Origin of the sequence: Mesorhizobium sp. WSM3866, assembly GCF_002294795.1 — a bacterium.
GTDB lineage: Bacteria > Pseudomonadota > Alphaproteobacteria > Rhizobiales > Rhizobiaceae > Mesorhizobium.
The window spans coordinates 553,013-607,692 of record NZ_NSGC01000002.1 but is presented as its reverse complement, the minus strand read 5'-3'; the positions used below and the strand labels follow the sequence as shown (position 1 = coordinate 607,692).

General features: G+C 63.1%; 59 protein-coding genes, 1 tRNA gene and 1 pseudogene (2 of these 61 running past the window's edge). 25 read left to right on the top strand and 36 right to left on the bottom strand.

The window, feature by feature from the left end:
* Both CK222_RS07240 and CK222_RS07235 read left to right on the top strand, forming a co-directional pair.
* Positions 1 to 153 carry the 3' end of an aminomethyltransferase family protein gene (locus CK222_RS07240; RefSeq protein ID WP_095799978.1) on the top strand. It extends 1,077 nt beyond the left edge of the window, so 153 of the gene's 1,230 nt are visible here — the last part of the coding sequence; the start codon falls outside the window, past its left edge; it ends in the stop codon at positions 151 to 153.
* A 1-nt stretch (position 154) separates the two neighbouring features.
* Entirely contained in the window at positions 155 to 412 is a 258-nt protein-coding gene (locus CK222_RS07235) for a hypothetical protein (protein WP_082953643.1), read from the top strand.
* Positions 413 to 508: 96 nt separating this feature from the next.
* Here the strand turns inward: CK222_RS07235 and CK222_RS07230 are convergent, their stop codons facing one another.
* From CK222_RS07230 to CK222_RS07215, 4 genes are all read right to left on the bottom strand, one after another.
* Complete coding sequence (locus tag CK222_RS07230) at positions 509 to 1,567, bottom strand: dipeptidase (RefSeq protein WP_095799852.1); 1,059 nt, start codon at positions 1,565 to 1,567, stop codon at positions 509 to 511.
* A gap of 268 nt (positions 1,568 to 1,835) precedes the next feature.
* Positions 1,836 to 2,132 carry a GNAT family N-acetyltransferase gene (locus tag CK222_RS07225; RefSeq protein WP_095799851.1) on the bottom strand — a complete coding sequence of 99 codons (297 nt, stop codon included), beginning with the start codon at positions 2,130 to 2,132 and terminating at the stop codon, positions 1,836 to 1,838.
* Positions 2,125 to 2,763 (bottom strand): alpha/beta hydrolase, encoded by a 639-nt coding sequence (locus CK222_RS07220; protein ID WP_095799850.1) that lies wholly within the window; start codon positions 2,761 to 2,763, stop codon positions 2,125 to 2,127. Before CK222_RS07220 ends, CK222_RS07225 begins: the two co-directional genes overlap by 8 nt.
* A 4-nt stretch (positions 2,764 to 2,767) precedes the next feature.
* Positions 2,768 to 3,700, bottom strand: coding sequence for a VOC family protein (locus CK222_RS07215; protein WP_095799849.1), 933 nt, complete (start codon positions 3,698 to 3,700; stop codon positions 2,768 to 2,770).
* A 231-nt stretch (positions 3,701 to 3,931) separates the two neighbouring features.
* On the opposite strand from CK222_RS07215, the gene CK222_RS07210 reads away from it, so the two are divergent.
* On the top strand, positions 3,932 to 5,494 hold the full coding sequence (locus CK222_RS07210; protein ID WP_245432969.1) for an alkaline phosphatase family protein: 1,563 nt from the start codon (positions 3,932 to 3,934) through the stop codon (positions 5,492 to 5,494).
* 44 nt (positions 5,495 to 5,538) lie between these two features.
* Here CK222_RS07210 and CK222_RS07205 read toward each other — a convergent pair whose 3' ends face one another.
* Positions 5,539 to 6,927: a PRC-barrel domain-containing protein gene (locus CK222_RS07205; protein WP_095799847.1), complete on the bottom strand. Its 1,389-nt coding sequence runs from the start codon at positions 6,925 to 6,927 to the stop codon at positions 5,539 to 5,541.
* A gap of 239 nt (positions 6,928 to 7,166) precedes the next feature.
* Between CK222_RS07205 and CK222_RS07200 the strand changes: the two genes are divergently transcribed.
* Positions 7,167 to 8,087: a diacylglycerol kinase family protein gene (locus CK222_RS07200; RefSeq protein WP_095799846.1), complete on the top strand. Its 921-nt coding sequence runs from the start codon at positions 7,167 to 7,169 to the stop codon at positions 8,085 to 8,087.
* 20 nt (positions 8,088 to 8,107) lie between these two features.
* On the opposite strand, the gene CK222_RS07195 is transcribed toward CK222_RS07200, so the two are convergent.
* The 4 genes from CK222_RS07195 to CK222_RS07180 form a co-directional block, all read right to left on the bottom strand.
* The gene (locus CK222_RS07195) at positions 8,108 to 8,323 is read right to left on the bottom strand and encodes a hypothetical protein (RefSeq protein WP_067002134.1); all 216 of its coding nucleotides are present in this window, start codon (positions 8,321 to 8,323) and stop codon (positions 8,108 to 8,110) included.
* Between the two features lie 120 nt (positions 8,324 to 8,443).
* Positions 8,444 to 8,908, bottom strand: coding sequence for a phage holin family protein (locus CK222_RS07190; protein WP_095799845.1), 465 nt, complete (start codon positions 8,906 to 8,908; stop codon positions 8,444 to 8,446).
* A gap of 10 nt (positions 8,909 to 8,918) precedes the next feature.
* Positions 8,919 to 9,245 carry a DUF883 family protein gene (locus CK222_RS07185; protein WP_095778215.1) on the bottom strand — a complete coding sequence of 109 codons (327 nt, stop codon included), beginning with the start codon at positions 9,243 to 9,245 and terminating at the stop codon, positions 8,919 to 8,921.
* Between the two features lie 77 nt (positions 9,246 to 9,322).
* Positions 9,323 to 10,084 (bottom strand): Crp/Fnr family transcriptional regulator, encoded by a 762-nt coding sequence (locus CK222_RS07180; RefSeq protein WP_095799844.1) that lies wholly within the window; start codon positions 10,082 to 10,084, stop codon positions 9,323 to 9,325.
* Between the two features lie 198 nt (positions 10,085 to 10,282).
* On the opposite strand from CK222_RS07180, the gene CK222_RS07175 reads away from it, so the two are divergent.
* Positions 10,283 to 10,627, top strand: a complete 345-nt coding sequence (locus CK222_RS07175; RefSeq protein ID WP_336618911.1) for a response regulator — start codon at positions 10,283 to 10,285, stop codon at positions 10,625 to 10,627.
* Positions 10,628 to 10,658: 31 nt separating this feature from the next.
* Here the strand turns inward: CK222_RS07175 and CK222_RS07170 are convergent, their stop codons facing one another.
* Both CK222_RS07170 and CK222_RS07165 read right to left on the bottom strand, forming a co-directional pair.
* Complete coding sequence (locus tag CK222_RS07170) at positions 10,659 to 11,210, bottom strand: RNA polymerase sigma factor (protein ID WP_040973662.1); 552 nt, start codon at positions 11,208 to 11,210, stop codon at positions 10,659 to 10,661.
* A gap of 3 nt (positions 11,211 to 11,213) precedes the next feature.
* Positions 11,214 to 11,417, bottom strand: coding sequence for a NepR family anti-sigma factor (locus CK222_RS07165; RefSeq protein WP_067002232.1), 204 nt, complete (start codon positions 11,415 to 11,417; stop codon positions 11,214 to 11,216).
* Between the two features lie 217 nt (positions 11,418 to 11,634).
* Here CK222_RS07165 and CK222_RS07160 point away from each other — a divergent pair, with 217 nt between their 5' ends.
* From CK222_RS07160 to CK222_RS07140, 6 genes are all read left to right on the top strand, one after another.
* Complete coding sequence (locus CK222_RS07160) at positions 11,635 to 12,429, top strand: response regulator (RefSeq protein WP_067002122.1); 795 nt, start codon at positions 11,635 to 11,637, stop codon at positions 12,427 to 12,429.
* A 165-nt stretch (positions 12,430 to 12,594) separates the two neighbouring features.
* Positions 12,595 to 12,759 carry a DUF1328 domain-containing protein gene (locus tag CK222_RS07155; RefSeq protein WP_067002119.1) on the top strand — a complete coding sequence of 55 codons (165 nt, stop codon included), beginning with the start codon at positions 12,595 to 12,597 and terminating at the stop codon, positions 12,757 to 12,759.
* 180 nt (positions 12,760 to 12,939) lie between these two features.
* Complete coding sequence (locus CK222_RS07150) at positions 12,940 to 13,971, top strand: sensor histidine kinase (protein ID WP_095799843.1); 1,032 nt, start codon at positions 12,940 to 12,942, stop codon at positions 13,969 to 13,971.
* Between the two features lie 224 nt (positions 13,972 to 14,195).
* Positions 14,196 to 14,366 (top strand): hypothetical protein, encoded by a 171-nt coding sequence (locus tag CK222_RS32190; protein WP_164747034.1) that lies wholly within the window; start codon positions 14,196 to 14,198, stop codon positions 14,364 to 14,366.
* 116 nt (positions 14,367 to 14,482) lie between these two features.
* Positions 14,483 to 14,785 carry a hypothetical protein gene (locus CK222_RS07145; RefSeq protein ID WP_067319277.1) on the top strand — a complete coding sequence of 101 codons (303 nt, stop codon included), beginning with the start codon at positions 14,483 to 14,485 and terminating at the stop codon, positions 14,783 to 14,785.
* 105 nt (positions 14,786 to 14,890) lie between these two features.
* Positions 14,891 to 15,136: a YMGG-like glycine zipper-containing protein gene (locus CK222_RS07140; protein WP_067319279.1), complete on the top strand. Its 246-nt coding sequence runs from the start codon at positions 14,891 to 14,893 to the stop codon at positions 15,134 to 15,136.
* Positions 15,137 to 15,220: 84 nt separating this feature from the next.
* Here CK222_RS07140 and CK222_RS07135 read toward each other — a convergent pair whose 3' ends face one another.
* The 4 genes from CK222_RS07135 to xylF form a co-directional block, all read right to left on the bottom strand.
* Positions 15,221 to 16,846, bottom strand: a complete 1,626-nt coding sequence (locus tag CK222_RS07135; RefSeq protein WP_095799842.1) for a CHASE domain-containing protein — start codon at positions 16,844 to 16,846, stop codon at positions 15,221 to 15,223.
* A gap of 131 nt (positions 16,847 to 16,977) precedes the next feature.
* The gene (locus CK222_RS07130) at positions 16,978 to 17,778 is read right to left on the bottom strand and encodes an ATP-binding cassette domain-containing protein (RefSeq protein ID WP_067002105.1); all 801 of its coding nucleotides are present in this window, start codon (positions 17,776 to 17,778) and stop codon (positions 16,978 to 16,980) included.
* A gap of 13 nt (positions 17,779 to 17,791) precedes the next feature.
* The gene (locus CK222_RS07125) at positions 17,792 to 19,156 is read right to left on the bottom strand and encodes a sugar ABC transporter permease (protein WP_095799977.1); all 1,365 of its coding nucleotides are present in this window, start codon (positions 19,154 to 19,156) and stop codon (positions 17,792 to 17,794) included.
* 237 nt (positions 19,157 to 19,393) lie between these two features.
* Positions 19,394 to 20,434 carry a D-xylose ABC transporter substrate-binding protein gene (xylF, locus tag CK222_RS07120; RefSeq protein WP_095799841.1) on the bottom strand — a complete coding sequence of 347 codons (1,041 nt, stop codon included), beginning with the start codon at positions 20,432 to 20,434 and terminating at the stop codon, positions 19,394 to 19,396.
* Positions 20,435 to 20,781: 347 nt separating this feature from the next.
* Here xylF and CK222_RS07115 point away from each other — a divergent pair, with 347 nt between their 5' ends.
* Positions 20,782 to 22,017 carry an ROK family protein gene (locus CK222_RS07115; protein ID WP_095799840.1) on the top strand — a complete coding sequence of 412 codons (1,236 nt, stop codon included), beginning with the start codon at positions 20,782 to 20,784 and terminating at the stop codon, positions 22,015 to 22,017.
* Between the two features lie 316 nt (positions 22,018 to 22,333).
* Here CK222_RS07115 and phoB read toward each other — a convergent pair whose 3' ends face one another.
* From phoB to CK222_RS07080, 7 genes and pseudogenes are all read right to left on the bottom strand, one after another.
* Entirely contained in the window at positions 22,334 to 23,023 is a 690-nt protein-coding gene (phoB, locus tag CK222_RS07110) for a phosphate regulon transcriptional regulator PhoB (RefSeq protein WP_010911896.1), read from the bottom strand.
* A 19-nt stretch (positions 23,024 to 23,042) separates the two neighbouring features.
* Positions 23,043 to 23,747: a phosphate signaling complex protein PhoU gene (gene phoU / locus CK222_RS07105; protein ID WP_095799839.1), complete on the bottom strand. Its 705-nt coding sequence runs from the start codon at positions 23,745 to 23,747 to the stop codon at positions 23,043 to 23,045.
* A gap of 20 nt (positions 23,748 to 23,767) precedes the next feature.
* Complete coding sequence (pstB, locus tag CK222_RS07100) at positions 23,768 to 24,571, bottom strand: phosphate ABC transporter ATP-binding protein PstB (RefSeq protein WP_067002093.1); 804 nt, start codon at positions 24,569 to 24,571, stop codon at positions 23,768 to 23,770.
* Complete coding sequence (gene pstA / locus CK222_RS07095; protein ID WP_095799838.1) at positions 24,568 to 25,419, bottom strand: phosphate ABC transporter permease PstA; 852 nt, start codon at positions 25,417 to 25,419, stop codon at positions 24,568 to 24,570. Before pstA ends, pstB begins: the two co-directional genes overlap by 4 nt.
* Positions 25,420 to 25,422: 3 nt before the next feature.
* Complete coding sequence (gene pstC, locus CK222_RS07090) at positions 25,423 to 26,409, bottom strand: phosphate ABC transporter permease subunit PstC (RefSeq protein WP_095799837.1); 987 nt, start codon at positions 26,407 to 26,409, stop codon at positions 25,423 to 25,425.
* Between the two features lie 62 nt (positions 26,410 to 26,471).
* Positions 26,472 to 27,530 (bottom strand): phosphate ABC transporter substrate-binding protein PstS, encoded by a 1,059-nt coding sequence (gene pstS, locus CK222_RS07085; RefSeq protein WP_095799836.1) that lies wholly within the window; start codon positions 27,528 to 27,530, stop codon positions 26,472 to 26,474.
* A gap of 519 nt (positions 27,531 to 28,049) precedes the next feature.
* Positions 28,050 to 31,288: pseudogene (locus tag CK222_RS07080) on the bottom strand (response regulator).
* Between the two features lie 778 nt (positions 31,289 to 32,066).
* On the opposite strand from CK222_RS07080, the gene CK222_RS07070 reads away from it, so the two are divergent.
* Positions 32,067 to 32,288, top strand: coding sequence for a hypothetical protein (locus tag CK222_RS07070; protein ID WP_067319298.1), 222 nt, complete (start codon positions 32,067 to 32,069; stop codon positions 32,286 to 32,288).
* A gap of 86 nt (positions 32,289 to 32,374) precedes the next feature.
* Here CK222_RS07070 and CK222_RS07065 read toward each other — a convergent pair whose 3' ends face one another.
* The 6 genes from CK222_RS07065 to CK222_RS07035 all read right to left on the bottom strand — a co-directional run bounded on the left by CK222_RS07065 (position 32,375) and on the right by CK222_RS07035 (position 37,075).
* Positions 32,375 to 32,764 carry a hypothetical protein gene (locus tag CK222_RS07065; protein WP_067002225.1) on the bottom strand — a complete coding sequence of 130 codons (390 nt, stop codon included), beginning with the start codon at positions 32,762 to 32,764 and terminating at the stop codon, positions 32,375 to 32,377.
* A 254-nt stretch (positions 32,765 to 33,018) separates the two neighbouring features.
* Positions 33,019 to 33,921, bottom strand: a complete 903-nt coding sequence (locus CK222_RS07060) for a glutathione S-transferase family protein (protein WP_095799835.1) — start codon at positions 33,919 to 33,921, stop codon at positions 33,019 to 33,021.
* 21 nt (positions 33,922 to 33,942) lie between these two features.
* Positions 33,943 to 34,524: a VOC family protein gene (locus CK222_RS07055; RefSeq protein ID WP_095799834.1), complete on the bottom strand. Its 582-nt coding sequence runs from the start codon at positions 34,522 to 34,524 to the stop codon at positions 33,943 to 33,945.
* Between the two features lie 773 nt (positions 34,525 to 35,297).
* Positions 35,298 to 35,480, bottom strand: a complete 183-nt coding sequence (locus CK222_RS07045) for a hypothetical protein (protein WP_067002221.1) — start codon at positions 35,478 to 35,480, stop codon at positions 35,298 to 35,300.
* Between the two features lie 213 nt (positions 35,481 to 35,693).
* Positions 35,694 to 36,296: a hypothetical protein gene (locus tag CK222_RS07040; RefSeq protein WP_095799832.1), complete on the bottom strand. Its 603-nt coding sequence runs from the start codon at positions 36,294 to 36,296 to the stop codon at positions 35,694 to 35,696.
* Positions 36,297 to 36,316: 20 nt separating this feature from the next.
* Entirely contained in the window at positions 36,317 to 37,075 is a 759-nt protein-coding gene (locus CK222_RS07035) for a DUF4142 domain-containing protein (RefSeq protein WP_095799831.1), read from the bottom strand.
* A 415-nt stretch (positions 37,076 to 37,490) separates the two neighbouring features.
* Between CK222_RS07035 and CK222_RS07030 the strand changes: the two genes are divergently transcribed.
* Entirely contained in the window at positions 37,491 to 37,943 is a 453-nt protein-coding gene (locus tag CK222_RS07030; protein ID WP_095799830.1) for a YidB family protein, read from the top strand.
* Positions 37,944 to 38,554: 611 nt separating this feature from the next.
* A complete protein-coding gene (locus tag CK222_RS07025; RefSeq protein ID WP_245307357.1) occupies positions 38,555 to 38,842 on the top strand; it encodes a hypothetical protein in 288 nt (95 codons plus the stop codon).
* 405 nt (positions 38,843 to 39,247) lie between these two features.
* Here CK222_RS07025 and CK222_RS07020 read toward each other — a convergent pair whose 3' ends face one another.
* From CK222_RS07020 to CK222_RS07005, 4 genes are all read right to left on the bottom strand, one after another.
* Entirely contained in the window at positions 39,248 to 39,673 is a 426-nt protein-coding gene (locus CK222_RS07020) for a pyridoxamine 5'-phosphate oxidase family protein (RefSeq protein ID WP_245432968.1), read from the bottom strand.
* A 132-nt stretch (positions 39,674 to 39,805) separates the two neighbouring features.
* Positions 39,806 to 39,880 (bottom strand) — tRNA-Glu (locus CK222_RS07015).
* An 85-nt stretch (positions 39,881 to 39,965) separates the two neighbouring features.
* Complete coding sequence (locus CK222_RS07010; RefSeq protein ID WP_067002062.1) at positions 39,966 to 40,379, bottom strand: VOC family protein; 414 nt, start codon at positions 40,377 to 40,379, stop codon at positions 39,966 to 39,968.
* Entirely contained in the window at positions 40,376 to 40,759 is a 384-nt protein-coding gene (locus tag CK222_RS07005) for a fimbrial protein (RefSeq protein ID WP_067002059.1), read from the bottom strand. The genes CK222_RS07010 and CK222_RS07005 overlap by 4 nt, the downstream gene beginning before the upstream one ends.
* A 114-nt stretch (positions 40,760 to 40,873) precedes the next feature.
* Here CK222_RS07005 and CK222_RS07000 point away from each other — a divergent pair, with 114 nt between their 5' ends.
* The 3 genes from CK222_RS07000 to CK222_RS06990 all read left to right on the top strand — a co-directional run bounded on the left by CK222_RS07000 (position 40,874) and on the right by CK222_RS06990 (position 43,549).
* Positions 40,874 to 41,866, top strand: a complete 993-nt coding sequence (locus CK222_RS07000; RefSeq protein ID WP_245432967.1) for an RluA family pseudouridine synthase — start codon at positions 40,874 to 40,876, stop codon at positions 41,864 to 41,866.
* 210 nt (positions 41,867 to 42,076) lie between these two features.
* Entirely contained in the window at positions 42,077 to 42,988 is a 912-nt protein-coding gene (gene rpoH / locus CK222_RS06995; protein ID WP_067002056.1) for an RNA polymerase sigma factor RpoH, read from the top strand.
* A 108-nt stretch (positions 42,989 to 43,096) separates the two neighbouring features.
* Entirely contained in the window at positions 43,097 to 43,549 is a 453-nt protein-coding gene (locus CK222_RS06990) for a hypothetical protein (RefSeq protein WP_197507431.1), read from the top strand.
* 293 nt (positions 43,550 to 43,842) lie between these two features.
* Here CK222_RS06990 and CK222_RS06985 read toward each other — a convergent pair whose 3' ends face one another.
* The 3 genes from CK222_RS06985 to CK222_RS06975 form a co-directional block, all read right to left on the bottom strand.
* Complete coding sequence (locus CK222_RS06985) at positions 43,843 to 44,502, bottom strand: peroxiredoxin (RefSeq protein ID WP_095799828.1); 660 nt, start codon at positions 44,500 to 44,502, stop codon at positions 43,843 to 43,845.
* Positions 44,503 to 44,692: 190 nt separating this feature from the next.
* Positions 44,693 to 45,058 carry a cell division protein ZapA gene (locus CK222_RS06980; protein WP_067002048.1) on the bottom strand — a complete coding sequence of 122 codons (366 nt, stop codon included), beginning with the start codon at positions 45,056 to 45,058 and terminating at the stop codon, positions 44,693 to 44,695.
* A gap of 4 nt (positions 45,059 to 45,062) precedes the next feature.
* A complete protein-coding gene (locus tag CK222_RS06975; protein ID WP_040973690.1) occupies positions 45,063 to 45,335 on the bottom strand; it encodes a DUF4164 domain-containing protein in 273 nt (90 codons plus the stop codon).
* Between the two features lie 260 nt (positions 45,336 to 45,595).
* Between CK222_RS06975 and tkt the strand changes: the two genes are divergently transcribed.
* From tkt to CK222_RS06950, 5 genes are all read left to right on the top strand, one after another.
* On the top strand, positions 45,596 to 47,587 hold the full coding sequence (tkt, locus tag CK222_RS06970; RefSeq protein WP_095799827.1) for a transketolase: 1,992 nt from the start codon (positions 45,596 to 45,598) through the stop codon (positions 47,585 to 47,587).
* Positions 47,588 to 47,794: 207 nt separating this feature from the next.
* Positions 47,795 to 48,805, top strand: coding sequence for a type I glyceraldehyde-3-phosphate dehydrogenase (gene gap, locus CK222_RS06965; protein WP_095799826.1), 1,011 nt, complete (start codon positions 47,795 to 47,797; stop codon positions 48,803 to 48,805).
* Between the two features lie 168 nt (positions 48,806 to 48,973).
* Positions 48,974 to 50,863, top strand: a complete 1,890-nt coding sequence (locus CK222_RS06960; protein ID WP_095799825.1) for a potassium/proton antiporter — start codon at positions 48,974 to 48,976, stop codon at positions 50,861 to 50,863.
* Between the two features lie 102 nt (positions 50,864 to 50,965).
* Entirely contained in the window at positions 50,966 to 52,162 is a 1,197-nt protein-coding gene (locus CK222_RS06955; RefSeq protein ID WP_095799824.1) for a phosphoglycerate kinase, read from the top strand.
* Between the two features lie 124 nt (positions 52,163 to 52,286).
* On the top strand, positions 52,287 to 53,312 hold the full coding sequence (locus tag CK222_RS06950; protein ID WP_095782513.1) for a class I fructose-bisphosphate aldolase: 1,026 nt from the start codon (positions 52,287 to 52,289) through the stop codon (positions 53,310 to 53,312).
* Positions 53,313 to 53,551: 239 nt separating this feature from the next.
* Here the strand turns inward: CK222_RS06950 and CK222_RS06945 are convergent, their stop codons facing one another.
* Positions 53,552 to 53,731 (bottom strand): hypothetical protein, encoded by a 180-nt coding sequence (locus CK222_RS06945; RefSeq protein ID WP_067319322.1) that lies wholly within the window; start codon positions 53,729 to 53,731, stop codon positions 53,552 to 53,554.
* 184 nt (positions 53,732 to 53,915) lie between these two features.
* On the opposite strand from CK222_RS06945, the gene CK222_RS06940 reads away from it, so the two are divergent.
* Positions 53,916 to 54,080: a hypothetical protein gene (locus CK222_RS06940; protein WP_082953649.1), complete on the top strand. Its 165-nt coding sequence runs from the start codon at positions 53,916 to 53,918 to the stop codon at positions 54,078 to 54,080.
* A gap of 222 nt (positions 54,081 to 54,302) precedes the next feature.
* Positions 54,303 to 54,680, top strand: partial view of a YafY family protein gene (locus tag CK222_RS06935; protein ID WP_059189944.1) — the 5' portion only. Its footprint extends 342 nt past the window's final position; 378 of the gene's 720 nt are visible here — the first part of the coding sequence; it begins with the start codon at positions 54,303 to 54,305; its stop codon lies off the right edge, out of view.

The following is a 54,680-nucleotide window of genomic DNA, read 5'->3' as shown; positions in this document are numbered from 1 at the left end:
CCTTATGGCGATACGGTCGTCGACGACCTCTGGGTCGAGATCTACGCCTTGCGCGAGCTGCGGTACCAGAAGCTGATGAAGCGGGCGAAAGTAGTGCCGCGGCCGTTCATCAAGCTCGATCGCCGCACCGCCAACCCGCCGGCGGACTTTTGACGTGGAAGGGGATGCGGACAGGCTGGACGCGGAGGCGGAAGCGGCCGAGCAGTGGCAGCTGGTCAACACGCCGCTCGGCGAGATGTGGTCCGGCCGCACCCGCTATGCGGCGGCGATGTTCTTCTTCAAGCGCGGCGAGATGGATGCCGACACGCTGGAGGTTTACCGCATCTGCGCCCGGCTCGACCATGAAGACCCCTTGCCGATCATCCGCGACCGCGGTGTCGGCAAGGAATGGCTAAAGCGCCTGGGTGCGTAAGCCCGCAGCGCGACGGAGCTGCGCTCCTGCTTCGCCCTAGGATGACGACGTTGGGGGAGCGTTCTGGCCCAATCCCGAACGTCCAAGATTGTCACTTTATCCGATCGTCCTTTCAAGGACACGCAGCCAGTTCCGATAAGCGATCTTCTCGATCAGCGCGCGCCCGAAGCCGCGAGCGGCGAGCGCGTCGAGGAGCTTCGGCAGGCCTGCCACGTCGCCGATCACCGCCGGGATCATGGCACCGTCGAAATCGGATCCGAGACCCACACCGTCCTCGCCCAGCGCCTGCAACAGCGACTCGATGTGGCGCAGCATGATGTCGAGGCTGGTGTCGGCATTCATGCGGCCGTCCTCGCGCAGGAAGCCGGTGGCGAAGTTCAGGCCCACCATGCCGCCCGTTTCGCGGATCGCGCCGAGCTGCCAGTCGGTGAGGTTGCGCGAATGGCCGCAGATCGCATGCACGTTGGAGTGGGTCGCGACCAGCGGCGCATCGCTGAGCGCGGCGACATCGCGAAAACCCTTCTCGTTGAGATGCGAGAGGTCGATCATGATCCTGAGCTGGTTGCATGCCTTGACCAGCGCCTTGCCGGCGTCGGTCAGGCCTGGCCCGGTATCGGGCGACGAGGGAAAGCCGAACGGGACGCCGTTGCCGAAGGCGTTCGGCCGGCTCCAGACGATCCCCAGCGAGCGGAGCCCGGCGGCATGGAGCACGTCGAGCATGGCAAGCTCGGGATCGATCGCCTCGACGCCTTCGATATGGAACACCGCGGCGATCGAGCCATTCGCCATCGCCTCGCGCACATCGCCGGCGCTGCGGCAGACGGTGAGCGCGCCGGCGCGCTCGAGCCTGAACAGGATCGAGGCCATGCCGATGGTCGAAGTAACCGCCTCGGCGTGCGGCAGTTCCGGCGGCAGTGGGTCGTTGTCGCTTGGCGCCGGCGGCACGGCGCTGCGCTTGGTCTTTTCGATCGGCGGCGGAAAGATCGCGAACATGCCGCCGGCAAAACCGCCCTTTTTGGCGCGCGGCATGTCGATGTGACCGCCCGGCGTGCCCTCGATGAACAACTTTTCGACATCCGCTTCGTTCGACTGGTAGAGCCTGAGCAGCGTGTCGTTGTGGCCGTCGAAAACGGGAATGAGGTCGGATTCGGTCATCAGGCCGTTCGCTTTTTGAGGTGGCGGATCGGGGCGGGAGAATCCCAGGTGATCTGTCTAATTAGGCAAGATGGCCGAACTGCGCAAATGCCAGACGCGTGTTCGCATTTATGGCTGGGCGGCTGCGTCGCTCGCCCCGGTGGATCGGCGCGCAGCGCCGAGACGGTTTAGGGCGCTGCAGCGGAGTAAGACATCGGTTTTTCCCTGGAACTCCCCTCAGCCGGCCGCGCCCCCTTCTCCCCGGGGGAGAAGGGGAAGACGGGTGCTACTATTTCAGCACGTCGGCCCATTCCGGATGGCGGCGGAACTGGGCGTTGGCGAAGGGGCAGAGCGGGATTATCTTCTTGCCCGCCGCGCGCGCGTCCTCGACGGCGCGGGTTACCAGGCGAAGCCCGGCGCCCTGGCCGCGAAAGACATCCGGCACCTCGGTGTGATCGATGATGAGCTGGTGCTCGCCGACCTTGGTGAAGGTCATTTCGGCCTCGGCGCCGCCCGGTCCGCGCAGCAGGTAGCGACCCTTGGAGCCGCGATCTTCCACTTCAATCTCGGGCAGTTGGTCAGCCATTTTTTGCGCCTCCTTCGCTGGCGGGCGTGAGGGCGAACAGCCGCCGCGCGGCTTCGATTTCATTCGGCCGCACCTCGTGCCCGCCGTCGTGCCATTCCACTGTGACATTGGCCCCGTCGGCGCGCAAATAGGCCTCCAGCCGCGTTGTCAGGTTCGGCGGGCAGATCGGGTCGCGCCTGCCGGCCGTGATCAGGATGCGGCGCCCGGCAAGGCTGCCCTGCACCTGCGGCTCGAACGGGATCAGCGGATGCATCAGCCCCGCGGCATCGAACAGTCCTGGCTCGGCGAACACCACCGAGGCCAGGATGTTGGCGCCGTTGGAATAGCCGAGGCCGAACACTGCCGAGGGCTTTGCCGCCTCGACATGCGCCTTGACGAAGCCGGCCATCTTGGCCGTCGCCCGCGCGAGGTCGTCCATGTCGTAGACGCCTTCGCCGGTGCGGCGGAAGAAACGGGCGGCACCTTGCTCCGACACATCGCCGCGCGGCGAGACTAACGTCGCCGAAGGCGCGAGCTCGCGACCGAAGGACAGAAGCTGGTTCTCGTCAGCTCCGGTGCCGTGGAAGATGAACAACAGCGCGCTGCCCGGCGAACCGGGCAGCACTTTGTGGATGTAGGCGTCCTTGCTCATGGCGTCAGTCTTCCAGCTTCTGGAGATGCTGTTCGAGATAGGGTCTCAGATGCTGATGCTGCGTCGGCAGCTTCAGCGCCTCGCCGAGATGCGCGGTGTCCTCGTCGCGGTTGAAGCCCGGCTCGTTGGTCGACACCTCGAACAGCACGCCGCCGGGCGTGCGGAAATAGATCGCCCAGAAATAGTCGCGATCGATGACCGGCGTCACGCCGTAACCCGTGTCGACAAGTGCCTTGCGCACTTCGAGCTGCCGCGCGCGATTCTCGACCGCGAAGGCGACATGGTGCACCGAGCCGGCGCCGAGATTGGCAAAGCCGGCGCCCGGCAGCGATTCGATGTCGACGACGTCGGCGCCGTTGCCGTTCTTGATCGCCATCCGGCGGACGTTGCCGGACTTGTCGACCTCTTCATAGCCCATGAACTTCAGCAGCTCCTCGGTGGCGCCGCCGTCCTTCAGTCTCAGCGCGACCGAGTGGAAGCCGCGAATCGCCTCATCGGCGGGGACGCCGCCCTTCACCCAGGGCGCTCTGCCGTCGGCCTTGTCTTCGACCAGCGCAAAACTGTCGCCGTCGGGGCCCGTGAAGGCAAGCCGCTTCTCGCCGAAGCTTTCGCTGCGGCCAACACCGCTGACGCCCTCGTCGGCGAAGCGCTTTTCCCAATAGCCGAGCGTGCCTTCCGGCACTGAGAAGACGGTGGTGCCGACCTCACCCACCCCATGCCGGCCCTTGCCGATGTCGGGGAACGGGAAATAGGTCATCACCGAGCCCGGCGTGCCGAACTCGTCGGCATAGTAGAGGTGATAGACGTCCGGTGCGTCGAAATTGACGGTCTTCTTCACCCGGCGCAGGCCGAGCTTCTTGGTAAAGAACTCATTGTTGCGGCGCGCATCGCTTGCCATCGAGGTAACGTGATGCAGGCCCTTGATCTGATTGAGCATGGTCTTGCTCCTTCCCTATCCTTGCTGCGGCCCTTGCCGCTGTCCACCGCAATATGAGGATAGCGCCGGGCCCGGCAAAGCGACCAAACTCAGAATGGACTGTATCACAAAAAGTGAACGGCCATAAGACCGATGTTCACCAATTGATGAAGCTGCCTCCTTGCGCCGATCGGGAAATTTCGGCTCCATGAGCGGGCGCACCGTCTTGAGGAGAAGAGTTTGGACAACCGAGTGAGCCGCCCGAATGTTCTTCTCATCACCTGCGACCAGTGGCGCGGCGATTGTCTGTCGGCGGCGGGACATCCGGTGGTGAAAACGCCGAATGCGGATGCGCTCGCGGCCGAGGGCGTGCTGTTCCGGCGCCACTACGGTGGAGCGGCGCCCTGCTCGCCGGCGCGCGCCTGCCTCTACACCGGCCTCTATCAGATGAACAACCGGGTCTGCCGCAACGGCTCGCCGCTCGACGCCCGCCACGGTAACATCGCGCTTTCCGCACGCGCGGTGGGTTATGACCCCACGCTGTTCGGTTATACCGATGTTGCGCCGGATCCGCGCCGGCTTGCGGCCGGCGATCCGCGGCTGAGGAGTTATGAAGGCGTGCTGCCCGGCTTCAGCGTCCGGCAGTTGCTGCCCGAACATCAGAAGCAGTGGCTGTCCTGGCTGCGGACGCAAGGCATCGACACTAGCACCGGGATACCGGGCATCCATCGTCCGGCTGGCAAGCAGGGCAAGGTCGGCGATGATGTAAGCAACGCGCCGCCGGTCTATTCGAAGGACCAGACGCCGGCGGCCTTCCTGGCCGGCGAATTCATCCGCTGGCTTGGCGAACAGGAGAAGGCGGCGCCGTGGTTCGCGCACATCTCCTTCATCAGCCCGCACCCGCCTTTCATCGTGCCGCAGCCCTACAACGCCATGTACGACCCGGCCGACGGCCCCGCTTTCCGGCGCGCGGCGAACTGGCAGGCCGAGGCGCAAAGCCACCCCCACCTCGCATACGATCTTGGCCTGCAGAAGCGGACGAAGTTCGTTCCCGGCGTCGAGGGCAAGGTGCGGGATTGGAGCGAGGAGATTTTCCGCCGGATCCGTGCGCTTTACTACGGCATGATCTCCGAGCTCGACGCGCAGCTCGGCCGCATCTGGGAAGCGCTGAAGGCGGCCGGCAGTTGGGATGACACTGTGGTTGTGCTCACCTCCGACCATGCCGAGATGATGGGCGACCACTTCATGCTTGGCAAAGGCGGCTTCTTCGACGCCAGCTACCACATTCCGCTGATCGTGCGCGATCCGCGCCGGACAGAAGCGGCCGGCGCTTCCATCGATCGTTTCACCGAGGCGGTGGACGTCTTCCCGACCTTGCTCGACCTGATCGGCGCAGCACCCGAACCGCACCTCGACGGCAGGTCGCTGGCGTCCTGGCTCGACGGCGAGGAGCCGGCCGACTGGCGCGACGCGGCGCACTGGGAATTCGATTTCCGCTCGGTCGCCGACGGCGAAGCCGAGCGGCATTTCGGCATCGGATCACGCGACTGCAACCTTGCCGTCCTTCGCACCGAGGCTTTCAAATATGTCCATTTCGGCGGCGGCCTGCCGCCGCTTCTCTTCGACCTGGCTAGCGATCCGGACGAATTGAGCAACGTCGCGCACGACCCCGCCTATCTGCCGGTGCGCGTGGAACTCGCCGAGAAGATGCTCACCTGGCGCGCCAACCATCTCGACCAATCACTCGCGCTGGCGGAGCTGACAAAGGACGGAGTGGCCGGCCACGTGAGCAAGACAGCAGGCAGCAGGGAATAGCGAAACGCGTATTCCCTGCTGCCTGCTGCCCGCTGCCTGGTCCCTTACTGCAGGACCATCCTCTGCTTGTCGCGGTTTGCGGCATAGGAGCTCTTGTCGTAGGCTGCCTGCGCCTCCAACTGCTCCTTGGTGAAGTTGGTGTAGAGATACTTGTTGCCGTCCTTGTCGGTCATGAACTTCAGCTTATCCATGCCGAGGGCGACTTCCTTCTCGCCGATGCCGAGGAAACCGCCGACATCGATAACCACCGCATCCGGCTTGTTGTCGGGCGTCAGCACGACATCGCCAATCTCGCCGATCTCGACATCGTTGGCGCCGTATACCGTGGTGCCCTTCAGGTCGTCGACTCTGATGTTGCCCATCGGCATTTCGTTCAACGTCGATTTGTCGATCGAGGCTGTCTTGGTCGTGTCGGTGGCGGCTGTGCCGGTATCGGCCGGCTTGTTCTCAGCCGTCGTATTCGCAGCCGGCGCCGCGGGCTTGGTCTCAGCCGTCGTCTGGGCCGGCTGAGCCGGTTTGGCCTCCTTGTCGGCCGTGGTGTCGGACGAGGTCACGGCAGGGGTGGTCGTTGCCGGAGCAGTGTTCGAAGCCGTGGTGGCTGCGGCCGGCGCCGGATCATAAGCCTTGCGGTTGAAGTCCGGCTGGGCCTCCAGTTCTTCCTTCGTCGTCTCGGCGATCAACCAGCGATCGCCATTCTTCTCCGCCCATTTGGCCTTGGCGAAGTCGAAGGTAACATTCTTCTCGCCAATGCCCAGGAAGCCGCCGACGCCGATCACGAGGGATTCGGCCTTGCCGTCCTTGGCAAGAACGATGTCGTTGACGTCACCGATCTTTTGGGCGTCGTCGGCGGTGCCGTTATAGACCGACTCGCCCATGATGTTGGTGGCGAGATTGCCTTCAGCCTTCTCTACCGGCTGGGCCGGCTGCGCGGGCGCTTGCGCCGTTCCGGTGTCGGTGGTCGCAGGCTGCGTGGCATCGGTCGTTTGCGCCGGGGCCGGATCATAGGCCTTGCGATCGAAGGCCGCCTGTGCGTTCAGCTCGTCTTTGGTCGTCTTCGCTACGAGCCAGCGGTCGCCGTTCTTCTCGGCCCATTCCAGCTTGTTGTAATCGAAGGCGACATCCTTTGTGCCGGCGCCAAGAAAGCCGCCGACGCCGATGATGACGGATTTTACGTTGCCGCTTGCATCGAAAACGACGTCGTCGACCTTGCCGATGTCTTCGGCATCGTCGCCGGTCCCATTATAGACGGATTCACCGATGATATTGGTCATCAGCGCCCCGTCTGCACGTACTACTGGAGCTTGGGTCTCGGCGGCGGGCGCGGGGGTTTCGGTGGCGGGCGCCTGCGCCGGTGCAGGCGTTGTGTTCTGCGCAAAGGCCCCGGTTGCTAGGAGGGTTGCAAGCGCGGTCGTTGCAAAAAGAGTGCGGATCATGATCGTCTCTCCTCGTGCCTGATTTCCTACGCGCCGCGTTCGCGGCCTCGCACAAGGCAAGGGCGAGCGCGGCAATATTCCACAATTTCACAACGTCGTGAGGGGAGCCTTGTTCCAAACGGCGCCCGTCCACGGCGCTTGACTTGCTCCCTGACGCGGAACCTTCGGCGGCCCCTTTCCGTTTCAGCCTCCGGCTGAGAGCTCGTTTTTGGCCTAACAATAGCAGGACGGAGAGGGGCATGCGGTTTGCTGCGGTGCTGAACAAGGACGGGGGCACCCTGCGCACGACCGATGTTGCAGCCTTTGCCGACCGGGTCCGCGAGCTTCTGGAAGCGGCTGGCCATTCGGTTCAGATCGACATCGTTGCGGGCGGCGAAATCGCTACGGCTTTGGAAAAGGCCATAGCCAGGCGCAACGTCGATGTCGTGCTCGCCGGAGGCGGCGACGGAACGGTGTCCACCGCCGCCTCGCTTCTGATGAACAAGAAGAAGGCGTTGGCCATATTGCCGGCTGGTACGATGAACCTTTTCGCGCGCAGCCTTGGCATCCCCCAGACACTGGAAGCCGCCTTGAAGGCCTTTACCGACGGCGAGGTCAAGGCGGTCGATATGGCGACCGCGAATGGCCGTCCCTTCGTGCATCAATTTTCAATCGGCATGCATGCCAGAATGGTCCAGCTCCGCGAGAAGATGGATTTTGGCTCGCGGCTGGGAAAGATGCGGGCGTCGGTTCGCGCCGCATGGGCAACGATCAAGAACCCGCGCACCCTCAAGGTGACCTTGACCATCGGCAAGACCGACATCATCACCCGCGCGACCGGAATTGGCATCAGCAACAACCTGTTCGGCGAGGGTCATCTGCCTTATGCGGACAATCCGGCCGGCGGCGTGCTTGGCATCTATGTCAGCGTTGCGCGCCGGCGCCGTGACTTGGTAAAATTGCTGCTTGCCATGCTGCGCGGCCGGTGGCGCCAAAGCGAACATGTCGAGATCCACCAGGCTGACAAGGCCGTGCTGAAAATTCATTCCTCGCCGACAAAGTTCAAGGCGGTGATGGACGGAGAGTTGGTCAAGCTGGAACGCGAAACCACGGTCGAAATCCATCCAGCGACCCTTAACGTGCTGGTCCCTAGAAGCAGCGCGCAGGCAAAGGCAGCCTGAATGGAGCCAAGACTCCAAAACTACTGCGTTTGACCGCTGGGAGCAGGCGCCTGCTCGGTCCCTGGAGGTTGTGGGACGTGCTGCTGCTCGGTGCTCGGCTCTTTGATCAGCACGCCATAAATCTCGGCTACGCCCCAGGCGATGAATACCAGCAGCAGCCCGGCGACGAGAATCCTGAGCGCATGCCAGCCCCAATGCCCCTGGCGGGCTTCGTTTTCAGGAACGGTCTTGGGCATGGTCGGTCTCCAGGTGTGGGGGCGGGCACGCCGAGCACGGCATGGTCGGGTAACGGACCCTTTCCGCGAAAGTTCCCAATCATCCGGCAACGGTCGGCCGCCTCGACCGGCTTGCCGCGCCTATGGCGTTTCGCTGCGATCCTTTTCTCGAGGCCCAGCCTTCACGTTCTCGCGGTAGATGGCGTAGGCGGCGAGCGCGATCGCGGGCGCGAGAAGCGTGCCCAGGCCGCCCTTGCTTTTCGCGAGCGCCGGGAGCAACGCGAGCGCCGCGGTTACGCCAACCGCCGTCATGTCGGTCTTTCGCCTTCGCGCGCGCCGCCGCGCCCGCATGCTGGTTGTCAACTTGTGGATCACGACAATCAGCCCGGCGATCACCAGGAAGCCGATGCCGAAGCCGAGGCTGGTCGCTAGCGGCCCGTAGCGCGCCGCCAGCCAGATATAGGCCGCGCCGATGAGGAAACCGACGCCGCACAGGGCAAAAACACCGGCAAGTCCGTAGAGGATTGCGGTCAGCCGCGCTCTTTGCAAGGCCGCCACCGCCTCGCCGGAAGCAAGGCCGGAAATAAGCGAAACCAGCGTCCCCATATGAGGGCTGCTAGCGGCGCGACAGCAGCGCGAACAGGAAACCTACTCCCGCCGCAATCGCCAGCGACGTCACCGGCTTTTCGCGAACGCTGGCTATCAACTGCGCTTCCAAATCCTGAGCGCTTCCGCGCATGCTTTCGAACGCTGCCTCGCCGTGCGCGCGCAGCTGCTCGACGCCTTCGGCGGCCGCGCGGCGCGCTGCCCCGTAACTGTCGTCCCGGGTCTTGGCCAATTGCCTGGTGAGCTCTTCGATATCGGCCTTCAACTGCCGGATGTCGGCTTCGAGGTCGGCGCTGGGGGGAGTGTCTGTTGCGGATCTGCCTGCGGCGGTCGCCATTGCGTAACTCCTTATGTTTGCTTCCATTTCAACGCTTGGCCGAGACCGGGGTTCCGTTCTGCCGGTCCGGCTCGTCGTCAGATCAGCGGTCTGCGCTCCTCACCCAAACCTTGCCAGCCGGCCAACTCCGTCAGCCCCTCATGGCTGAGAACCTCGCAACCACCGTCACGCCAAATGATCAGCTTACGGTCCATCAGCTTGCGGATCGTCTTGTTGGTATGCACCAGCGAAAGGCCGAGCGTATCGGCGATATGCTGCTGCGTGATCGGGATCTGCACCGGCCGCTTGCCGTTCAGGCCCGCCCCCCGGGCACGGCTGGAGATGAAGGCGACAAGATAGGCGGTGCGCTCAAGCGCGGAACGGCGACCGATGCTCAGCAGGTTTTCATCGAGCATGCGCTCCTCGCGCGACGCCATCCAGGTGATGTCATAGGCCAGGCCCGGGTAGTTGCGGTAAAGCTCGTGCAATTGGTCGCGCTCGAAGACGCACAGCAGCATCGGCGACAAGGCCTCGACGGAATGCTGCATCTCGCCCATCAGGCTGCCTTGCAGGCCGATGAGATCGCCGGGCATGGAATAATTGAGGATTTGCCGCCGCCCGTCGGGCAACAGCTTGTAGCGGAATGCCCAGCCTGAAAGTATGGTGTAGAGATGCGCGCTGTGGCTGCCTTCGACCAGCACGGTCGCCCCCTTGTCGACCGCAAGCTCTCCTTTCTTGAAGCCGCTGACGAACAACAGCTCCTGGCTCTCGAATTCGCGAAAGACTGGCAACGGCCGCAACGGGCATTTGCCGCAAGGATATTGGCGGGTGGCAAGGGAATATGCGCTCTGGCCGGACATTTCGACCCCTCTTCGAAACCCCTGCCCCGATCGGGCGAATACAAACGCTTCACGCGGACCGAGGTTCCGCCGCTCACGCAATGCATCGCCGGTCATGTCTTTTTTAAATGACAGAGCGCCGAATACCGCGCATGACTGCAGCCTTATAGGAGTCGCCGCCACGTGCCCCCATTGCTAGACGGATTGCGTATCCTGGTCTTGGAAGACGAATTCCTGATAGCGATGGATGTCGAGCAACTATGCCGCGACCAAGGGGCCGCCGAGGTCACGATTGTTGGCGACCTGGCTGAAATCGACCTGCGGGATGGGTTTTCCTGGTTCGACGCCGCTATCGTCGACCTGATGCTCGGCGGCACCTCGACACTCGACTTCGCCGAGCGGCTGCGCAGCGCAGGCATTCCATTCGTCTTCGCGTCCGGCTACTCCGACGCCGAGGATCTCGAAGGCTCTTTTCCCGAGATTAAGCTGGTCACCAAGCCCTACTCGGGAGACGATCTGATCCAGGCCCTGGCGCTCGCCTGCAGGCGCGCGAAAGCGGCGTGACGACGTAGCGTCGAAGAGCCGGAGGTCGGTGTCAGGCGGCGTTTGATCCTGTCACCTGCGCCGAGATCGCGTCGGGGCCGTATTCGTCCTCGCCCGAAATCTTCAGGATGTCCTGCAGCCGGGCGCGCGCGCGGCTGACCCGGCTCTTGATCGTGCCCACCGCGCAGCCGCAGATTTCCGCCGCCTCTTCGTAGGAAAAGCCGGACGCGCCGATCAGGATAATGGCTTCGCGCTGATCCTCCGGCAGCTGCTCCAGCGCGCCGCGGAAATCCTTGAGGTCGAGCTGGCCATGCTGGGCCGGGTGGACGGCGAGCCTGGCGGTCATGATGCCGTCGCTGTCCTGCACCTCGCGGCCGCGCTTGCGCATCTGCGAATAGAATTCATTGCGCAGGATGGTGAACAGCCAGGCCTTGAGGTTGGTGCCCGGCTGGAAACTCTCATGTTTGTCCCACGCCTTGACCAGGGTTTCCTGGACGAGGTCGTCCGCCTTGTCGGCATTCTGCGTCAGCGACACCGCAAAGGCGCGCAGGCTTGGGATCGCGCCGAGCAGCTCGGTCTTGAAGCTCTGGGAGACCGCCGCCATGTCTCAGTCCTTTTTCTCGGCGGGTTCGGCCTTTTCCAGCTGGCTGAGCAACTGAGCGAATCGATCCGGCACCTGATCGGAGACCAGCTCGTCGTAATATTGCTTGAGTTTGCGGGCGATTTCGGAGTTCGGTCCGAGCGGACTGCTACCCCCGTTCCGGTGCCTGCTCGGGGCGCCAGTTATTGAATTCTTTGACATTTCTTTCATGTTTGCCCTAAGTCCCAGCACCTCAAACCGCTTTAAAACCATAGATCACGACGCAAGCGGCACCCTTGTCTGGTTGCCCATCCCAAAGCCGGAAACGCCCGCTTCCTAATTTAGTTCCCTGCCCGGCGGAACTTTTTCAGAAAGCCGACGTTGGTTTTGCCGGGACTTCCAGTGAGTCTAGCCTTTGCAACAACGTCATCTGAGGGAGACGTCAAATATGAGCCTGTCCGCAACCATCGCTCCTCACCTGCCTTTCCTCCGCCGTTTCTCGCGCGCCGTGTCGGGATCGCAGGAAAGCGGTGACGCCCTGGTTGCTGCGATGCTGGAGGCCATCATCGCCGACACCGAAGTTTTCCCTAAGGCATCGAGCGATCGCATTGCGCTGTACAAGGTCTTTGCCAGGCTGTTCACTTCGATTGCGATCCGCGTGCCGCAAGAGCATGCGCAGACAGCTTGGGAGCAGCGGGCGGCCGCCAATCTCAACGCAATCGCGCCGCGGCCGAGGCAAGCTTTCCTGCTGGTCGCCGTAGAGGGTTTCAGCGAGGATGAAGCCGCGGAAATCCTCGATGCGGACGAACAGGAGTTCTCCGAATTGCTTGCCCAGGCAAGCAGCGAGATTTCCCGCCAGGTCGCGACCGACGTGCTGATCATCGAGGACGAGCCGCTGATCGCCATGGACATCGAGGAGATGGTCGAAAGCCTCGGCCATCGCGTTGTCGGCACCGCCCGCACGCACGCCGAGGCGGTCGCCGTTTTCGGCAAGACGCGTCCGAAAATGGTGCTGGCCGACATCCAGCTCGCCGATGGCAGCTCGGGCATAGAGGCGGTCAACGAGATCTTGTCCTCGACGCCGGTGCCGGTGATCTTCATCACCGCTTTCCCTGAGCGCCTGTTGACCGGCGAGCGTCCCGAACCGGCGTTTCTGGTGACCAAGCCCTTCAATCCAGACATGGTGAAGGCCCTGATCAGTCAGGCGCTGTTCTTCGACCGGCAGGCGAAAGCCGCGGCCTGACCGTATGTCCGATCATTGAGGTCTCATGCGAGGCGCCCGCGCCTCGCACGATGCGGCGCGGAGTCCCATCCGTGAAGCGTTTTCAGGGGATCGTCTTTTTCCGCAAATGGTGGAACAAACGCCATCCAGCCACGTTTTTTCCAGGACGTTAGAAGGAGAGATATCATGCTGTACTGGGCGCTCGTTTTTCTTGTTGTCGCGATCATCGCCGGCGCGCTTGGGTTCGGCGGCATCGCCGGCACGTCGGCTGGCATCGCGCAGATATTGTTCTTCGTCTTCCTTGCTTTCCTGGTGATCTCACTCATCGCCGGCCTCGTCAGGAGAACCTGACCAGGGGGAGTGCCGAACACTGGAAGCCGCACCCCTCAAACGGTTTCCAGCCACCGCCGGGCGATGTCCCCAAAAGGATGTCGTCCGGCGGACCGCTTTTGGGCAGCATAAGCATCAGTAGGTCAAGACCGGGGCAGCAATCCTCGTAAGCCGTTCGCGCCTGGATGCGGGAAGTATCGAATGCGTTCCAAGGCCTCAGAGAAGGACTATACGCAAGAGCGCAGCGACGAAGTGATCGCGATGCATCCGGCGGAAAGCGGGATGCAGGTGGGTCGCGCGCTACTCCACGCGCTCCACAATGCTGGAATTTCGGTCCTCTACCAGGATCGTGAAATGAAGACCGTCTGGGCGCGCAACATGCGCGCCCCGTGGGCCTGCGAGACGGCCGAGGGCAAGGATGCGCTTTCCCCCGCGCAGTCCGAGCGCATAGGCGCAGCCAAGCGCAAGGTGATTGCAACCGGCAACCCGGATCGCCTCGAGCTCGGCATTTCCGACAGTGACGGCGTGCGCTGGTTCCATGTCTGGATCGATGCCGATCGCAGCGACTCCGGCGAGGTTCAGGGCGTCGTCACCACCATGGTCGAGACGACGGAGCAGAAGCGCCGCGAGCAGACGCTGAAAACGCTGCTGCGAGAGGTCAGCCATCGCTCGAAGAATCTTCTGGCCATCATCCAGAGCATAGCCACCCAGACCGGACGCTACTCGGAGACGCTCGGCGATTTTCTGACGCACTTTCGCGGCCGTATCCAGTCGCTCGCCTCGTCTCAGGATCTGGTGACATCCTCCAACTGGCGGGGAGCGGCGCTTCGTGAGCTCGTGTCCGGCCAGGTCGGCCGCTATAGCGCCGATCCAAGTCGCAGCCTGCGTTTCGATGGGGAGAACCCTTACCTCAATCCGAACGCTGCCCTTCATATCGGACTGGCCATGCACGAGCTGGCCGTGAATTCGGTAAGCTACGGCGCCCTGTCGCAGCCTGACGGACGGATCAGGGTAAGCGCCAGGATCGCGGCCGGCAGCGAGACTTCGCCTGGCCTTTTGCTGATTTGGACAGAAAGGATCGGCGCCGGTCGGCGCACCGAAAATCGTTTTGGCAGCGTCGCCCTCGAACGCGTCGTGCCGACGTCGCTGAACGGCTCCGCCAGTCTCGATATCGACGACGATCGTCTCGAATATCGCCTGACCATCCCGCGCGGCAATTTCGAGATAGAATGAACAACCACGTCTTGGGCAACAGACAGCCGCCGGAGAGGCGTTAACCTGCCATTCACCATAAAATCCGATTGTGTTCCCCGGCAGAAGCAACTCCAGGATAGCGCGCAATGCCCTTCCGAGTTGCGTAAAACCTTGGAGCGGATCGGCGATCCCGTCAGGCGCTGAACCACTCGCGACGGAGCAAACCCAGCCGCGCAATCACACCGCGATTTGGGAGGAACCGAATGATGATTGCCGATATGAACAGGCTGGAGCAGGCCGCCCGCGTCTCGATGAGCGGCTTCCAGGACACCGAAGCACGGCCCTCGCCCCGTTCCTCCCATCCATCGCTTCGCCTCGGCGCCGTCGCGCTTGTTGCTGCTCTCGTGCTGGCGGTGGCCTGGCAACTGGCCTGATCTTTCCAATCGAGCAGCCGGCCGGCGCCAAGGGCACGCGCCATTGCGCGCCGACTCCGCCGAGCAGGAACTTTTGAGCGGCAACAATCGTTCTTTGCGGCGGGAGGATTCGACCCGTGGAACACATCGCCGCCTTGCTCCTCGTCATTGGCTGCTCGGACACCATGACCGATTGCCGCGAATTGTCGGTGCCGGTCAGCGTCTTCGAGACTTTCGAGGCCTGCATCGCCGAACGGCCGTTTGCGCTGGGCGACATGCAGGGGCGCACGCCGCGTGTCATGGGCGAGTGCCTTGCCGTCGATCCGGCGCTTGAAGACGACTACGATCAACTGCTGTGGACCGTGCGTCCCGACGGCAGGCTAGTCGCGTCGCTGGAAACTTCCGGCGCGCTTGTCGCGTCAAACGGGGCACGCCCGTAAGACACTCTCTTCAGCGATAATAAGATCGGACAGGCAAAGCCCGTTTTTTCGTGCTAAACGGCGGTTGGCACTGCCGAAAGTGAGGACAAAAGCGAGGAGCTATTTATGCGGAAAATGATCATTGCCATGGTTGCCGTGGTCGCCGTCAGCGGCTGCACCACGACCGAGCAGGACGTCGTCGGGGGCGGCCTGATCGGCGCCGGCGTCGGCGGCTTGGTCGGCGGCGGCAGGGGCGCGCTGATCGGCGCGGCTGTGGGCGCCGGGTCCGGCCTGTTGGTTCGCAACCTGCGCAATGGCTATTGCGTGTATCGCCGCTCTGACGGCACGAGATACAAGGCCCGCTGCAACTGATTTTCCGCGAGACACAGTCATCTACCCGGGGGCCCGACCAGCGGTCCCCGGGTAGATCCTCGTTGGACCCTGACTGACGGGCGCTCAGCCTGGCAGAGGTATTCGGATTTCCACCTTAAGCCCGTCGGCCCGGTAGTCGCGCTTGATCGTACCGCGCAATTCGCGCGTGACATTGAGATCGATCAGCTTGGTGCCGAAACCGGTCTTTGCCGGCGGCTCCAGTTTCTTTTGCCCGGCCTCGCGCCAATCGAGCACCAGCGTCCGCTCCCGGCCACGTCCTTCGACCCGCCAATCGACCTTCAGGGCGCCCACCGAGTTGCCGGCCTCGCCATATTTCAGCGCGTTGGTGGCAAGCTCGTGGAAGGTCAGGCCGAGCGCTTGCGTCGTCGTCTCGTCAAGCAGCACTTCCGGCCCCGACAATATGCCTTCGGAAAGCTCTTTGCCGAACACCTGCCCAAGCTCCGTGCGCAGCAGGTCGCCGAGGTCCGCCTTCTGCCAGCGCGAGCGTGTCAGCATGTCCTGCGACGCGGCCATCGCCTGCAGCCGCGCCGAGAATGATGCCGAGAACTCCTTCACGTCGGTGGCCTGCGAAGCAGTCTGCCGCGCGATCGCCAGCACCCTGGTGATCGAGTTCTTGATGCGGTGCTTCATCTCCTGCAGGATCAGCTCCTTTTCCAGCAGGCTCTTCTCCGTCGCCTCATGCAGCAGCGACTTCGCCTCGTAGGCGCGCTCCTGATAGCGGGCCACCAAGGCAATCGCCCCGGCGAGCAGCAGGCCGAACAGCCCGAGCATCACGGGAATAGCGCGCGAGGACGGCAGCGCGAAAGCGCTCGTCGGCCGAAACAGGACAGTCCAGGGCCGGCCGGCCACGACGATATCCCGGCGCGCCAGCAGCTTTCCGCCGAGCGATTCGGCCGGCGGCGCCTCCGACCGGAACAGGAGATTGTCGGCTCCCGGCTGGCCGTCGAAGATTTCGACGTTGACCGGCAGCAGCGGAGCCTTGCTGAGCGCCACCTGGAACAGATCGCGTGCACGGAAGGAGGCGTAGAGGAAGCCGGCGGTCGAGGAGCGGCTGGCATCGATGACGTCCGGGGCCGTTTCCACGTTCAGCCGCACGAAGACCAGGAATCCGGGGAAGGTCTGCTCCAGCCCTTGTCCCTGGCCAAGTTGAACGAGCCCGCTGGCATGCTGCCGGTCGTCGGCCATGGCCTTCTCGATTGCCGTCCGCCGTGCCGGGTCGCTGAACATGTCGAAGCCTATGATCGACTGGTTGGACGTATCGAGCGGCTCGAAAAGCACGATGGGCGTGCGCCATTGCTGCTGCGTGATGGCCGGATAGACCGGGTGGGCCGAACCGCGAGCGCGCAGGATGTCGCGCTCGAGCGCGGCCTCGTCGCCGGCCTTGGCCAGCCTCAGGAAGCCGATGCCGCGCAGTCCGGCGAAGTTGTCGTCGATGTCGAGCGCGGTGAGGAAGGCCTTGAACTCGCCGCGCGTGATATCGCCGTTACGAGCATCGAACAGCGCCTGGGTCGAGCGCAGCAGCGACAGATGCAGGTCGATGCGGCTCTCGATGCGGTTGAGCGCATCGTCGGCGGTTCCCTCGAACTTGATGCGTGCCGCCTCCTGGGTCGCGAAATAGGCGAACCCCGCCATCGTCAGGCTGATCAGCGCGACGGCGATGAAGGCGACGATCGGGAAAAGCTTTTTCAATGCAGGGTGCGGCCCATGGATGGTTGGCCACCTTTATGGGCAAGTCTCCGCGCCAATACAATGGCAAGGCCAACCCAACGCCGCGATTGGCTCATCAAACAAGTCGCAAATTAGCCAACCAATTTATAGTCTTAGGCCGCGATTTTCAGCGCTCCCGGGCCTGGCATGGCGCCTGGCGGGCACTTGCCCAGAATGATCATGCCGAGCACCTCGTCCTGGGTCACGTCGCTGGTGCGCGCCGTACCGACGACCTGGCCGTTCTTCATGACGCAGACCCTGTCCGCCAGCTCGAAGACGTCATGGATGTCGTGGCTGATCAGGAAGATGCCGATGCCGTCGGCCTTGAGTTGCCGCACCAGTTCGCCGACCTGGGCCGTCTCCTGGGGGCCGAGCGCTGCCGTCGGCTCGTCCATGATCAGGATTCGCGCGTTGAACAGGATCGCGCGCGCGATCGCCACCGACTGTCTCTGTCCGCCGGACAGCTTGATCACCGGCTCCTTGAAGCGCTGGAAGCGCGGATTGAGCCGGCCCATCACCTTGCGCGCTTCGGCCTCCATGGCGACGTCGTCCAGCGTGCCCCAGGCGGTCATCAGCTCGCGGCCGAGGAAAAGATTGGCGGCGGCGTCGACGTTGTCGGCAAGCGCCAGCGTCTGATAGATCGTCTCGATGCCGTATTTCTTGGCGTCGCGCGGGTTGGAGATTGCTGCCTCCTCGCCGTTGACGAAGATCTGCCCGGCATCGCGCTTGTAGGCGCCGGACAGTATCTTGATCAGCGTCGACTTGCCGGCGCCGTTGTGGCCGAGGAGCGCCACCACTTCGCCGGGGAAGAGATCGATGGAGGCGTCGTCGACGGCGCGAATGCCGCCGAAGGCGATCGAGATGTTGCGCATGTCGACCAGCGGGGCGCCGGCGGGAGCGTTCTTGTCTGCCATGATGCTGCCTCCTTCACACCCGCTTGCGGTAGATGGTGTCGAGCCAGACCGCGATGACCAGCACGGCGCCGACGACGATGCTTTGCAGCGGCGAATCGACTCCGAGGAGCACCATGCCGGACTGCAGCGACTGCATCAGCAGCGCCCCAAGCATAGCGCCGAGCACGGTTCCCGAGCCGCCGGCGAGCGAGGTGCCGCCGATGACCGCCGCGGCGATGACCAGGAGCTCGTCCAGCGTGCCGAGCGCATTGGTCGATGAATTCTGCCGCGCCGACGATATCGCCGCGGCGATCGTCGCCAGCACACCCATGATCATGAACACCTTCATGGTGATCCAGCGCGTGTTGATGCCGGCAAGGTTGGCCGCCTCCGGATTGCCGCCGATGGCAAAGACATAGCGGCCGAAGCGAGTGCGCTTGGTAATGAAGGTCATGACGAGACCGACGGCGATCGCCATCAGCACCGGAATGGCGATGCCGTGGGCGATGAACAGGCCGCCTTCGGGGACCGTGAGGTTGTTGGCGGCGGCGTAGCGGTTCACGATGCCGACCGGCCAGGGATAGGAATTGGCCAGCCACACCGCGCCCATGATGACAGCGCAGGTGACCGCGCCGAGCAGCGTCTCGGCCCAGATCGGACGCAGCGGAAAACGGAAGCGCTTGCGCTGCACCCTGCCGTTGAACAGCGCAAACACCACGGCAACACAGGCGACGGCGCCGACGATCCAGCTCCATTTGGCGCCGATCGAGCCGGCCGGTCCGCCGCCCATCAGTTGGAAGGTGGCGTCGAGCGGCGCCACCGTCTGGCCGCTGGTGACCCACCAGGCAGCACCGCGCCAGACCAGCAGCCCGCCAAGCGTCACGATGAAGGCCGGCACTTCGAGATAGGCGATGACGAAGCCCTGGAAGGCGCCGATCAGCAGGCCGAGCGCCAGGCCGATCAACAGTGCCAGCACCCAGATCCAGGGATTGCCAAGCTCGAGCCCAACCATTCGCACCAGGAAATGCACTTGGGCAAAGCCCATCACCATGCCGATCAAACCCTCGGCCGATCCGACGGAGAGGTCGATGTTGCGCATGACGATGACCAGCACCATGCCGGAAGCCATGATGGCCACGGCCGAGGTCTGCACCGACAGGTTCCACAGGTTGCGCGGCGTCAGGAACGTTCGGCTATCGAAATCGAGCGGATTGACGCCGAGCCGCAGGCTCGAGATGACATGCAGGCCAATCCAAATGATCAGCAGCGCGCCGACCATGCCGAGCATGCGTGTGTCGAGCTCAGTCGCCTTGAGGAAGCGCCCGACGGTGCTCAGTTCGGAAGCCCGCGCGCGATCCGCCGCCGGGTTGGCCGGCGTATCAGAGGTCGTATCGGTCATGATCTCCTCCCGCCGGCTTGCCGTCTGGCGCGGATGCCGGACCACGATGCTAGAGCAATTCCGGGAAAAAGTGCGTAGCCGCCTGGAATTGCGCGGAAACAAACGGCTGGAGCAGTTCGGCGATCCTGCCGGACAGTGACCTGCCCCCAATGGTCTCCGGCTTCAGTACTCCCGAAAGCCCTTGGGAAACACCGCGGCCGTTGGGCCGCGGCGCTGCGTTTGAACCTGACGGCCAGCTTAGTTGCAGACCGCGACGCTGCCGGCGGCAACGCCCGCGCAGACTTCATCCTTCTTGATCCAACCCGCGTCGATGACGAGGTTGAGATTATCCTTGGTGATTGCGACCGGGGTCAGGAACAGCGACTTGACGGTGTTGCCGCCAGGCGTCGTGAAGTCCTTGGCGCCCGCGATGTCGGTCATCTTCTTGCCGTCGGCGAGCTGCGAGGCGATCTCGGCGGCGTGCTTGCCGAGCTCGCGCGCGTCCTTCCACACCGACACCGTCTGGGTGCCGAGCGCGATGCGGTTGAGCGCGGCATGGTCGCCGTCCTGGCCCGAGACCGGAACGGTGCCGGCCAGCCCTTGCGCCGTCAGCGCCGCGACGACGCCGCCGGCAGTGCCGTCATTGGCCGCCACCACCGCGTCGACCTTGTTGTCGTTGGCGGTCAGGAACTGCTCCATGTTCTTCTGCGCGTTGGCGGGCAGCCAGCCGTCGGTATAGGCCTCGCCGACATTCTTGATCTTGCCGCTGTCGATGGCTTCCTTCAGCACTTCCATCGAGCCGGAGAACAGGAAATCGGCATTCGGGTCGGCGCCCGAGCCCTTGATGAAGACGTAGTTGCCCTCGGGCTTGGCCTTGAACACCTCGCGGGCCTGCATGCGGCCGACTTCCTTGTTGTCGAAGGTCAGATAAAACACGTCCTTGTTCTCAATCAGGCGGTCGTAGCCGACGACCGGAATGCCTTCGTCGAGTGCCTTCTGCACCGCCGGCCCGATCGCCGAGGCGTCCTGCGCCAGGATGATCAACGCATTGGCGCCCTGCGAGATCAGGCTTTCGACGTCGGTCAGCTGCTTGCCTGGATTGGACTGTGCGTCGGCGGATATGTACTTGTCGCCGGCGGCCTCGATCGCCTTCTTCATCGCCGCTTCGTCGGTCTTCCAGCGCTCTTCCTGGAAATTGGACCACGAGACGCCGATCACCTTGTCCTTCGCCTCGGCGACCGACGCCAACGTCAACGACATGACGACCCCCGCCAGCATGGCGGCTGCGAATCTCTTCATGATATCCTCCCTGCGCCCCTCGCGGCGCGACCCAGATTGGCCCGAAGAGCATGCAAAGGCTTTTTTTCGAGCCTCGAAAAAATACTGATCCAAGGCTAAGGCGCTGTCAACTGCAATTCTGACGGTTTTTGAGGTGTCGCGTACTTTTTTCGAGACCCGTAATAAATAATGACAGTGCCGACCGCTTCTGCCACTATCGCGCAACAGTTCGGAGGAGGCGCAGCCCGCGTCCACCGAAACTTGTAAAAACCGGGACGGTTCGGGTGCCGGCGTCCGGGTGAATCGATCTGGCGCGTCGCCGGGTCCTGTGCATGATCGAGAGGCCGCGCTGACTGGGAGGAGAAAAAATGTCGGTCGGAATCCGCCACGACGATCTGCGCCGGCGCAACCGCGCCATGGTGCTCTCGGCCGTGCGCTGGGCCGGCCAACCGTCGCGCACGGAAATCGCCGCGACCACCGGGCTCAGCCATTCGACCATTTCGGCGATCTCTTCCGACCTGATCCAGGAAGGCATCCTGGCCGAGAGCAAGCCGAGCGAGACCGCGTCTCTGAAGCGCGGCCGGCCACAGGTGGGCCTCGCGCTCAAGCCGGAGGCGGCGGCGGTGGTAACGGTGGTGCTGTCGCTCAATTTCCTCTCGGTCGCCGTTATTGATTATGCGGGCCAGGTCATCGCCGAGGAGCAGCGCCGCCTCGATACGCTCACCATGCCGCGCAACGAGCTGATCGGCGAATGCTTGGCGATCGTGCGGCGCCGGCTGGACGATCCGGACCTCGACGTCGGCAGCGTCGCCCGCATCGCCATGGGCATCCAGGGCATCACCGATTCCCATGCCCGCGCCATGCTGTGGTCGCCGATCACGCCGCTGACCGACATTCCCTTCGCCGACATCCTGGAAAAGGAATTCGGCATTCCGGCCACCATGGAGAACGACTGCAACATGATGGCTGTGGCGCTGCAGTGGCGCGATCCCCACCGCTATCGCGACAATTTCATCGCCATTCTGCTCTCCCACGGCATCGGCATGGGCCTGGTTCTGAAGGGCGAGCTGTTCACCGGCACACATTCTTCCGGCGGCGAGTTCGGCCACATGATCCATCGCCCGGGCGGCGCGCTCTGCCGTTGCGGACGCCGCGGCTGCGTCGAGGCCTATGCCGGCAACTACGCCATCTGGCGCAGCGCCATGAAGATGAGCGAGGACGCCGAGCCGGTCGATGTCGGCGACGCCGACATGCGGGCGCTCGCCGCCAAGGCGCGCGAGACGGATGGCCCGGAGCGCGAGGCCTATCGCCGGGCCGGCGAGGCGCTGGGCTTCGGCCTTGGCAGCCTGTTCGCGCTGATCGACCCGGCGCCGGTCGCCATGGTCGGCGTCAGCGCCGCCGCCTTTGACCTGATCGAGCCGGCGCTGCGCGAGGCGATCGGCCAGACCGCCGGAGGCCAGCATTCAAACTCGATCTCCTTCGATACCGAGCCGAACGAATTGCCGCTGATCCGCGAAGGCTGCGCCGTGCGCGCGCTGACCTTCGTCGACCAGGAGATTTTCGCCCCGGGCGTGCAGGCAAGAGCGGGCAAGAACGTGGCCTGAGCAGCTTCGATAGCGATCGTTGGCTTCTGTGCGTCCTGCAGACGCCGGAGATTAGCGAAGGCCCCGCAGCTTCGTCATTCCAGGGCGGAGCAGGAGCGAAGCTCCGTCGCGGAGACCCTGGAATCCATGCCATTACCTCAATCGTCGGATGAGCGGAGCAGAATTTCTGCACCGCCGCGGCGCGTGGAAGTCGCGTGGATCGTCGGGTCTGCGCCGCGTCGCGACGCTTCGTGCTCCGCCCGTGGACGGCGAAGCACCAGCGTCTCGATAACCCGCCAGCGCAGATAGAACCCGTCAGACCTTCGGTGCCCTGGATCTAATCTTCCCTGATCGCGTAGCCCGCCCCACGGATGGTACGTATGACGTCCGGCATCCGGCCGTTGTTGACCGCCTTGCGCAGGCGTCCGACATGCACGTCCACGGTGCGCTCGTCGATATAGATCGTCTCACCCCATACATTGTCGAGCAGCTGGCTGCGTGAGAACACCCGGCCGGGATGCCGCATCATGAATTCCAGCAGCCTGAACTCGGTCGGGCCGAGCCGGATCTCGCTCTTCTTGCGGTAGACGCGATGCGATTCGCGATCGAGCACGATGTCGCCGACCTTGAGCACGCTGGACAGCACCTCCGGCTTGGCGCGGCGCAGCAGCGCCTTGACCCTGGCCATGAATTCCGGCGTCGAGAACGGCTTGACCAGATAGTCGTCGGCGCCGGTCGAGAGGCCGCGCACCCTGTCGCTTTCCTCGCCGCGCGCGGTCAGCATGATGATCGGCAGGCGTTCGGTCTCGGGCCGCATCCTGAGGCGCCGGCAAAGCTCGATGCCGGACACCGCCGGCACCATCCAGTCGAGCACCAGAAGGTCGGGCACATTCTCCTGCAGGCGGATCTCGGCCTCGTCGCCGCGCGTCACCACCTCGACCTGATAGCCCTCGGATTCGAGGTTGTAGCGGAGCAGCACCCCCAGCGGTTCCTCGTCCTCCACCACCATGATGCGTGGCGCGATCATATAGCAGGCACCTTCGCGGTCAGGCCGCCGGCGCCGACATCGTCGTCTCGTCCTGCTTAGGACGATTCGCGGGCAATTGCGTGCCGGTCAGCACATAGTAGGCGTTCTCGGCGATGTTGGTGACGTGGTCGCCGATGCGCTCCAGATTCTTGGCGCAGAACAACAGATGCGTGCAAGCCGTGATGTTGCGCGGATCCTCCATCATGTAGGTCAGGAGCTCGCGGAAGACGGCGGTGTATTTGACGTCGATGCGCTCGTCGTCGTTGCGGAGCTTGGCGAGCGCCGTGGCGTCGCCGGCCGCGTATTCCTCGATCACGCCCTGCACCTGGATCAGCACCAGCTGCGCCATCGAATCGATGGAGTGCGAAAGGTCGCGCGGCGCGGCGCTGACGCCGACCGAGCCGACGCGCTTAGCGATGTTCTTGGCAAGGTCGCCAATGCGCTCGAGATCGCCGGCCATGCGGATGGCGCCAACGACGCTGCGCAGGTCGTCGGCCATCGGCTGGCGTTTGGCAATCAGCGTGATGGCGCGATCGTCGAGCTCGCGTTGGCGCGCGTCCATGATGGCATCGTCGGAGACCACGCGCTGCGCCAGCGCGTTGTCGGAATTCAGCAGAGCCTTGGTCGACGCGCCGACCATCGAGCCGGCAAGATCGCCCATGTCGCGGATGAGCTGGCTGATCTGCCTCAGATCCTCGTCGAAGGAAGCGACCGTATGGGCCATGGTTATGTCCTCGTATGAACTCAGCCGAAGCGGCCGGTGATGTAGTCCTGCGTGCGCTTCTCGCGGGGCGAGGTGAAAATCTTTTCGGTCCGGTCGAATTCGATCAGCTCGCCGAGATACATGAACGCCGTCTGCCGCGAGACGCGCGCCGCCTGCTGCATGTTGTGGGTGACGATCACGATCGTGTAGTCGGCCTGCAGCTCGTCGATCAGCTCCTCGATCTTGGCGGTCGAGAGCGGATCGAGCGCCGATGCCGGCTCGTCGAGCAGGATGACCTCCGGCTTCACCGCCACCGTGCGGGCGATGCAGAGCCGCTGCTGCTGGCCGCCCGAAAGGCTCTGGCCACTGGCGTTGAGCTTGTCCTTGACCTCGTTCCACAGCGCGGCGCGCTTCAGCGCCTGTTCGACGCGATTGTCCATCTCGGCCTTGCTGATCTTCTCATACAGCCTGACGCCGAAGGCGATGTTCTCGTAGATCGACATCGGGAACGGCGTCGGCTTCTGGAACACCATGCCGATCTTGGTCCTGAGCAGGTTGAGGTCCTGCGAACGGTCGAGGATGTTCTTGCCGTCGAGCAGCACCTGGCCTTCGGCGCTCTGCTTCGGGTAGAGCTCGTAGATGCGGTTGAGCACGCGCAGCAGCGTCGACTTTCCGCAGCCCGAAGGTCCGATGAAGGCGGTGACGCTGCGCTCGGGCAGCGACAGGTTGATGTCCTTCAGCGCCTTCGACTGGCCATAGTAGAAGTTGAGGTTCTTGACTTCGATCTTGGCCTTCTCGGCGGTCGTCTCGGCTACGTTCAGGTCGGTGGACAACATCGGTTTCATCTGTCCTCTCTGCGTCCGGTAAGGCTGCGGGCGAAGATGCTCAGCCCGAGAACCGTCAGGGTGATTATCAGTGCGCCCGTCCAGGCCAGTTGCTGCCATTCCTCATAAGGGCTCAGCGCAAACTGGAAGATGGTCACCGGCAGGCTGGCCATCGGCGCGTTGAGATTGCTCGACCAGAACTGGTTGTTGAGCGCGGTGAAGAGCAGCGGCGCCGTCTCGCCCGAAATCCGGGCGATCGCCAGCAATATACCGGTGACGATGCCGGACAGTGCGGCGCGATAGGCGACCGAGCGGATCACCACCCAGCGCGGCGCGCCGATGGCGGTGCCGGCCTCGCGCAGCGCGTTGGGCACAAGGTTCAGCATGTCCTCGGTGGTGCGCACGACGACGGGGATCACCAGGATCGACAGCGCCACCGCGCCGGCGATCGCCGAGAAATGACCCAACGGCCGCACCATCAGCTCGTAGACGAACAGGCCGACAATGATCGATGGCGCCGACAACAGGATGTCGTTGATGAAGCGCACCACCGTCGTGAGGCGCGAGAAGCGCCCGTACTCGGCCATATAGGTGCCGGCGAGCACGCCGATCGGCGTGCCGACGACGATGCCGATCACGGTCATCACGATGCTGCCGTAGATGGCGTTGAGCAGGCCGCCGGCGTCGCCGGGCGGCGGTGTCATTTCCGTGAACACCGAAAGCGAGACACGCGAGAGCCCCTTATAGAGAAGGGCGCCGAGGATCAGCGCCAGCCAGACGAGGCCGATGCCCGCCGCTATGGTGCACAGTGCCATCATCACGGCGTTCTTGCGCTTCCGGCTTCGGTGGAGCGATGCGGCTGTCGACATCGGTCAGGCTCCCGTGCGGCTATCGATGCGCAACAGCATGTAGCGTGCGAGCGCGAGGATGATGAAGGTGATGATGAACAGGATCAGTCCGAGCGCCACCAGTGAGGACGTGTAAAGCTCGCCGTCGGCTTCGGTGAATTCGTTGGCGATGGTCGCCGAGATCGTCGTACCGGGCGCAAACAGCGAGGCGCTGATGCGGTGCGCATTGCCGATGACGAAGGTGACGGCCATCGTCTCGCCGAGCGCGCGGCCAAGACCGAGCATGACGCCGCCCATGATGCCGACCCGCGTATAGGGGATGACCACGCGCCGGGTCACTTCCCAGGTCGTGCAGCCGATGCCGTAGGCCGATTCCTTCAGCACCGCTGGCACCGTGTCGAACACGTCCTTGGTGATCGAGGTGATGAAGGGCAGCACCATGATGGCGAGGATCAGCGACGACGTCAGGAGGCCGATGCCGTAGGGCGGACCGGCAAACAGGCTGGCGAGACCCGGTATGCCGTGGAAAAGATTGATGATGAATGGCTGTACCGTCGTCTGCAGGAATGGCGCGAAGACGAACAGGCCCCAGATGCCGTAAATGATCGAGGGAATGCCGGCGAGCAGCTCGACCGCGATGCCGATCGGGCGCCTGAGCGGGCGCGGGCAGAGCTCGGTCAGGAAGGCGGCGATGCCGATGCCGATCGGCACGGCAATGAGGATGGCGATGGCCGAGGTGACGACGGTGCCGTAGATGGGCGCGAGCGCGCCGAAATTCTCGGTGACCGGATTCCAGGATTCAGTCGTCAGGAAGGAGAAGCCGAACTTCGACAGCGCCTCCCACGAGCCGGCGATCAGCGAGACCGCGACGCCGCCGAGAAGAAGCAGCACGAGTATGGCGGAGAGGCGCGTGACCGTTCGGAAGATCGTGTCGGTCAGGGCGAAGCGGCGCACCGTCGCTTCCCTGGTCCGTATGGCGGACGATGTCACGGCTTCGGAAACGGCTGTCATTTGCCCTCGCATTTCGAAAGAGACAGGAGGGCGCCCGAGGCGCCCTCCTTATTCCGGAGGAATTACATGCCGGAGTAGAGCGGCTTGCCGTTGCTGTCGACGATGTCCTTGCTCCACATTTCCTCGACGCTCTTCACGACCGCGTCGGGCATCGGAACATAGTCCAGCTCGGCGGCCATGTCGTCGCCCTTGGCGTAGGACCAGGCGAAGAACTTGAGCGCTTCGGTGGTGGCCGACGCATCGTCGGGCTTCTGGTAGACGAGGATCCAGGTCGCGGAGGTCATCGGCCAGCTTTCAGCACCAGCCTGGTTGGCCAGGATGACGCCGTAGCCAGGCTTGGAGCTCCAGTCGGCATTGGCTGCAGCGGCCGAGAACGCGGCAGCGGTCGGCTCTACCTTCTTGCCATCCTTATTGATCAGGTCGGTATAGGTGAGCTTGTTCTGCTTAGCATAGGCATACTCGACATAACCGATCGCGCCACCGGTCTGCGCGACGTTGTTGGCGACGCCCTCGTTGCCCTTGGCGCCGATGCCCACCGGCCACTCGAGCGCGGTATTGACGCCGACCTTCGACTTCCAGTCGGCGCTGACTTCGGCCAGATAGTAGCTGAAGTTGAACGTGGTGCCCGAGCCGTCGGAACGGTGCACGACCGCGATCGCCTGGTCGGGCAGCTTGACGTCGGGGTTGAGCTTCTTGATCGCCTCGTCATTCCAGTTGGTGATCTTGCCGACGAAGATGTCGGCCAGCGTCGGGCCGTCGAGCACCAGTTCGCCCGGCTTGACACCTTCGAGGTTGACGACCGGAACGATGCCGCCCATCACCATCGGGAACTGCGCGAGCCCGGTCGACTTGAGATCCTCGCCCTTGAGCGGCGCGTCCGAGGCGCCGAAGGTCACGGTCTTGGCCTTGATCTGCTTGATGCCGCCACCGGAGCCGATCGACTGATAGTTGAGACCGATGCCGGTCTCCTTTTTGTAGACGTCGGCCCACTTGGCGTAGATCGGATAGGGGAAGGTAGCGCCGGCACCGGAGATGTCGGCCGCCATAGCGGCGGAGAGGGAAAGCGTGGATGCCGCAGCCATTGCAATCGCAACGGCCGCCGAGCGGATGAAATGTCTCATGTGGCCTGCTCCTGTTCGGAATATGGTCTTTCGGCAACCCTTTTCTGTCGGCGCCTGACGAGCGCAATAGACGTCGATTATTACAGTCGCATGACAGTTTCGTGTCAGCCCGGTAACGCCTGAACGGGGATGCCTTGGGGGGGCCTGCGGCCGCCATTTGCGGACCCAGCCGAAGTTTGCCGCGGGAATCAGTAGCTTGTCCGACTTTTGAATCAAAAATTATCCCGGCGGCCGGATCTCCGGCCGCCGGGAAATAAAATCCGGACGAGAGCGCGTTGCCTGTGCGCCAGAGCGGATCATGGCCTGGCCATCGCCGAAAACAGGTCCGTTGGGGTAGAGTCGACGCTGTTCCTTGCCGGCGGTCGCTGCTCCCGCCCGTAACCGAAGGGCGGAATCGACAGCAGCCATTGTCCTGACCTGGCCTTCGTTTTGTATGGTGCGATCACACCATATGTCTGCGTTGGACGCCCGCCGACGGACCTCGTCGATGACGCCGTGAACGGCCGCGCAGAAAGGCTGTTATCCGGCGCTGCGGCGGACTTCCGCGTCCGACCCGAGCCATCTTTCAAGCTTCTCGAGCAGCGCCTTCGGGCTGATCGGCTTCGGCAGGTAATCGTCCATGCCGGCTTCCAGGCAGCGCTCGCGGTCGCCCTTCAGTGCATGCGCGGTGACGCCGACGATCGGCACATGCGTGCCCATCTCGGCTTCGAGCCGGCGGATGGCCGCGGTCGCCTCCAGGCCGCTCATCTCGGGCATCGACACATCCATCAGGATCATGCGCGGGTTAAGCCTGCCGAAGGCGTCCAGCGCCTTGCGGCCGTTGCCGACGATTTCGAACTGGTATCCGGTCTCGCCCAGGATTTGCGTGAACACCATCTGGTTCACCTCGTTGTCCTCGGCGACGAGAATGTCGAGCCCGGCCTCCGCGCCGGCCAGGCGTGCACGGGCACGCGCCGGCGGCGGCTGCAGCAGGACGCGATCCGCCGCGGTCGCCTGCGCCGTGGACGCCTGCGGCGCGCCGGCCCCGGTCTCGACGTCGCCGGTCAAGGCCGGATGGATGGCCGCCGTGCTGTGGCGATGACGCTGGATGGTGGCGACCAGCGTCTCCAGCAAGATCGAGGAACGCGCCGGCTTGATCAGCTGCGCATCGATGCCGAGATCGCGGTAGGCGGCGCTGGCGAGCGACTGGTCGACCGAGGTCAGCATGATGATCGGCGTGTGCGCGAGGCCGGCGGTGTTGCGCACGATGCGCGCCATTTCGGCGCCGGTCATGCCCGGCATCTGGTAGTCGAGCACGACGCAGTCGACAGGCACGCCGTAGGCGGCAGCCGCATCAGCACCTTCAGTCCCTCGGCGCCGCTTTCGGCCGCGCAGGAATCGAAGGTCCACGAAGCCATCTGCTCGCTGAGGATCGCGCGGTTGACGGCATTGTCGTCGACGATCAGCACGCGCGCGCCGGTCACGTCGACCGGCATGATCCGCTGCCCGCCTCGCTCGGCCCGCGGCAGCGTGACGGTGAACCAGAAGGTCGAGCCCTTGCCCTCGGCGCTGTCGACGCCGATCTCGCCGCCCATCAGCTCGACCAGCCGCGAGGTGATGGCAAGGCCGAGCCCGGTGCCCTCGTGCCGTCTAGTCGAGGAGGTGTCGACCTGGCTGAATTTCTCGAACACCAGCTTCAGCTTGTCTTCGGGAATGCCGATGCCGGTATCGGTGACCGAGATGGCGAGCTTCGTCCCCGACGGAACGCGCTCGCCGGTCACGTCGACCAGCACATGGCCCTTGTCGGTGAACTTCACCGCATTGCCGAGCAGGTTGGTGACGATCTGTCGGATCCGGCCGACGTCGCCGACGAACTGCCCGTCGAGCCCGGGCTGGACGCGAACGATGAGCTCGAGGTCCTTTTCCTTGGCGCGGGTCGACACCAGCGTCGCCACATCCTCGATCGCCTCGGCAAGGTTGAAGGGCGCCGGGTCGAGCACGAGCTGGCCGGCGTCGATCTTGGAGAAGTCGAGGATGTCGTTGATGATGGTGAGCAACGCGTTGCCCGATTTGACGATGATGTCGGTGAACGTCCTCTGCTTTGGGTCGAGGTCCGACTTTGCGAGCAACTCGGCCATGCCGAGCACGCCGTTCATCGGCGTACGGATCTCGTGGCTCATATTGGCGAGGAACTCCGACTTGGCGCGGTCGGCAAGCACGGCACGCCGGCGCGCCTCGCTGAGCTCGGCCTCGCGCTGTTTCAGTTCCGTAATGTCCGTGGTCGACCCGATCAGATAGAGCGAACCGTCGGACGCGATCATCGCGCCCTTGCGCGCGAACTGGTGACGCACGCTGCCGTCCGGCAGCGTCACCTGTTCTTCGATCTCCTGCGTCTCGCCGGTGCGCAGCACCGCCAGGTCGCCGGCGACGAAAGCTTCGCCGTCCGCGCCGAAGATCTCGACGTCGGTCTTGCCGATCGCCTCTTCCTTGCTGAAGCCGGTGAGATCGCACCAGCCCTTGTTGACGTAGAATTGCCTTAGATCCGAACGCTTCGCGTAGATCGACACCGGCACGTTGTCGATCAGGTTGCGGAACACCTCGTTCTCGCTCATGCTTTCCTTGAGCGCCCGCTCGCGCGCCTTGACCTCGGTGATGTCGGTGCTGGAACCGACCAGATGCACCGATCCGTCGGTCGCGATGAGGCGGCTCTTGCGCGTCATCAGCTGCCGCACCGTGCCGTCGCGATGGCTGACAGGCTCCTCGACTTCGCGCCCCTTGCCGGTCGCGATGACCTCGGCATCGTCATGGCTGTAGCTTTCGGCGTCCTCGGCGCCGAAAAGCTGCCGGTCCGTCTTGCCGATGACGTCTTCCTTGGCAATGCCGGTCAGCGCGCACCAGGCCTTGTTGACGAACTCGATTGTAAGATCCTCGGCCTTGATGAACGCCGCCACCGGCAATTCGTCCATGACATGCCGGTAAAGGTCGATCTGCCGCATCGAGTCCCGCAGCGCCTTCTCGCGGGCCTTGATGTCGGAAATGTCGACGCGCACCCCTATGAACGTGCCGTCGTCCGCTCTCATGTCGTAGACCTGGAACCAACGACCGTCGGGATTGAGCCGTTCATAGGACGAATTGGGCAGGTGGTAACGCTTCAGCATGGCGTCGAGCCAGCGTTCTTTGTCGACACCATAGAGATTGTCGATCTCGACGTCGCCGCTCGACCGGAAATAGCCGGCGGAATGACCGAGAGCGAGCGCCTCGCGTAAGGTGCGGCCCGGCTGCCAGGCCGGCTTCAGCGCCGGCAAACTGTCATGCAGCTTGCGGTTGGCGAAGACGAATTCATCGTAGCGGTCATAGATGATGACGCCGGCCGGCAGCGACTCCAGCACCGTGGCGAGATTCTTGCGCGCATCCTCTGCCTCGGTCTCGCGATGCTTCATGTCGGTGATGTCGACATAGGAGATCAGACGCTTGCCGCCGGCAAGCGGTGCCAGCGAGGCGATCAGCACGCGGCCGTCATTGCGCGGCAACTGCCTGGAACCGGCAACGCCTGCCCGGATTTCGGCCTCGCGCTCGGCGATGTGGCGTTGCCAGCCCACCTCGTCGGCACCATAGGGGTCGGCGTCGCGGCTGGCCTCCATCAGCTCGCGGAAGCCGCAGCCGGCAGTGGCGCGAAGCGGATCGATCTTCCAGAAGTCGTAGAAGGCGCGGTTGATGATCTCCGCCCTGAGCTCGGCATCGAGGACAATGACGCCGATCGGCATCGAATCGACCATCAGGCGAAGATTGGCAAGCGCTTCCGAGGTCGCGGCCGCATGCTGATCGGGGGCGCGGGGGACCGCCGCCTCGCCGCGCTCGACCGCGCCTTCGAAAGAACGGGCGGCGCCCATCTCGAAAGTACCGTCCCTATCCGCCATCCCTACCCCCAGGCCGAACCCTCCCGGTTCGTCGGCGGAATGTGCCCGACAAGCATTAACGATCGGCTAACCTTAACGATTCGCAACCGAACACGCCCGATGCCGTTAACGGGTTTTAGGCGGACGCCGGTCCGACCGCGCTGCGGTAATCCGTCCGTTGGCGAACCCACCGCTGCCGGGCTATAAAATCGGTGGGGGTATAGCTGATGCTTGGTCGAATGCTGACTTTTGTTCTCTGTCCGGCGCTGCTCGCGGCAAGCGGCTGCACGCGCAGCGACGACGGAACCGTCATCATTCCAAGCCGGATGGACGTCAGGCGCATTTGGGACAAGGCCCCGCCAGGAACAACAGCCTCGAGGCAGATCGCGACGGACGTGTTTCCTCAGCCGCCGATCGCCCCGGTGAGTTCCCCCAGTCGAAGACGTGTTTCGACGGCCCCTTCCTTTCAGCCGGATTTGGCTGATGCGTCCTCCCAGCCACAGAAGGCGCTCGCCTGCCGGAATGTCAGCGAACCCGGCAAGCGCTATCGCGTCGTCTGCGAGTAGCGTAGCAGCTACGATAAGATCGCGTGTTTCCTCACTGCGCGTGAAACCTTTGTGTGGCGTCTGGCGTTATCGGCGCAGCACGAAGGGGAGCGAAGATGTCTGTTCATTTCACCGTCTCAGGCCTGACCAGAAACCTGATCCATTCGCTTGGACTGGATCACGAGCGGGCCCCGAGGCGTCTGACACCCGAGCAAAATCTATTGTTGGAATGCTATCTGGCCGGCCAAATTCCGGAATCGGCCTGGAGCGACTACGTCTTCGAAATGCCGCAACTGGAAAAACACGCCAATGCCCGCCGCAGGCGCAATCCGGCGTAGCGCTGTCCAGCAACAAAGCGCCACCTAGAAAGCATAGCCGTTTTCTGTTGGAAATCGGCCAAGGCGAAACTGAGCAACTTGCAGTTCTACTGCTGAATTGCTTTGGCGTTGTCCTTCGGCGAATTGAATTGAAGCGTAAAGATCTTCCCGGGAATTCCTTTTGCGAGGTCCGGCGAAAAGCTGAGCGGCAGGCAATTTCGCAGGGCGGCGGTCGCCGCGTCGACATAGGCCTGACGCGCCTTGTCATCCCCGTTGACCTTGATGGCCGTTGGCTTCGGCGGGCCGATCAGCGTGCCGTCGCGCTTGAAGCTGAAGCTCAAGGTGACCGAGGCAGTTCCGGCTTCGGCCGGCGGCGTCCAGCACGCCTGCAGCGCGGCGCCGACCTCGTTCATCGTGTTGAGCGATGCGGCATCTGCCGGAAAAGGCATCGCCAGCAGCGCGCCTGCGATCGCTGAAAGTCTAGCCGTGCTTCTCATGGCTTTGTCCTCGCCGCTTTCGCCCGTTCGCATGGTACGATCAACGACGCGGATGACAATAGAATTTCAACCGCGCCGGCACCCGATAAAATCATGCTGCCGTGACGCTGGCGCGCCGGCGCAAAGCAAAAAGGCCGGCGCTGAGCCGACCTTTCCTTCTCCTCGGCAATCGCGCCAGTACATCCGTGGTCGCAGCGAGGACCGAGACACTAGACAAGGGTTTGGTTAACGAAACCCTAAACCTCGCGCATTTCTTAAGCCGTGGCCTGGGCCTTCACATGGGCGATGTAGCCGCGCACGTCGCCGGCGGGCTCAGCATAGGCCTTGCCGAGCTTCTTCTCGATCGCCGCCATATAGTCCTTCGCCCAGCTGGGCAGCGCATAGTCGATGACCGCCAGAAACTCCAGTGTCGCCGCCAGACGGATGTCGGCGATCGAGGGGTTGTTGCCGCCGATGAAAGGCTTGCCGTCCCTGAAGAAGCTATGAAAGACCTCCAGCGGCTCGGCGATTGCGGCGATGGCAGCCTTTTGCGCCTCCGATTTCTTGTCGGGATGGGCATCGCTGTGGCCGACCTCGCCGGCATATTGCGGAAAGCCAAGTGCCGGATAAGTGGCCCTGGCCACATAGGGATAGAGCGTTCCGACCAGGTAGAACATGGCGCTGTCGACCATCGCCCGCTTGGCCGGCGCCTTCGGATAGAACTTGTCCAGCCCGTGCTTGTTGGCGAGGTACTGCATGATGGCGCAGCTTTCCCAAAGCACGCCTCTGGGAAGTCCTTTGTCCTCGATCATCGGAGTCAGATGCGCCGGGTTCCGCGCCAGGAATTCCGGCGTGCGCGTCAGGCCCCAGGCGTCGGTCTCGGCATGGTCGAGCCCGGCCGCTCGCGTGAACACCCGGACCGTCATGTTGTTGACGCTGGGCCTTAGCATGCTGAGCTTGACCGCGGGCTTCTTCGCCGGCTGCGCCTTAGCTTTAAGCGCTGCCTTTGCCGTCGCCTTAAGCGCGGCTTTTGCCGTCGCTTTAGGCGCGGCTTTTGCGCCCGGCTTGACTGCTTTGGCCGACATCTTGGCGGCAGTCACCTTTGCCGCCGGCTTTGCCATCTTCGCTGCCGGCTTGGCGGCGGCCTTCTTCGTTCCCTTCGTTGCAGCCTTTGCCATCTGGTCCTCCCTCTGACCTGTTCAGTATGGATTTTTCGCCGCCCGGTTCTCGGACAATGTTTCGCGCGATCGATCGACCAGCGCCTGGATGGCGTCGGCAAGGTGCGCCTCGGCGATATTGTAGTCGCCGCGCGCAACGCGGATCTTGTGCGCCGCCATCAGCACGTCGGCATGGCTGAAGCCCGCGGGCGGCTCGAACCGGTAGGAGGCAAGCTCGATCAGCAGCCCAAGCGGATCCTCGAAATAGATCGAATCCATGAAGCCGCGATCCTTGACGCCGCTGTGCTTGATGGCGCGCTCGTCGAGCCGGCCGACTGCCTGCAGGAACGTCACGCGCGACACCGAGAACGCGATGTGGTGGACACGGCCGGTATCGGTCGGCGTGCGCCGCTTGACCGCGCTACGGCTCTCGTCGGTGAAGACCGTGATCAGCCGGCCATCGCCCGGGTCGAAATAGAGGTGGCTTTCGCTCGCTTTGTCGAGATTGGGCTGCTCGAAGATGAATGGCATGCCGAGCACGCCTTCCCAGAAATCGATGGAGGTCTGGCGATCGGCGCCGACCAGCGTGATGTGATGGACGCCTTGCGACTGCAGTTTTTGCATTGGCTCCTCCCGGCCCCGCCGCGCCTGCCGCCGGACGATGTGGCCAGGCAGCCTTTAAATCGGCGCCCGGCAGGCGACCGCCGCACGGCTTCCCCCTTGGTTCCGCAATCCGCATCCTGCTGGATCGCGGCCGAAACTTTGATCGGATGCTAATTCAATCCGACGCGTTGCGCCAGAAGCGGCGACACGGCATCGCACCAGCAGGTCATCGCCGGCCGCAAGGAGGATGCGCAAGGCTCTGCTGCGCCATGCTCGAGGGCCGGCCGGGCCAGCGGAACCGCCTGCCCGACACCGCCGTTTGCAACGATGGCATTGGCTGACGACATCCAAATGGCGGAACGCCATATTCTGTAGGCCGAGCAGCACATCAAGCGCCAGCGCGCGCGCATCGCTGCGCTAAAGCGCCGCCGGTTGCCGCGATGCAAGGCGTCCAGCTTTTTGCAGTTGCTTGAAGACGCCCAATTGATGCACCTGCATCATCTGTCGCTGTTGTTGGAGAGAGCGTCTCGCGAACGGACCCGAGCCGGCATTTTAGACTTGGCCGCTTGGTTCAGTGTCGGCAGCCTGCGGAAGCCTTATTTGTAGACCGTCCTTGAGGGCGCCCGAAATGGCGCCACCGCTACGCTTTCACGTCGCCGATCAGCGAAGCTTCTCAGCGATAGCGGCGACACTCACGCCGTCCTCGCGCCGCATGGCTCCTCATGGTAGCCCGCTCTCGGGTGTTACTACCCGCAGCGCGGACACTCTCTCAATCTACCTTCGAAGAAGAAGCACTACTCCGACTTCGCCGGGGTTTCTTTCTTGATTTCCGTCGATGTTGACGTGTCGGACTTGTCAACACTCGCCGTCTGCTGCGCGTCGACTGAGGCTTGATCCTTCGCGTGTGCCGGGCAATTGGCTGATGCTGCAGAGACGGACAGGCCCAGCGCTAAGATCGTTCCGAGGAAGGCTTTCATCATCATCCTCCTTTTGGCAAGTGACATAGCGTAACCCGCGCGTTGCGCGCCGCAAAATCACTTTTCACTCCCCGCATCACAGCTGGCTCGCGCGTCGAGGCCGCAGAGAACTTTATTGAGCGGATGGACCGAGCTGCGTTGCTCCGGGCATGGAGGCGCTGTCTACGCGCCAGAGCGTGAAGCCCCCAAGCCCTTCGCCTGGGGGCGATATGGTCAAACGCGATTTGCGTAGCGCGCCCGATCGCGTTCGATCTCGTCGGCGGTGTAGTTTTCGGCGCCAGCGTCAAAACTCGTCCAACCGTCCGCTTCGTAGGCACTGCGGCGATCTTCCAAGTTCACCGATCTTGATTGACCGAGGATGCTCTCGGCTTCGCCGGCCAACGCGTCGCTAGCCTTGGCCGTGACCAACGTCCCGCCGCGGCGCACACCTTCGGCGTAGACATGAGCATCCCTTTCCGGGACCCCGGAGTCGGTAAGGGCTCCGACGATGCCACCGGCAGCCCCGCCGACAACTGCGCCTCCCAATGCGCCTGCAGCGGTAGCGGCGAGCCACCCTGCGGCGACAACAGGGCCCACGCCTGGGATAGCCATGATCCCTAGCCCCGTCAGCAACCCGCCGGCGCCGCCAATGAGGGCACCCACACCGGCACCGCCAGCCGCATCTTCGGCGGCATTCGAGCGATCATCTTGGTACCAGCCGGTCGAATTATTGGCGACGATGCTGATGTCGGAATGCGGAACGCCGATTGCTTCGAGTTCACCGACGGCATCGGAAGCGTCGTCATAATTGTCAAATAGTCCGGTCACGGTTCTCATGGTTGAACTCCAATCCGTTCTCAGTTGCTGCCGGCAACGACGTTGCCTTGATAATCGAGCGCCACGGTTGTCTTCTTTCCGTCCTTGGTGGCCTGACCGCGCCAGATGCCTTGATCGTCCTTGGTCAGCGCTGAGACATCCGAGAAGCCGGCATCCTGGATCCGGCTCTTGGCCTGGTCTTCGGTGAAGCTATTGGCGCCTGGCACCGGAGCAGCCGGATTTTTTGTGTCGGTCGTGGTGACGGCGGGAGTTGTCGAACTCGTCGTCGTGCCGGTCTCATCGTCCATGGTGGAAGCGATCTTCTCGATCATTTCCTTATGCATTTTGAGTGTGGGCAAGGTCTCCGAAGCGAACGCCTTGAGCTGGGGATTGTCGCCATCCTTGGCGTAGTTCTCGAACAGCTCCACGGCATCCGCGTGCGCATCACGCTGCATCTGCACATAGGTCTTTTCGACCTGATCCTTGCCGTTCTGAAGGGCGTCGAGGTCGCTCTTGTGCTTGGCATCCGTCTCGGCGGGCACTTTGAGCTTCTGCTCGCCGGCAATCGTTTCGAGTTTTGCATTGGCCGCCCCATGATCGTCGATCATCTTTTGGGCGAAGTCTTTGACCGCCTGATCCTGGGCTTTGGCTTGGGCGATCTTACTCGACTCGACCTCGAACATGCCCCCATTGGCAGCCTTGTCGACGAACCCCTGGGCATCGTCGGCGGCGAAGGCAGGCACTGCGAATGTGATGGCGGCGGCTGTGGTCAGCGCAACCAGTAGATGGCGATTTTTCATGGAGAAGTTCCTAGTTGGGCAGATGTGCTGCAAACCCAACAAGCGTCCGACACCTTTGTTCCGAGCGCGGTTTGATTTAGCGAGGAGTACCGGCATTCTTTTCACTAGGACCCGGCTGCCGGTGTTCGGTCCCGCCACGCTCCTGAACAAAAGCCAATGGGTATCGCGGCCAGCAGGATTCTTTCAGTATGGCTTGTCGCCAGTGGCAAGCAGGTTGAAGGGGGTGCCACCGGAGATTTTTGCGGCTTTCCGAGCGGCCTTCGTCCAGGACTTTATGCGTCTAAATCAAGCGGCTCGTGATCCAGCCTGTTGATTGCAAGATGACCTCGCTTGCTGGCCTCTCGGCAAACTTTTCACGTTAGACGGAACCTTTGTGATCACCGGCTCTTCCCTTGTAATTGCTGGGAGGCAATCAATGGCAAACCTGGGAAGACTGGCTGTCGCCATGTTGGGCATTCTCGCCTACCAAAATCGCGACAAGATCGGAGAGCTGCTCCGTGGCGCGGGAAATCGCGATCCAAACAGTCTGCAGGGAGGGATCTTGGATCAGCTGTCCAAAGGCGTATCGGGGACGGCGCTTGGGGATATTGTCGACCGCTTCAGAAATGGGGGAGCCGGTTCCAAGGTGGATTCTTGGGTTAGTAGCGGACCCAACCAGCCGATCGAGCCGAAAGAGGTCGAGGCGGCAATAGACGACGAAACGCTCGCTTCTCTTTCAATGCAGACCGGCTTGTCCCGCGATGAGCTGATAGCCAGGATAACCAGGGACTTGCCCGAGGCGGTCAACAAGCTGACGCCCAATGGCGAACTGCCACCCGCGGGGCCCGACGATGTCACCCTGCTCGATCCGGTGCCACCACAGCGTTGATGGCGCGGCAAGGTCACACTCCAAGTCCGTCAGCGTTTGCGAAAAGCCTGTCTTGAGAAGCGCGAGGACTTGCAACGGTCATGGCGCAACTCATCCCGCTTTCGCAGGTGAGCGGTTTGCCGCTTCCGTTTGGGAGCGTGCTGACTATGAGCGGTCAATCCCATCAGGGGTGTAGCCGCAGAGGCAACCAAAGGTCCCTCGCTTGCGCTCATTAATCGCGACGGCGTTTATTAGCTACGCCTAAAGTTCTGATGTCAGCCGTCGAAAGGTGGCGCATAGTACAGACTTGCCCCTTGCCCACATGGGGTAAAAGGCCCGGCCTGTCTGCCCTAGGTCCCCCGATATGCCACAGGCCGGGCGCCCCCATCTTTAGGCTGCACTGTTCCGCGCCGCCTTTTTCAGCAAGCGCGATAGATGCACGTCGTGAAGCTCCTGAACGCTTTGAAGAAGTTCGGAATTCAAGCGCCTTGATGGTGGGCAATTCGAGGCGTTGTATTTCGGCTGGGAAACAAAGAAGCGTTAGCCTGCATGGTGGAGGCCACTGAACAGGCGGGGGCTAATCCGTCTTTGCGCCTACGGCAGATAGATGAGCCGCTTCTCCAATCGATACGATGAATCCCATCATTGCCCGATGCTACTTTGAGGAGGCAACCGGTTTTGCAGCCCTGGCAGCTAGTAGGCTTGAGGGGTTGGATATGAGCAGAACGACTCTCGTTGCGATTGCTTTCCTCGTCATCAGCATCGGCCCGACCGAAGCCAATGGCCATAAAGTTTTGCCGGTTTGCACCGCGTCGAGCTCACTGTCCGAGGTCTTGCATGGCAAGTGTTTTCTCGTCAAAGGCTCGATGATCTATGGCGACATCGCCGATCTTTCCCAGATAATCCAATTGGGATGGTAGCCAAGGCCGAATCGGTGGCTAGACGCTATCGCATGACTGAGCCACGCCGTTTCTTACCGGGAAATAGCGCAGCGCCTTCCTCTCATGGGACAGCGCGGAAACAGGGGCTTCAAAGCCCAGGGGCAAAAAGCGGCGCTCCGATAACGTCGAGTATAACGCCAGGCGCGCGCCAGTGGCGGATTCGTGCGCCTATCTTCCATCCCGGCGCGTAACGCATTGCCGCCGCAAACTGGCGCGGTTCATTCTGGTCGCGAGCCCATGGAGTGGATGCGTGGTTGCATTCCAGGCTGGAGGCCTTTGCCGCATCAACCGAGAATCAAGCAGAAATTACGCGGCCGACAGCCTGTCGCGACCGGCCCCTAAAGGTCGACCTTGGCGACATTATCCTTGTATTCCTGCTTCGGGTCATATCCGAGCAGCATCTTGATCGCTCGACGCATCGAGCCAGATTTCGGCTCGGTCCGGATCGAAGCGCAACAGCGTGAGTTTCGGATCGTCTTTGCCGCCCTCGAACCATGCTTCGACATAGGGGTTCCAGAGCCGATCGATCACAGCCCGATCATTGTCGACGCGAAGCTTGCCCTGCACCGTTGCGAAGAGGTCATGTCCCTTGGAGACGAAGGTGGCCGTTGCCTGGTCGCCGCCGGAAAGGCCCATCGGAAGCTCCGTGTCTTTCGCCGTGAAAAACCAGATCGGACCGGTATCGTCCTTCTCCAGTTGTGCCGTCATGGGCCGAGGGATGATGTTGGAGCCGTCGAGGCCGATCATCATCGTCATGTCCGATTTCAGTGCTTTCCAGAATTTCGCTTCGAGCTCAGCGGGTGTCGGCATGTCTCATCCTTTCACTGAAAGAAAGGCAAACGGCCGACGGTGCTGTGTGTTCCTTCGCGCATTGCCTGGCTAAGGCTTCTCGATCGCTATTCGACGCGTCGTCGTTCAAAGCAGCTAAATTATTGGAATCAATGGTACGCCCAAGGGGAATCGAACCCCTGTTCCCGCCGTGAGAGGGCGGTGTCCTGACCGCTAGACGATGGGCGCGCTCAAGAACCGGCTACATAGGATGAAGGCCGGAAAAAAGCAACTGGGGTTTCGGACTGTTCGCGGACTTTGCGGACTGCCCTCGTCAACCCTGCCGTTTCGGCTCGATCAGATCCCAGAGATTGCCGTAGAGATCGGCAAACACCGCCACCGTGCCATAGGGCTCGAAGCGAGGCGCCTCGCGGAATTCGACGCCCCTGCCAAGCATCGCCTGATGGTCGCGGGCAAAGTCGTCCGTTTCGAGAAAAAGAAACACCCGACCGCCGGTCTGGTCACCGATGCGGCTTGCCTGCCTCTCGCCGGAGGCTGCCGCCAAGAGCAGCCGCGCGCCCTGCCTGTTTGCCGGCGTGACCGTCACCCAGCGCTTGCCGCCGCCGAGGTCGACATCCTCGCTCAGCACGAAGCCAAGCCGCTCGACATACCAGGCTATCGCCTCGTCATAGTTTTCGACGACGAGCGCCACGGTCGCAATGCTGCGGTTATCGGCAAAGCCGCTCATTTGTTGCGAATCGCGAACTGGCCGATCACGCGGCGCTCGGCAATGTCGTAGAGAAAGATGGAACGGCTGCCGTCCGCGAGCTCGGCATCGATCGACAGGCGGTTGCCGGACAGTGCCTGGCTGACGACCTTGGCGCCGACCGGCAGCACGATATCGCCGGAGAGGGGCGCGCCGGCCGGAGCCTGGACATCGCCGGCATGCACCGATCCGGCGCCGGGCGCATTGCGGGCTTTGTAGACAAGGGCTCCGATCACCACCATAAGGGCGAGGAACAGAAGACCGAGATTGACGATCATGAAGCGGATGAGCTTCCGGCGCACTTTTTCGGCCGCAGGGTCGAGCGGCTTCTCCTCATCTTCTTCGGCGATCGGCCGGGCCATGACTAAACAATCCGCAACGGTTTCGATGAGCGCTCATAGCGAAGAGACCTCGATTTTGATAGGGCCCCGATTTTGAGACAGGATCAATTGCCGGGCGATGAGTTGGGTGGAGCGGTGGAGCTGGAAACCGGCGCCGATGCCGCAGGCAAGCGCCTCGACCAGTGGCTCACCGCCCAGCTCGGCCCGGAGATCTCACGCAGCCGCGTGCAGGCCCTCATCAAGCAGGGTGCGGTTACGATCGCCGGCAAGCCGGTCGAAGAGGCAAAGCGCAAGATGGCGCCGGGCGAGCGTGTCGCGGTCATCATGCCGCAGCCGGAGCCTGCCGAGCCGCAAGGCGAGGCCATTCCTCTCGACATCCTTTACGAGGACGACGAGCTGATCGTCGTCAACAAGCCGGCGGGGCTGGTTGTGCATCCCGGCGCCGGCAACTGGACCGGCACACTGGTCAACGCGCTGATCCATCATTGCGGCGACAGTCTTTCCGGCATCGGCGGCGTCAGGCGACCGGGCATCGTCCACCGGCTGGACAAGGAAACCAGCGGCGTCATGGTGGTGGCCAAGACCGACCGCGCCCACAAGGCACTGTCCGAGGCCTTCGCCGATCATGGCCGGACGGGCGACCTCGAACGCGCCTATCTGGCGCTGGTCTGGGGCATTCCGCAGCGGCCGACCGGCACCGTCGAGGCCGCGCTCGGCCGCGCCGCCGATCGGGTGCGGCGCGCGGTGGTTCCCGAAGGCCGGGACGACGCCCGGCATGCCGTCACCCATTTCACCGTCGTCGAGCGTTTCGGCGGGCGGCAGAAGGAATTCACCACCGCAAGTCTGATCGAATGCCGCCTCGAGACCGGCCGCACGCACCAGATCAGGGTGCATATGGCGCATATCGGTCATCCGGTGGTCGGCGATCCGGAGTACGGCCAGGCCTTCCGCACCAAGGCCAACCGGCTGCCGGAACCGCTGAAAGGCGAGGTCAAGGCATTTTCCAGGCAGGCGCTCCATGCCTGGCTCCTTGAATTCCGACACCCGACCACCCATCTACCGATGCGGTTCGAGGCGCCGATGCCGAGGGACATGGAGGAACTTGTCGGCGGCTTTCGAATGCTCTGAACCGCCATCAAGACGCTTCAAACCAGCCATCAAAAAACCTGACTGGCGTTGTTCACTTCAGCGTGACACACTGTTTCGTGTTGAACAAATGCCTGTCCTTTCTGGTTTTGTTCCTATATACAGCAGTTGCCGCGAATGAGCCGATTGGCATTCGCGTCACATGCCCGCCGCGTTACGGGGGCATCACTCCAATAGAGAGGGGGCGCTATCATGGCCCAGTCACTACCCAGTATCGTTTCCGGTGAAGGCGGTCTCGCCCGCTACCTGGAAGAAATCCGTCGCTTTCCGATGCTTCAGCCCCAGGAAGAGTACATGCTCGCCAAGCGTTATGCCGAGCATCAGGACACTTCCGCCGCGCACAAGCTCGTCACCAGCCATTTGCGGCTCGTCGCCAAGATTGCCATGGGCTATCGCGGCTACGGCCTGCCGATCGGCGAGGTGATCTCGGAAGGCAATGTCGGCCTCATGCAGGCTGTCAAGAAATTCGAACCGGAGCGCGGCTTCCGGCTCGCCACCTACGCTATGTGGTGGATCAAGGCCTCGATCCAGGAATACATCCTGCGCTCGTGGAGCCTGGTCAAGATGGGCACCACCGCCAACCAGAAGCGCCTGTTCTTCAACCTGCGCAAGGTGAAGGGCCGGATCCAGGCGCTCGACGACGGCGACCTCAAGCCCGACCAGATCGCCGAGATCGCCACGCGTCTCAACGTTTCCGAGGCCGAAGTGGTGTCGATGAACCGTCGCCTGTCGGGCGACGCTTCGCTCAACGCCCCGATCAGGGCGAGCGAAGGTGAGTCCGGTGAATGGCAGGACTGGCTGGTCGACGATCACGAAAGCCAGGAAGAGATGCTGATCGAGCAGGACGAGCTGGAAAACCGGCGCTCGATGCTGTCGGGCGCGCTGTCGGTGCTCAACGACCGCGAGCGGCGCATCTTCGAGGCGCGTCGTCTGGCCGAAGAGCCGCTGACGCTGGAAGAGCTGTCGGCCGAGTTCGACATCAGCCGCGAGCGCGTGCGCCAGATCGAGGTGCGCGCCTTCGAGAAGGTGCAGGACGCGGTCAAGGCCGCGGCCAAGCGTCAAAACCAGGCGCTGCGCACCATCGAAGCGCAGCCGGCGGCGTAAAAGCTCGAGGCATTACGCAAAGACAAAACGGCGGCGCCAGCGTCTGGCGCCGCCGTTTTTAACGTTGCAACACCTGCGATTTGGCAAGCTTCGCAAAGGCAGATGCAAATGTCTTCCCGCCAAGACAAGAAGAGAATTTGGCACGTTTGCGAGTTGCACCGCCAAAGCCTTGGCAAATGTTGCTATCCGTATTACGACAGGTATCGGCGTAGGAAATTTAGCGCTCTGAACGAGCAGACACATGTGCAGAGCGATGCGTCAATGAAAAATGTTCAGTTAATCGATGGCGCCGACAACACCGCGTACAATATCTATGCAGTTTCAGATGAAGATTTTGAGTTAATTTTTCCGAATGGTCAGGATATCGAGTTCATTGAGGATTTCTTTAAGCGCGTTGGGAGCAAAAGGGCGAAGCAGGTTCAAGAAAGTTTAAGTAGAGGTTTACAAAGAAAAACCGAAGTTAATGGTATACACGGAACACTGTTCTATCAGCTAAAACGGCAGAAGAAGCGCTATTACCCAAACAAAAAGTTTTCAGACGACCCTTCATCGACGCGTTGATCGTACGCGAGCAGTCAGAATTGGTATATTAACTCGTCGACCTCCGGCTTCGCACTTTTGCGGTCCGACAATACGTTCCAACGCCTGCGATTGGCGAAGGCGGCGAAACAAGCCCTTTCTCCCCGTCACGATACGGGGAGAAATGTCCGGCAGGACAATGAGGGGCAGCGCCGACGCTGCAAGGTTGATTGCTCAGCAAAAATCTCCGAGCAGCTTGGCGCTCATCTATCGAACGCCGCGCCGCCCCTCATCCGCCTTTCGGGCACCTTCTCCGTGGAACGGGGAGAAGAAGCTCACGCTGTCGGCTGCTTGGTCTTGCGCAGATACGGCAACACCGTCTCGTAGGCGCCGAAGCGCTTGATCGCGTCCTCGTTGGAGACGGCGGCGGTGATGATTACGTCCTGGCCCTGCTTCCAGTTTGCCGGCGTCGCGACCTGATGCTTGGCCGTCAGTTGGATGGAATCGATGACGCGCAGGATCTCATCGAAGTTGCGGCCGGTGGTCATCGGATAGGTCAGCACCAGCTTGATCTTCTTGTCCGGGCCGATGACGTAGACCGAGCGCACCGTGGCGTTGTCGGCCGGCGTGCGCCCTTCAGAGCTCTCGCCGGCGCCCGCCGGCAGCATCTCGTAAAGCTTGGCGACGGCGAGATCCTTGTCGCCGATCAGCGGATAGTTCACCGTCTGGCCGGTAGCTGTCTTGATGTCGGCCTGCCATTTGTCGTGGCTCGACACCGGATCGACGGAAATGCCGATGATCTTGACGTTTCGCTTTTTGAATTCGCCCTCGAGCCCGGCCATCGTGCCGAGCTCGGTCGTGCAAACCGGCGTGAAGTTCTTCGGATGGCTGAAGAGCACTGCCCAGCCGTCACCGATCCATTGATGGAAATTGATCGTCCCTTGCGTGGTCTCGGCCGTGAAATCCGGCGCGATATCGTTGATACGAAGGCTCATCGCGGGCTCCCTACCCTGTGACATGGCGCCGGCATGGGCCAACCCCAGCGGCGCGCGTCAGCTTCTATACCGCCGGAAGGAACGGTTCAAAAGGCTTGTGTCTGCAAGCGTGATCGGAACGACGGAAAAATTTCTGCTTTTCCTGGAAAAGACAGCAGAATTTCCATAGCGGACGCAGGGGATTGGTGGCTTAAGCCTTCTTCACCGCCAGCGTCGTCGCAAGGTCTTCCATGCGCTGCGCAAGTGCCGCGAGCGCGGTCGTCAGCACGCTGTCGCTCTTGTCGGCCTTGGTCAGCGCCTCGTCGCGCGTCTTGCGCAGCGTCAGCACCTCGCTCTCCATGCCCTTGACCCGCTTGTTGAGCTCCGAAAGCTCATCCATCACCATGATGCCGGCCATGACGGTCAGCCGCTGGTCGCCGATCTCGCCGAACGAATCCTTCAAATGCATGACATACCGGTCGAAGCGCTCGGCGAGGTCGATCAGATGCTCTTCCTGGCCCTCGTCGCAAGCCATCCGGTACTGCTTGCCGTCGATGGAAACGGTGACCTGTGCCATTGGCTTACCTGTCCAGTACCGCGCGAATGGTTTCCATGGCGGTCACCAGCCGGCGCGACACTTCCTTGTTGGCATCTTCCAGCCGTTCGGCGCGGGCCTCGGAATTGTCGAGCTCCTGCGCCAGCCGCGAGCGGTCGGCGTTCATGCGCTGCACCTCGGCCTCGGCTTCGGAATAGTCGCGCTCATGCTCGAGCCGCGCCGCCACGGCGTTTTCCAGTCCCTCCATGGCTTTGCCGAGCCTGGCGATGACTTCCTTGAGGGTCGTTTCCCCGGTCATGGCCTTCGTCCTATGCCCTGCCCGTCACCGAATCGCTCACGTTCAGAACGCGTTATCTCGGAAAGATTAGGCGCCGGGTGAAGCGCGCGTCAATAAAGCTCTCGCGACTGTCCCCCGCTAACGCTAATGTAGCGTCGCCGGCGCCTTCACAAGGCCGGCAAAAAAGCACCGATTTGTTGACTCAAAGGCCGCGCCTGCTATGTGTCGCGCACCCTTTCCACGGGCTCTCCCAAGGCTCCAACCCCTATTCCGGAGGAAGCATGACCTCGCGTGAACAACATGATCGGATGGCCAATGCGATCCGTTTTCTTTCCATGGACGCCGTCGAGAAGGCCAATTCCGGCCACCCCGGCCTGCCCATGGGCTGCGCCGACATCGCTACGGTGCTGTTCACCCGCTTCCTGAAATTCGACGCCAAGGCCCCGCACTGGGCAGACCGCGACCGTTTCATCCTGTCGGCCGGCCACGGCTCGATGCTGCTCTATTCGCTCCTGTACCTCACCGGCTACGAGGACATGACGATCGACCAGATCAAGAATTTCCGCCAACTCGGATCTAGGACCGCCGGCCATCCCGAATACGGCCATGCCGCCGGCATCGAGACCACCACCGGTCCGCTCGGCCAGGGCCTCGCCAACTCGGTCGGCTTCGCGCTCGGCGAGCGCATCATGAATGCCGCCTTCGGCAACGACCTTGTCGACCACTACACCTATGTGCTGGCCGGTGACGGCTGCTTGATGGAAGGCGTCTCCCAGGAAGCCATCGCGCTCGCGGGCCATCTCAAGCTCAACAAGCTGATCGTCTTCTGGGACAACAACAACATCTCGATCGACGGCCCGGTCTCGCTCGCCGACAACACCGACCAGGTCGCCCGCTTCCAGGCCAGCGGCTGGAACGCCAGCCACATCGACGGCACCGATCCGGAAGCCATCGCCTATGCCATCGAAGCCGCCCGCCATTCCGACAAGCCGACGATGATCGCCTGCAAGACGACCATCGGCTTCGGCGCCCCGACCAAGGCCGGCACCAACAAGGCGCATGGCTCGCCGCTCGGCGCCGACGAAATCGCCGGCGCCCGCAAATTCTTCAACTGGGAATCGCCGCCCTTCGAGATTCCGGCCGACATCCTCGACGCCTGGCGCGGCGTCGGCACCGCCGGCGCCAAGGCGCGCGCCGATTGGGAAGGCCGCCTTGCCAAGGCCGACGCCAAGCTGAAGGGCGAATTCGAGCGCCGCCTCGCCGGCAAGCTGCCGGACAATTTCGACGCCGTCATCACCGAGTACAAGAAGAAGCTCTCGGCCGACAAGCCGAAGGTGGCCACCCGTAAGTCCTCGGAAATGGCGCTGGAAGTGATCAACGGCGCTGTTCCCGAAACCATCGGCGGCTCGGCCGACCTCACCGGCTCCAACAACACCAAGACCAGCCAGACCAAGAACATCACTCCGGACGACTACGGCCAGCGCTATGTTCATTACGGCATCCGCGAGCACGGCATGGCGGCGGCCATCAACGGGTTGACGCTGCATGGCGGCCTGATCGCCTATGGCGGCACCTTCTTGTGTTTCTCCGACTATGCCCGGCCCTCGATGCGCCTTGCCTCGCTGATGGGCATCCGCTCGATCTTCGTCATGACCCATGACTCGATCGGCCTCGGCGAGGACGGCCCGACCCACCAGCCGGTCGAGCATCTGGCCGCACTGCGCGCCATTCCGAACCACAACGTCTTCCGCCCGGCCGACGCGGTCGAGACGGCGGAATGTTGGCAGCTGGCGTTGGAGTCCGAAAAGACACCTTCGACGCTCGCGCTGACCCGCCAGAACCTGCCGACCGTGCGCAGCGAACACAGCGAGAAGAACCTCAGCGCCTCGGGCGCTTATGAGCTTGCCGCGGCAAACGGCGAGGCGGCCGTGACGATCTTCGCCACGGGGTCGGAGGTCGAGGTCGCCCTCGGCGCCCGCGAGTTGCTCGAAAAACACGGCCATCCGACCCGCGTCGTATCGGTGCCCTGCTTCGAGCTGTTCGACCAGCAGGACGAGGACTATCGCAGGAAGACCATCGGCAACGCCAAGGTGAAGGTCGCTATCGAGGCCGGCATCCGCCAGGGCTGGGACCACCTGATCGGTATCGACGGCATCTTCGTCGGCATGGCCGGCTTCGGCGCCTCCGGCTCGATCGAGCAGCTGTATCCGCATTTCGGCATCACCGCCGAGGCCGCGGCGAAGGCCGTGGAGGCGCGCCTGCACGGCAAGTGAGCCATCGCATGTCGCTCAAAAGCGCGCAGCGATCTCGAGCGGCATGCACAAAAAGCAACGCCCCGTCCGGCGAAGCCCTTCAAAGGATGTCGCCGGACTGGACCAACCTAATCGATTTAAATTCCGGCTTCTGCGGCTGGATTCTTTGCACGCCCGCCGCTATGAAGCAGCGGACCCATCCACTTTCCAGTCCCCAGGGAGAGAAACATGACCGTCAGAGTTGCCATCAACGGATTTGGCCGCATCGGCCGCAACATCCTGCGCGCCATTCATGAATCCGGCCGCAAGGACATCGATGTCGTCGCCGTCAACGACCTCGGGCCGGTAGAGACCAACGCGCATCTGCTCCGCTACGACAGCGTGCATGGCCGCTTCCCGCATGAAGTGACGGTCGACGGCGACCAGATCTCCGTCGGCAAGGAGAAGTTCAAGGTCACCGCCATCAAGGATCCGACCCAGCTGCCCTGGAAAGATCTCGGCATCGACATCGCGCTCGAATGCACCGGTATCTTCACCGCGCGCGACAAGGCTGCCGCGCATCTGACCGCCGGCGCCAAGCGCGTCATCGTCTCGGCCCCGGCCGAAGGCGCCGATCTCACGGTCGTTTACGGCATCAACCACGACAAGCTGACCAAGGACCACGTCGTCATCTCCAACGCGTCCTGCACCACCAACTGCCTGGCCCCGCTTGCCGCCGTGCTGCACGAGACCGTCGGCATCGAGAAGGGCATGATGACGACGATCCATTCCTACACCGGCGACCAGCCGACGCTGGACACCATGCACAAGGACCTTTACCGGGCCCGCGCCGCGGCGCTGTCGCAGATCCCGACCTCGACCGGTGCCGCCAAGGCGATCGGTCTGGTGCTGCCCGACCTCAAGGGCAAGCTCGACGGCATCTCCATCCGCGTGCCGACCCCGAACGTCTCGGTCGTCGATTTCAAATTCATCGCCAAGCGCTCGACCACCGCGCAGGAGATCAACGAAGCGCTGATCGCCGCCTCCAACGGCAAGCTGAAGGGCGTGCTCTCGGTCACCCATCACCCGAACGTCTCGATCGATTTCAACCACGATCCGCACTCCTCGATCGCGGCGCTCGACCAGACCAAGGTCATGGACGGCAACTTCGTCTCGGTACTCTCCTGGTACGACAACGAATGGGGCTTCTCGAACCGCATGGGCGACACGGCTGTCGCCTTCGGCAAGACCATCGCCTGACCTCAGGCTTCCTTTTTGATCGTGTGAAACGCCCGGCTTCGGCCGGGCGTTTTTCGTTCGACGCAGCGGCATGGGGCAAAAAAGCCACGCTGCCGCCTTGCACTGGTCATGTCTTCGCCCCACTCTGCCGTAAAGCGGGAGGGACGCGGATTTGAGGGGCAATTCCGGATGGAGCATGCGATCTATCTCGTGACGCTGGTCGGCACAGCGCTTGTTGTCGCCGCCGCCTTTTCGAGCCTGATCGCCTTTCGCTTCGGCGCACCCCTGCTGCTCCTCTTCCTCTGCATTGGCCTTGCCACCGGCGTCGACGGCCTTGGCATCGAATTCGACAATGCGCGGCTGGCTTATTTCGCCGGCTCGTTGGCTTTGGCCATTATCCTGTTCGATTCCGGTTTCGGCACGCCGCTCAACGCCTTGCGCCAGGCGGCCGGGCCGGCGCTGTCGCTGGCCACCGTCGGCGTCCTCCTGACCACCGGCATTTTCGGCGTCGCCGCCTACTACCTCCTCAATCTCAGCTGGCTGGAATCCTCGCTGCTGGGCGCCGCCGTCGCTTCGACCGACGCAGCGGCGGTGTTCTTCCTGCTGCGCGCCGGGGAAATCCATTTGCGCGAGCGCGTCCGCTCGACGCTCGAGGTTGAATCCGGCACCAATGATCCGATCGCCATCTTCCTCACCATCTCTTTGGTCGAGATCATCGCCGCGCATGCCAACCCGGAGGCAAACGTTCTCGCCACCAGTTTGGTGATCGGCTTCTTCATCAACATGGGACTTGGCGCCGTCATCGGCGTGCTCGGCGGCTTGGCGATCGTGCGCCTCGTTGAGCGGCTGAACCTCGACCATGGCCTGCTGCCGATCTTCGTGCTGACGCTATCGCTGATGGTGTTCGCCGCGGCGGGCGCCATCGGCGGCTCGGGCTTCCTTGCGGTGTATCTCGCCGGCCTCGTCGCCGGCAATTCCGACATTCGCGCCGTCACCATCCTGAAGCGCTTCCAGGACGGTATGTCGTGGCTGGCGCAGATCATCATGTTTTTGATCCTCGGCCTGTTTGCCACGCCCTCGCAATTCCCAGCGATCTTGCTGCCGGCGATCCTGCTCGGCCTGTTCCTGATCTTCGTGGCGCGGCCCTTGGCCGTCTGGCTCTGCCTGATGCCGTTCCGCCTGCCACGTCCGGAGGTCGCCTTCGTCTCCTGGGTCGGGTTGCGCGGCGCAGTTTCGATCCTGCTTGCCATCACGCCACTGCTCGGCGGCCTCGCCAACGGTCGCCTCATCTTCAATGTCGCCTTCATCATCGTGCTGGTCTCGCTGGTGGTGCAGGGCTGGACCGTCGGTCCGCTGGCGCGCCGTCTCGGCCTCATCGTGCCGGCAAGGCTTGGACCGCTCGACAAGGTCGAGCTCGAGCTGCCGGGCTCGGCTCACCACGAGCTGCTCGCCTATCGCGTCGCTCCCGGTAGTCCGGTGGCGCGCGGCGAACGCATCCCGCGCTGGGCGAGGCCTTCGCTGGTGCTGCGCGACGGCCGCTCCATGCGGTTCCAGGACATGGGCCGGCTCGCCGCCGGCGATCAGGTCTACATCTTCGTGCCGGACCGCTATCCGCGCCTGCTCGACAAGCTCTTCGCCAGCCGCGCCGTCGTCGACCCCGAGGATGCCGACTTCTTTGGCGCCTTTGCCGTCGATCCGGCCCGCTCCGCCGCCGAGCTCGAAGCCGCCTATGGGCCCGGCCTCACCGAGGCCGAACAGAAGCTCACCGTCGCGGCGCTGGTCACCGAGCGGCTCGGCGGCCAGGCCGAATATGCCGACCGCGTGATGATCGGCCCGATCGAGCTGATCGTACGCGATGTCGACGAGAAGGGCCGGATCACCGGGCTTGGCCTGTCCTTCGAGCCGACCGCGCCGGTGGCGCGCGTGCCGGTTTTCCTGAGCGCCGGCGAGATCGCCGACCGCATCGCCGCCTTTATCCGCGGCTGGCGCAAACCAGCGCCAAGCAAGGTTCCTCAAAGCGAGCCGGACGAAATGACGACGTCCAAGCCTATAGCGCCAAAATCAGCCAGCGAGAGCTGACGTCACACAACGACATCATTTTTGCACGCGCTGTGCGGCCCAGGCCTTGCATCGTGCCCGGTGGCGGGTAAGGTCGCCGCGTTTTTGGCGGAAAGGACGACCATGGCCGGCTTCAAGACACTCGACGATATCGGCGCCGTTGGCGGCAAGCGCATCCTGGTGCGCGTCGACCTCAACGTTCCCGTCGCCGACGGCAAGGTGACGGACGCCACCCGCATCGAGCGCATCGCGCCGACCATTTCCGAGCTCTCCGGCAAAGGCGCCAGGGTGATACTGCTCGCGCATTTCGGTCGTCCGAAGGACGGCCCGTCGGCCGAATTCTCGCTGGAGCCGATCGCTCGCGCCACGGCGGAAGTGCTCGGCCGCCCGGTCGGCTTCGCCTCCGACTGCATCGGCGACAAGGCCGCCGACGCGGTTGCCGCCATGAAGGATGGCGACGTCCTGCTTTTGGAAAACACCCGCTTCCACAAGGCCGAGGAGAAGAACGATCAGGCCTTCACCGAAAAGCTCGCCGCCAATGGCGACATCTACGTCAACGACGCCTTTTCCGCCGCGCACCGCGCGCATGCGTCGACCGAAGGCCTGGCGCACCGCCTGCCGGCCTATGCCGGCCGCACCCTGCAGGCCGAGCTCGACGCGTTGGAACAAGGTCTCGGCAATCCGGTGCGGCCCGTCGTGGCCATCGTCGGCGGCGCCAAGGTCTCGACCAAGATCGATCTTTTGATGAACCTGGTGAAGAAGGTCGACGCGCTGGTAATCGGCGGCGGCATGGCCAACACCTTCCTCGCCGCGCGGGGTACCGATGTCGGCAAATCGCTCTGCGAGCATGACCTGGCCTCCACCGCCAAGCAGATCATGATCGAGGCGGCCGAAGCCGGCTGCGCCATCATTCTGCCCGCCGACGGCGTCGTGGCGAAGGAATTCAAGGCGGGTGCCGCCAGCCAAACCGTCGCCATCTCCGACGTGCCCGCAGACGGCATGATCCTCGATGTCGGCGAGAAAACCGTGAAGAGCGTCGCCGATTGGATCGACCGCGCTGCCACGCTGGTCTGGAACGGCCCGCTCGGTGCATTCGAGATCGAACCCTTCGACCGCGCCACGGTGGCTGCGGCAAAGCATGCGGCAGCCCGCACAAAGGAAGGCAAGCTGGTTTCGGTCGCCGGCGGCGGCGACACGGTGGCCGCGCTCAACCATGCCGGCGTCGCCGACGATTTCACCTATGTCTCGACCGCCGGCGGCGCCTTCCTCGAATGGATGGAAGGCAAGCCGCTGCCGGGCGTCGAGGTGCTGAAGCGCTGAGTCATTCAAGACTTTCCGAACGGACGCCGCTATCGAGACTTTCAATCGATTCGAGCTTTTCGGCGTCATTCCTTTGGCGGTAGTGTTCTGCTAGCGCGGAATAAACGCCCCTTAGGAGAGCACCATGAGCGAACGTCTCGAAGACATTGCCGCCGCGATCGTGGCGGATGGCAAGGGCCTTTTGGCCGCCGATGAGAGCTCCGGCACCATCAAGAAGCGCTTCGACGTCATCGGCGTCGAATCGACCGCCGACAATCGGCGCGACTATCGCGAGATGATGTTCCGCGCCAAGGAGGCGATGACCAAGTATATTTCCGGCGTCATCCTCTATGACGAGACCATTCGCCAGAAGGCTGCCGACGGCACGCCGCTGGTCGACATCATCAAGGCCGCCGGCGCCATTCCGGGCATCAAGGTCGATGTCGGCGCCAAGCCTCTCGCCGGCTTTCCCGGCGACACCATCACCGAGGGTCTCGATGGCCTGCGCGAGCGGCTGGCGGACTACTATAAGCTCGGCGCCCGGTTCGCCAAATGGCGCGCGGTGATCGACATCGACACCGCCAAGGGCGTGCCGTCAGCCACCTCGATCGCCTCCAACGCGCATGCGCTGGCACGCTACGCCGCGCTCTGCCAGGAGGCAGGCATCGTGCCGATCGTCGAGCCGGAAGTGCTGATGGACGGCGCCCACTCGATCGACACCTGCTACGAGGTGAGCAAGGCGACCCTGCTGAAGCTCTATGGCGAGCTTTATGCCGCACGCGTGGTGCTCGAAGGCACCATCCTCAAGCCGAACATGGTCATCTCCGGCAAGAAATCGGGCAAGAAGGACAGTCCCGAAGCGGTCGCCCAGAAGACGATCAAGCTGTTTCGCGAAACCGTGCCCGTGGCGGTGCCCGGCATTGCCTTCCTGTCGGGCGGCCAGGACGACGAGGAAGCGACGGCCAACCTTAACGCCATCAACGTCATCGGCCCACATCCGTGGAAGCTCTCCTTCTCCTACGGCCGCGCCCTGCAGGCGGCCGCGCAGAAGGCCTGGAGCGGCAAGGCGTCGAACGTCGCCGCCGGCCAGGCTGCCTTCATCCATCGCGCCCACATGAATCATCTGGCGGCGCTCGGACAATGGCAGCCGGCGCTGGAAAAGGCCGCCTGATAGCAATGCATGTCGCCCAGAAGTGTGCAGCGGTTCTGGGGCAACGATATGCATCAATAACGGCTTGAAGCGCGTCGACGCGCTTTGAGCTTTCCCTAAAGCGCTGAAAACCCGGGCCAAGGCCCGGGTGCCAAGGCCCGGGTTTTGTTTTTGCCGGCCGCACTCCTAGCTGAGGCATCGAAACAGCGGGGGGCCAGCGCCGCCTTTCGCAGGCCGTCCCCACCTGATATCGACGTGCCTCAAGCCCAATGACCAAGCACGGCCGCCAGCGAGATTGCGGCCATTGCAAGCAGCGCCAGCTTCCAGAAATCGCTGCGGCGCTTCAGCCCCGGCCAGCCGAGCGGCTTGATGATTTGGATGAGCATGATGCCGATGATGACAAGGGCGAGCAGTTTCGTCATGCCGCCTTTGAGCAGCATCCTCGGCGGCTGTCAAAGCGGTTCTTGGCGCTTTCGCACCGCATCGCTCCTGACAAACGAAGGGACATCCATGGGACCGCGCTGATCGTTCTGGCGCCGGCTTCGGCTACCTCGCACCCCTGCTGACAGACTGCTGTCAGCAGGGGTGTGAGATACTCCTCTCGTCAAAAAGAGGAGCTCGGTCATGAACGGTTTTACCATCCTGCGTAGCGTGCAGCACTATGTCGGCAAGATCCGCACCGTGCGGAACGAGATCCGGACCCAGCGTTTCCTGAACACTTTGCCGGCGGACATTCGCAAGGACATCGGTTGGCCGGACCTTTATAACGGCCGCGTGCGTGAGAACTGAAATTTTTCGGCGCATGACTTGGATAGCGGCCATGGCGCGCCCAGATGTAATGTCGGTTGAAACGCTGGGTTTCAGGAAAGACGCCGTTGTCCGGTGGTGGAGTGGCTGCAGCCTCCTGACACTATGTTGTCAGGAGGCTTGCGTTATTGAAGCAGCCTCGAACCTGCGGGAACCGGTTTTGGGACCGCGGCATGCGTAGAACCGAAGCCAAGGGGTCAAACGATGCGCCGCGCCGACAGGCTTTTCCAGATCGTGCAGCATCTGCGCGGAGGCAGACTGGTCACCGCGCAGAAGCTCGGGACGTGGCTCGAGGTGTCCGAGCGGACCATCTACCGCGATATAGCCGACTTGCAGTCGACCGGCGTGCCGATCGACGGCGAGGCGGGTGTCGGCTACATGATGAGGGAAGGTTTCGACCTTCCGCCGCTGATGTTCACGCGTGACGAGATCGTGGCGCTGGTTGCCGGCGCCCGCATGGTGCGCGCCTTCGGCGGCGCGGCGATGGCAAGGGCCGCCGACGAGGCGCTGGTCAAGATCGGCGCGGTGCTGCCCGACACGGAAAAGGATCGCATCGCGCGCACCGAGATCCACACGCCGATG

Bases quoted from the DNA above. Each gene is read 5' to 3' on its own strand.
- CK222_RS07190 (WP_095799845.1), bottom strand. From the start codon at position 8,908: ATGGGGACGCTGGTTTCGCTTATTTCCGGCCTTGCTTCCGGCGAGGCG.
- CK222_RS06955 (WP_095799824.1), top strand. From the start codon at position 50,966: ATGGCCGGCTTCAAGACACTCGACGATATCGGCGCCGTTGGCGGCAAG.
- CK222_RS07060 (WP_095799835.1), bottom strand. From the start codon at position 33,921: ATGGCAAAGGCTGCAACGAAGGGAACGAAGAAGGCCGCCGCCAAGCCG.
- CK222_RS07150 (WP_095799843.1), top strand. From the start codon at position 12,940: ATGCGTTCCAAGGCCTCAGAGAAGGACTATACGCAAGAGCGCAGCGAC.
- CK222_RS07170 (WP_040973662.1), bottom strand. From the start codon at position 11,210: ATGGCGGCGGTCTCCCAGAGCTTCAAGACCGAGCTGCTCGGCGCGATC.
- CK222_RS07005 (WP_067002059.1), bottom strand. From the start codon at position 40,759: ATGGCCCGGCCGATCGCCGAAGAAGATGAGGAGAAGCCGCTCGACCCT.
- CK222_RS06990 (WP_197507431.1), top strand. From the start codon at position 43,097: ATGTCTTCCCGCCAAGACAAGAAGAGAATTTGGCACGTTTGCGAGTTG.
- CK222_RS07030 (WP_095799830.1), top strand. From the start codon at position 37,491: ATGGCAAACCTGGGAAGACTGGCTGTCGCCATGTTGGGCATTCTCGCC.
- CK222_RS07200 (WP_095799846.1), top strand. From the start codon at position 7,167: ATGCGGTTTGCTGCGGTGCTGAACAAGGACGGGGGCACCCTGCGCACG.
- CK222_RS06975 (WP_040973690.1), bottom strand. From the start codon at position 45,335: ATGACCGGGGAAACGACCCTCAAGGAAGTCATCGCCAGGCTCGGCAAA.
- CK222_RS06985 (WP_095799828.1), bottom strand. From the start codon at position 44,502: ATGAGCCTTCGTATCAACGATATCGCGCCGGATTTCACGGCCGAGACC.
- CK222_RS06940 (WP_082953649.1), top strand. From the start codon at position 53,916: ATGAACGGTTTTACCATCCTGCGTAGCGTGCAGCACTATGTCGGCAAG.
- CK222_RS07035 (WP_095799831.1), bottom strand. From the start codon at position 37,075: ATGAAAAATCGCCATCTACTGGTTGCGCTGACCACAGCCGCCGCCATC.
- pstS (WP_095799836.1), bottom strand. From the start codon at position 27,530: ATGAGACATTTCATCCGCTCGGCGGCCGTTGCGATTGCAATGGCTGCG.
- CK222_RS07065 (WP_067002225.1), bottom strand. From the start codon at position 32,764: ATGAGAAGCACGGCTAGACTTTCAGCGATCGCAGGCGCGCTGCTGGCG.
- CK222_RS07155 (WP_067002119.1), top strand. From the start codon at position 12,595: ATGCTGTACTGGGCGCTCGTTTTTCTTGTTGTCGCGATCATCGCCGGC.
- CK222_RS07020 (WP_245432968.1), bottom strand. From the start codon at position 39,673: ATGCCGACACCCGCTGAGCTCGAAGCGAAATTCTGGAAAGCACTGAAA.
- CK222_RS07225 (WP_095799851.1), bottom strand. From the start codon at position 2,132: ATGGCTGACCAACTGCCCGAGATTGAAGTGGAAGATCGCGGCTCCAAG.
- pstB (WP_067002093.1), bottom strand. From the start codon at position 24,571: ATGAAACCGATGTTGTCCACCGACCTGAACGTAGCCGAGACGACCGCC.
- pstC (WP_095799837.1), bottom strand. From the start codon at position 26,409: ATGACAGCCGTTTCCGAAGCCGTGACATCGTCCGCCATACGGACCAGG.
- CK222_RS32190 (WP_164747034.1), top strand. From the start codon at position 14,196: ATGATGATTGCCGATATGAACAGGCTGGAGCAGGCCGCCCGCGTCTCG.
- CK222_RS06950 (WP_095782513.1), top strand. From the start codon at position 52,287: ATGAGCGAACGTCTCGAAGACATTGCCGCCGCGATCGTGGCGGATGGC.
- CK222_RS07205 (WP_095799847.1), bottom strand. From the start codon at position 6,927: ATGATCCGCACTCTTTTTGCAACGACCGCGCTTGCAACCCTCCTAGCA.
- CK222_RS07010 (WP_067002062.1), bottom strand. From the start codon at position 40,379: ATGAGCGGCTTTGCCGATAACCGCAGCATTGCGACCGTGGCGCTCGTC.
- CK222_RS07045 (WP_067002221.1), bottom strand. From the start codon at position 35,480: ATGAAAGCCTTCCTCGGAACGATCTTAGCGCTGGGCCTGTCCGTCTCT.
- CK222_RS07220 (WP_095799850.1), bottom strand. From the start codon at position 2,763: ATGAGCAAGGACGCCTACATCCACAAAGTGCTGCCCGGTTCGCCGGGC.
- CK222_RS07165 (WP_067002232.1), bottom strand. From the start codon at position 11,417: ATGAAAGAAATGTCAAAGAATTCAATAACTGGCGCCCCGAGCAGGCAC.
- CK222_RS07160 (WP_067002122.1), top strand. From the start codon at position 11,635: ATGAGCCTGTCCGCAACCATCGCTCCTCACCTGCCTTTCCTCCGCCGT.
- CK222_RS07230 (WP_095799852.1), bottom strand. From the start codon at position 1,567: ATGACCGAATCCGACCTCATTCCCGTTTTCGACGGCCACAACGACACG.
- gap (WP_095799826.1), top strand. From the start codon at position 47,795: ATGACCGTCAGAGTTGCCATCAACGGATTTGGCCGCATCGGCCGCAAC.
- pstA (WP_095799838.1), bottom strand. From the start codon at position 25,419: ATGTCGACAGCCGCATCGCTCCACCGAAGCCGGAAGCGCAAGAACGCC.
- CK222_RS06945 (WP_067319322.1), bottom strand. From the start codon at position 53,731: ATGCTGCTCAAAGGCGGCATGACGAAACTGCTCGCCCTTGTCATCATC.
- CK222_RS07125 (WP_095799977.1), bottom strand. From the start codon at position 19,156: ATGACCGATACGACCTCTGATACGCCGGCCAACCCGGCGGCGGATCGC.
- CK222_RS07025 (WP_245307357.1), top strand. From the start codon at position 38,555: ATGAATCCCATCATTGCCCGATGCTACTTTGAGGAGGCAACCGGTTTT.
- CK222_RS07070 (WP_067319298.1), top strand. From the start codon at position 32,067: ATGTCTGTTCATTTCACCGTCTCAGGCCTGACCAGAAACCTGATCCAT.
- CK222_RS07040 (WP_095799832.1), bottom strand. From the start codon at position 36,296: ATGAGAACCGTGACCGGACTATTTGACAATTATGACGACGCTTCCGAT.
- rpoH (WP_067002056.1), top strand. From the start codon at position 42,077: ATGGCCCAGTCACTACCCAGTATCGTTTCCGGTGAAGGCGGTCTCGCC.
- xylF (WP_095799841.1), bottom strand. From the start codon at position 20,434: ATGAAGAGATTCGCAGCCGCCATGCTGGCGGGGGTCGTCATGTCGTTG.
- CK222_RS07115 (WP_095799840.1), top strand. From the start codon at position 20,782: ATGTCGGTCGGAATCCGCCACGACGATCTGCGCCGGCGCAACCGCGCC.
- CK222_RS07185 (WP_095778215.1), bottom strand. From the start codon at position 9,245: ATGGCGACCGCCGCAGGCAGATCCGCAACAGACACTCCCCCCAGCGCC.
- CK222_RS07130 (WP_067002105.1), bottom strand. From the start codon at position 17,778: ATGGCAGACAAGAACGCTCCCGCCGGCGCCCCGCTGGTCGACATGCGC.
- phoB (WP_010911896.1), bottom strand. From the start codon at position 23,023: ATGATCGCGCCACGCATCATGGTGGTGGAGGACGAGGAACCGCTGGGG.
- CK222_RS07215 (WP_095799849.1), bottom strand. From the start codon at position 3,700: ATGCTCAATCAGATCAAGGGCCTGCATCACGTTACCTCGATGGCAAGC.
- CK222_RS06980 (WP_067002048.1), bottom strand. From the start codon at position 45,058: ATGGCACAGGTCACCGTTTCCATCGACGGCAAGCAGTACCGGATGGCT.
- CK222_RS07195 (WP_067002134.1), bottom strand. From the start codon at position 8,323: ATGCCCAAGACCGTTCCTGAAAACGAAGCCCGCCAGGGGCATTGGGGC.
- tkt (WP_095799827.1), top strand. From the start codon at position 45,596: ATGACCTCGCGTGAACAACATGATCGGATGGCCAATGCGATCCGTTTT.
- CK222_RS06960 (WP_095799825.1), top strand. From the start codon at position 48,974: ATGGAGCATGCGATCTATCTCGTGACGCTGGTCGGCACAGCGCTTGTT.
- CK222_RS07180 (WP_095799844.1), bottom strand. From the start codon at position 10,084: ATGTCCGGCCAGAGCGCATATTCCCTTGCCACCCGCCAATATCCTTGC.
- CK222_RS07055 (WP_095799834.1), bottom strand. From the start codon at position 34,524: ATGCAAAAACTGCAGTCGCAAGGCGTCCATCACATCACGCTGGTCGGC.
- phoU (WP_095799839.1), bottom strand. From the start codon at position 23,747: ATGGCCCATACGGTCGCTTCCTTCGACGAGGATCTGAGGCAGATCAGC.
- CK222_RS07140 (WP_067319279.1), top strand. From the start codon at position 14,891: ATGCGGAAAATGATCATTGCCATGGTTGCCGTGGTCGCCGTCAGCGGC.